This window comes from Singulisphaera chitinilytica, from assembly GCF_049331405.1.
Lineage (GTDB): Bacteria > Planctomycetota > Planctomycetia > Isosphaerales > Isosphaeraceae > PoT.
On record NZ_CP186274.1, the window covers coordinates 230685 to 288355 of the forward strand.

The following is a 57671-nucleotide window of genomic DNA, read 5'->3' on the forward strand; positions in this document are numbered from 1 at the left end:
CTGGAGCAGCATGCCGGACGACGAGCTGATCGACCTGGCGGGCCAGGGGAAGCTGAGGCAGGAGCTAGATAAGCAGGTCAAGCGGATGCTCCTCGACCCGAAGTCGGCCGCCTTCGTCAGCAACTTCTCCGGCCAGTGGCTCACGACCCGCAAGCTCGCCTATGTCGTCCCGGATCCCAAGGAGTTCCCGGGCTTCAACGACGAGCTGCGCACGGCGATGGTCCGCGAGACCGAGCTCTTCTTCGAGGCGATCCTCCGCGAGAACCGCAGCATCCTCGACTTCCTCGACGCCGACTTCAGCTTCGTCAACGAGCCCCTCGCGAAGCTCTACGGCATCGACGGGGTCAAGGGCAAGGAGTTCCGCCGCGTCAGCCTGCCCCCCAACCGGGGCGGCATCCTGACGCAGGCGAGCGTGCTCACGCTGACGTCGAACCCGACGCGGACCTCTCCCGTCAAGCGAGGGAAGTGGGTGCTCGACCAGATTCTCGGCACGCCGCCCCCTCCGCCGCCCCCCGACGTGCCGACCCTCGACGAGGAAAAGCGGCTCAGCGGCTCCTTGCGCAAGGTGATGGAGCAGCATCGCGAGAACGCCCTCTGCGCCTCGTGCCACCGGCGAATGGACCCGATCGGCTTCGCGTTTGAGAACTACGACGCCGTGGGCGCCTGGCGCGAGAAGGACGGGGCGTTCTCGATCGACCCCGCGGGCGTCCTGCCCGATGGCCGCTCGTTCCAGGGGCCTTCCGAGCTGAAGACCCTGCTTCGGGCCGAGAAAGAGGGCTTCCGCCGATGCCTGGCCGAGAAGATGCTCACGTATGCCATGGGGCGCGGGCTCGAATATTATGATCGGTGCGCCGTCGACGCGATCCTCAAGGCCATGGATCAGGACGGCGACCGGATGACGACCTTGGTGGTCGAGGTGGTCAAGAGCGAACCCTTCCAGATGCGAACGGCGACGGGGGAAGAGCCATGACGAGCGACGGGCGGATCTCGAGGCGCACGATCCTGCGAGGCCTCGGCACGACGGTGGCCCTGCCGTTCCTGGACGCGATGACCCCGCGCGCCTTCGCGGCGGGCACCGGGGCGGCGGGAGCCGTTGCCAAGGCCGCGGCCCCGCGCCGGATGGCCTTCTTCTACGTCCCCAACGGCGCCAACATGGCCGACTGGACCCCCAAGGCCGAGGGCGCCGCGTTCGACCTGCCGGCGATCCTCGAGCCCTTGGCGTCGGTGCGCGAGGACCTGCTCGTCCTCACCGGCCTGGCCTGCGACAAGGCCAGGCCCAACGGCGACGGCGCGGGGGACCACGCCCGGGCCTCGTCCGCCTTCCTCACCGGCTGCCAGGCGCGGAAGACCTCGGGCGCCAACTTCCGCTCGGGCATCTCGGCGGACCAGGTCGCCGCCTCCCGCGTCGGTGAGCAGACGAGACTCCCCTCGCTCGAGTTGGGGATCGAGCGCTATCGGGGGAGCGGCAACTGCGACAGTGGCTACTCATGCGTCTATGAGCACACGATCTCCTGGCGATCGCCGACCTCGCCGCTGCCGACGGAGGTCGACCCCAAGCTCGTCTTCGACCGCCTCTTCGCGGATCGGCCCAACGACCCCGACCGCCTCAGGCGCAACCGGCTCCGGGCCAGCGTGCTCGACGCGGTCCTCGGCGAGGCCAAGAGCCTCGACCGTCGCCTCGGCGGCTCCGACCGTCAGAAGCTCGAGCAGTACCTGACCTGCGTCCGGGAGCTCGAACAGCGGATTGCCCGCGCCGAGAGCCTGCCCCCGGTCTCGCCGCCGAGCGGCACCTCGCGCCCGCAGAACGCGCCGGCGGACCTGAACGAGCACCTCCGCCTGATGTGCGACCTGATGGTCCTCGCCTTCCAGACGGACGTCACCCGGGTGATCTCGTGCATGTTCGGCCGCGAGGGGAGCGAGCAGAAGTATCGGATGGTCGGCGTGAACGAGGGGCACCACGAGCTCTCGCACCACCGGAACGACCCCGACAAGAAGGCCAAGATCCGCACGATCAACACCTATCACGTGCAGCAGTTCGCCTACTTCCTCGGCAAGCTGAAGTCGATCCCCGAAGGGGAAGGGACGCTGCTCGACAACTGCATGATCGCCTACGGCAGCGGCAACAGCGACGGCAACCGCCACAACCACGACGACCTGCCGATCCTCCTGGCGGGCAAGGGGGGCGGCACCCTCAAGACCGGCCGCCACGTCAAGTACGCCAGGAACACGCCCGTCAACAACCTCTGGCTCGCCATGCTCGAACGCATGGACGTCCGCGTCAAGGAACTCGGCGACAGCACCGGCGTGCTCCAGGACCTGGCCTGACGCCTTTCGCGAAGCAGCGGAAGATTTGAACGCTTGATAGCATCAAGACACGATCGTCCCGGATGGCCGCAGCTTGGCGGACATCCGGGACGATTCGTCGTTCCTCGGGGTCGACGCGAGGCTCAGGAGGGCAGGGCCTTCTCGACCCTGGACACGACCTTGAGCCGTTCCAGGTTCTGGTGGTACGTCTTCAAGGCCTCCTGATATGAGGCGGTGTTCTTGGTGCAGACGAGGGTCTGCGGCGAACCGCGACGGTCCGTGTGGCAGGTCAGGTCGCACTTCGTGTTGCGGATCTCGCTCTCGAGATGGTTGCGGATCTCCTGGCGAATCCTGAACGAATGCACGGACTCTTTCGGGTCCTTGAGGAAGAGCTTGAGCTCCGCGCAGTGCTCGCATTTGCATGTGACGGGCACTTTGCGGCGGAAGTCCTTCGGCTCCTCCGGCTCCTTGGACGTGAGGTCTTCGAGCTCTCTCCGGCACGAGGCGACCCAGTGCGTCAGCGCCTTGTCCGGCGTCTTGACGTTCTTCTTGAACCAGGGTTGGAGCGCCTCGAGCGCGGGGACGACGACGGTGCTCAGCGGGTAGACCTTGGGCGTCGCCAGCACGTGCTCGACGAAGTTCGAGAGCAAGGTTCCCTGGCCCGCGATAACCAGCGATTGGATCAGGCTGATGAGCGTCGCGGCGCGATCCTCCTTGCGAAATCCCCACTCTCCCGCCGCCCGCTTCTTATCGAGCGGCCCCAACGCCTCGACGAGTGCTTTCGCGAAGCTCGCGCAGGCCTCGGGCCAGCCCTCGCGCTTGCGGGGCTTCGCGTTGCAGAGCCGTTCCAGGAGCCCGACGTTGCGCGTGAGCGTGTCGTTGGTCGTCTGCTTGGCGACTTCGGCCAATTCGTCGCGAAACGTGCCCCACCCATACTGCTGGCAGAGGGCGAGCAGTGACTCAGCGGGCTCGATATCGCCGTCCTTCGCCACGACGTTCGCCAGGAATTTGCCGATCAGCTTGGGCTCGTCGATTGCGGCGAGCGCCGGCAGCATGTCCTTGTTGCCCTCGGCGACTTTCCGTTCGGGCTCGTAATAGGAGAATCGACGAGTCGCGGGGGTCCAGGTGTTGATGATCCTGGTCGCGAGTTTGACGCACTGCTTCTTGAGGGCATCGGCCTCCTTCGTCTTCGGGGTCGCGGCCTTCCAGCGCTTGACCAGCAGATCCAGGGCGGGGACGGCGTTACGCCCGCCTCGCTGGCAGATGATGTCGAAGTGCCGGGCCTCGGGCCAGATGATGATCGCCGCGTGCTGATACCAGCGTTCCAGGGTCATGCCCGCGTTGCCCGTGTACCCTTCGAACTCCTCCTTGCTCGGCTTGTGGCTCTTGAGGCTGGCGAGGCCGACGACTTCACCCCATTCCACGTCGAGCTCGCCGATCGGCAATGCCTCGCCATCGGGCAGGCGCCAGTGGTCCGCCGTCAGGCTGCGGTCGAAGATCTCCTCCATCTCGTACTCGCCCGGTTCCGGCTCTTCATAGTCCGTCCGGCGCCCGTAGCGAGAGCCGTAATAGCCCCCGTAATAATCCTCGGCCGAGCCCGATTCCCAGAGCGTCAACAATGCCAGGTAGGCCACGTTCCCCGACTTCTCCGCGGCCTGGAGGAGCACCTGGGCCTTCCCCCTGTCCAGGCCCTTGAGCGCGTCCCAGGCGAGGCCTTCCTGCGTGTACTGGTGGTCGAGCGTGACGGCCAATTTTTCGTGCTTGCTCTGCTTCTGCCACTCCTCGAGCAGGGCGGCCACCTTGTCGATGTGCCCCGACGGCCGAGGGGCCGAGATCCCTTCCTTCGCCCTGGATTTCGCCTTCGATAGGGGCTTCGCGAGCGTCAGGTTGTAGACGAGGCAGAGCCGATATCCCTTCCGGAGCGGCCTGACCTCATGCTCGCAGTCGGCATAGAATGCTGCGTACTGGATCTGAAACGCACTTTGATCCGATCCGAAGTCGATGACTTCTTCCTGCCCGTCGTGCCGGATGACGAGCTCGCCCCCCTCGTGCGGTGAGGGGAGCGCGATGACCAGCGTCGCGACCATCCGATCGAGCTTCTCGCCGTCGCGATGCGGCAGGAAGAAGCCGCCGGCCTCGTAGACGAGCAGGTCGTAGAGATGGCTCTCGAGCGCCTGCTTCTCCAGTCCCAACTTCTCCTGCACCAGTTCGACCGCGGCCCGGACGAGCCTCGGCCAGTCGGGGTTCTTCAGCCTGAAGCTCGCCGGATCCAGCTTCCAGACCCGTCGCACCTTCGTGTCGACGATGGTCTCCTCACCCTTGCCGTAGGGGGCCTGCTTGCAGTGCTTGATCAGCTCCTTGGCCTGCTTCGCCGTCAAGGGGAGGCCGACGGGCCCGAGGCCCTCGACCTCGAGCCCCGGCAGGACGGCGGGGAGGCTGCCGCTGGCGCAATAATTCCCGGGGCGGTCGACCTTGCGGAGGGCGGCGTCGATCTCGGATTTGAGCTCGGCCTGCTCGTCGCTTCCCTCGAGTTCCTCGAGGTCATCGGCCTCGTCGTCATCGTAGTCATCACGCCAGCGCGCCATCGAATGGTCCCTCCGCAACCCAGGGTGTCTACCTCAAGGATACCCCGAGCCCGCTCGCGGCCACAGGGTTAGCAGACCTTTCGCCCGGCCTCGGTGACGGGCTGTTCCGATGCGGTTACGGCTGCGGGCGCGGGGCTCGCGGCGTCGAGCTTCACGAGGACCCGGTTGAGGTCATCGAGGAGCATATCCGCCATGTCCCGGCTGAAGTGCTCGCGGACGACCACGCGTAGCAGGGAGACCCCCTCGAGATTCCCGGGCATGTGATAGGCCGGGACGATCCAGCCATTGCTGCGGAGGGCGTCGGAGATGTCATACACGGTGTACGACTTCGACTCGGCGAGCCGGAAGGCGACGACCGGGAGGGACTTCCCGTCGCTGAGCAGGGCGAAGTGGCCGGTCTCTTCGAGCTTCGACGCCAGGTAGTCGGCCGTCGAGCGGAGGTTCTTCATGATCCGCGAGTACCCCTCGCGGCCGAGGCGGAGGAAGTTGTAATACTGCGCGATGACCTGGCTGGCCCCCTTGGAGAAGTTGAGGTTGAAGGTCGCCTCGTCGCCGCCGAGGTAGCTGACGTGGAAGATCAGGTCCTCGGGCAGGTCCGCCCGGTCGCGCCAGACGACCCAGCCGATCCCGGGATAGACCAACCCATACTTGTGCCCCGAAACATTGATCGACTTCACCAGCGGGAGCCGGAAATCCCAGCGCAGGTGGGGCTGGAGGAAGGGGGCGACGAACCCGCCGCTGGCCGCGTCGACGTGGATCGGCACCTCCCAGCCGTTCCGGGCGTTGATCTCCTCGAGTGTCCCGTGGATGGCCTCGATCGGCTCGTACTCGCCCGTGTACGTGCTACCGAGGATCGCGACGACGGCGATGGTGTTCTCGTCGACCTGGCCGAGCCCCTCGGCGTCGAGCCCGGTGCGGCCTTCCTCCACCGGCACATAACGCGGCTCGACGTCGAAGTAGCGTGCGAACTTCTCCCAGACGACCTGGACGGTCGCCGACATCACGATATTAGGTTGATCGGTCGATTTCCCCTCGGCCTTCCGGCGCTGACGCCAGCGCCACTTGGCCGCGAGGCCGGCGAGCATGATCGCCTCCGACGACCCCACCGTGCTCGTCCCGACCGCCTTCCCCTCGCTCGGCGCATGATAGAGATGCGCGATCATGTTCACGCAGCGTTCCTGGATCGCCGTCGTCCGGGGATACTCGTCCTGATCCACATAGTTTTTGTTCAACGACTCGAGGATGAGTTTCTCGGCCTCGGGTTCCATCCAGGTTGTGACGAACGAGGCGAGGTTGAGCGCGGCGTTGCCGTCGAGGTTCAGCTCGTCCCGGCAGATCTGATGGGCCGCCTCGGCCGGCATCGCGTTCTCGGGCAACTCGAACTTCGGCACCGGCTCGGCGAAGTAGCGCGAGCCGTACGTCGGGACGTGATACTGCCGGTTCGCGTCGTCCGACTTGTGATGGTGTCGCTGCTTTGAGAGCATCGTGGGCCGTTTCCCTGCGCAGGTTCCAATCGCCTTGACCCCGGTCGCCGCGCGACGACGGGCCAACCTCGTCCTGTCCATGTCTGTGGACGACCGCCACCGATCATACCGGATGAGTCGCGGCCCCGAGTGACTCAGGCGGGTAGATGCAGCGGGACGACGCCCTTAATGATGTTGTTCAACGAAGAGAGGTGCTGCCTCGGCATCTTCCCCCGCGATCATAACGATTGTCGATGTTAGGTTGCCGGGACATGAACTCTTGACATGGAAACCGGAAACTCTTAGTTTGGTTTCTAGGGTTTCCACTCCGGAACTGGCGGGGGTTCGACGGCCCGGCCGGTTGGTGGTAGGAATGGCGGCACATATCCTGGGGCGTTCAACTCAAGATCCTCCGCCTCTTTCCGCAGGTCAGGGGCGATAGAGACCTCGAGGTCAGCAACTCCCGGGTGCGAACCTCGGGACAACGGGTCAGGAGGCGTCAGGCATGCGCGAAGAGACGACGTTGCGTGATGTCTTGATCGTCGGGGCGGGGCCCACGGGGCTCTCACTGGCGATCACCTGCCGGCGGTTCGGCTTGGAGGCGCGCGTGATCGATCGCGCGCCGAAGGTCAGCGAGGTGTCGAAGGCGCTGGCGGTCTGGAGCGGGAGCCTCGAGGCCTTCGACGCGATGGGGATCATCGGCGCCTTCCTCGCCGAGGGCGTGCGGATGCGGGGAGTGAGGTTCGGCGACGGCAAGCATCAACTCACCGACCTGGAGATGGGGGACGGCATCGACAGCCCTTATCCGTTCCCGATCCTCTTGCCGCAGTCGGATACCGAGCGACTGCTCCACGACCGGCTGGTCGAGCTCGGCGGCGAGGTCGAGCGCGACGTTGAATTGACCGCGATCGAGCAGGATGGGGACGGCGTCACCGCCACTTTGAAGATGCCCGAGGGGCGCGAGGAGCGCAGCCGATTCGCCTTCGTCGTCGGCTGCGACGGTGCGCGGAGCGTGGTCCGGCATCAGCTCCAGGTCCCGTTCGAAGGGTACACCGAGGAGAGGACGTTCGTCCTCTGCGACGCCAAACTCCAGGGGGATCTCGATCCCACGCATATTCACGTCTGGTGGCATGGCGGGGGCTCGGTCGCTCTCTTTCCGATCCGCGACGGCATCTGGCGTGTCTTCAGCCTGCGCGAGGCGGAGGCGGGGGACGAGACGCCGACGCTCGAGGAGATGCAACATTTCCTCGACGCCCACGGCCCCGAAAACTTACGGCTGATCGACCCGACCTGGCTCTCGGCCTTCCGGATCAACGAGCGGCTCGCGGCTCACTATCGCGTCGGCCGCTGCTTCCTGGCGGGCGACGCCGCGCACGTCCACAGCCCCGCGGGCGGGCAGGGGATGAACACCGGGATCCAGGATGGGGTGAACCTCGGCTGGAAGCTCGCCCAAGTCCTGCAAGGGGTCGGCGAGCCCGACCTGCTGCTCGACAGCTACGAGGCCGAGCGTCGCCCCGTGGCCCGCGAGGTGGTCGAGGGGGCGGGGCAGATGCTGCACGTCGCCTTCGGCAACAACCCGCTCTTGCGCATCGCCAAGGATGTACTCATCCCGATCCTCTCGCACGTCCCCGCGCTCAAGCGCAAGCTCCAGGTGCGACTCTCCGAGACCGCCATCGTCTATCACGACGGCCCGCTCGTGCAGTTGGGAGGGGTTCCCCATGCCCACGCCGCCCGGGGCGAGGCCGGGACCCGGGCCCTCGACGCGGCGCTCCGAGACCCCGCCACCGGCCGGGACCAACGCCTCTGGAGTATCCTCGCCGGGGCGCATCACACCTTGCTCCTCTTCGGCGACGGTGCGAGCCTCGCGGACGCCGCTCGGATCGCCGCGACCGCCGGCGATCGGCTCAAGACGTTCACCATCGATTCGAGCAATGACCCCGACGGCCACGTCCGCAAACGCTACGGCATCGAGAACCCCGGCTGGATCCTCGTGCGTCCGGATCAGGTGATCGCCGCCAGGGGCGAGGCCGATGACACCGCCCGGCTCGAAGCCTACGTCGCACGCGTACTGCTGGCCTCGGCCTCGTGAATCAGGATCCGTTCGAGGCCGATGACTCGCCGGCCGGCCGGATCCTCCGGGCCGCGCGACGCTTGTTGTTCGAGTCGAGCTACAGCGGCCTGACGATGGAGGCGCTGGCCCACGAGATCGGCATGAGCAAGAAGACGATCTACGCCCATTTCGCGTCCAAAGATGCCATCATCGAGGCCATCCTCGACCGCACCGGCGCGATGATCCTTGAGGAGGCCGACGCCTTGCTGCGCGACCCGGAACTCGGGTTCACGCGGAAGCTCCGCGGGGTCCTGGAGACGATCGGCACGCATCTCGGGCGGATGTCGCCCGCCTTCCTCCGCGACCTCGAGCGGTTCGCCCCCCGGCACGCTCGACGGATCGACGAGCTCCGTGGCCGGAACGTCCCGCGCGTCTTCGGCGCCGTGCTCCGGCTCGGCGTCGAGGAGGGGATGATCCGCCCCGACGTCGACCTTGCCTTCGCCGTCGAGTTCTGGATCCAGGCCCTCAACGGCCTGATGCACCCCGACTCCCTCGCCCGCACGGGCTTGTTGCCGCGTCTGGTGCTCGAGAAGGCGATGGAGCTCTTCTTCCTCGGCCTGCTGACCCAGGAAGGACGCGACGACTTCTCCCGGGGCGATCCCTCGGCCTGATTCACCGGCCACGCGCCCACCTCGCGGCAGGTTGGCTTTGACAAGGGAGTCGCTCGTCCTCGAAGATCGTGTCGAGCGGCGCGCGGAGGCGTCGGAGCGGGTTCGCCGGAATGGCCGGGCGGACCCTCGACGCGGGCGATCGGCCGAGCTGGTTTTCAAATTATGCCCATCTATGTCGATGCCGACGCGTGCCCGGTCAAGGAAGAGATCTACAAGGTCGCCCGCCGATACTCGCTCAAGATCTTCGTCGTCTCGAACTCGTCGATCCGGGTTCCGCCCGACGAGATCATCGAGGCCGTCGTGGTCAAGGGCGGGTTCGACGTCGCCGACGACTGGATCGCCGAGCGGATCGGGCCCGGGGACATCGCCATCACGTCCGACATCCCGCTCGCCGGCCGCTGCCTGGAGCGAGGGGCCCGCGTCCTCGGCCCGAAGGGGGTCGAGTTCCATGAGGACTCGATCGGCAACGCCCTCGCGACCAGGGCCCTCCTGGAAATGCTGAGGCAGTCGGGCGAGTTCGGCGGCGGGCCGTCCCCTTTCGTCAAGGCGGACCGCTCGAAGTTCCTCGCGAAGCTCGACGAACTGATCCATGCCGTGCGGCGGGCCTCGAAGCAGTGAGCCGCCTCAACGTCGCCGGCTCGCGTTCCTATCAAACTCTTGCGAAGGAAGATCCCGATGCGTCGATTTGCCGCGGCTGCCCTGACCCTGGCCTTCGGCTTCGGCTGGCTCGCCACGAACGCTAACGCCGACGAGCGCCTGGCGGGGATTGCCTGCCGGTCGGTCCACCTCCAGTTCCCGGCTCCCCAGGGGACTGTCTTCGCCAACGAGGTCACGGTCGAGCGCTCGGCCCCGGGGACGTATTTCTGCGTCTGCGGCTTCAATCACGGGTATTTCGGGCTCCAGGAGCTGGCCGACGGCAAGAAGCTGATCATCTTCTCGGTCTGGGATCCCGGCAAGCAGGACGACCCGAGCGTGGTGAAGGAGGAGAGCCGCGTCAAGCTCGTCTACAAGGACGACGCCGTGCGCGTCGGCCGGTTCGGCAACGAGGGGACGGGGGGCCAGTCGTTCCTCGACTTCGACTGGCGCGAGGGGGTCCCTTATCGGTTCATGGTCAAGTCGGAGGTCGAAGGGAACAGGACGCTCTTCACCGCCTACTTCCTCCCTCCCGAGGCCAAGGCCTGGCGCAAGCTCGTGACCTTCTCGACCATCACCGGGGGCGACTCGCTGTCCGGCTACTACTCCTTCGTCGAGGACTTCCAGCGCAACAAGGTCTCGGCCACGAAGACCCGCCGCGCCCGCTTCGGTGAGGGCTGGGTCCGCGGCAAGGACGCCCGCTGGGTCGCCCTCAACCGCGCGAAGTTCACCGCCGACAAGAACCCGGCCCTCAACATCGACGCCGGCCTCGACGCCGGCCGCTTCTTCCTCGCGACCGGCGGCGAGATCGCGAATGAGCACGTCAAGCTCGGCGAGAGCGTCGACCTCGCCCCCGCGGGGCTCCCCGAGGCTCCCTGACCCGAGCAACGACCGCGTCACGATCCAGTAGGGCCCGAGTCGGGTCGCCGCCGGCGAGCGGTGGACCCGGCCCGGGCCTTTTTCGTTCGAGAGGCTCCGCGTGCGGAAGCCGGAAATCGGGCCGATCGGGACGCAGTGTGAGTGCTACTCACATAACCGAGGCGGTCGCCTTGCCGACGGGGCGTCGTCACACCATGATGTCATTGACGGGCGGGAATCCATGCGAGGATGAGTTGTCATGAACATCCTCTCGGGCTTCGCGCCGGTCGGGCTCGGTGGTGCCTTGAGGAGGGTCGGCGATGTTCGCGAGCCTTTTGCTAGGGATCGGCATGACCGCCTTCGCGGCGGATACAGCCCCTTCGGCCGAGGCCCAGGAGGCCTACACTTCGGCGAAGGCCGCCGCGGGCCGCGACTCCGACTCCCAGGTGAAGCTGGCCCTCTGGTGCGAGGCCCACGGCCTGGCTGCCGAGCGCCTGAAGCACCTGGCGCTCGCGGTGCTCCTGAACCCCAAGGACGCCAGGGCGAGGGCCCTGATGGGCCTGGTCGCCTTCAACGGGCGCTGGGCGGCCCCGGACGCATTGAGCCGCCAGGTCGAGTCGGACGAGGCGATGGGGCGGAACCTCGCCGAGTACAACGCGCGGCGGGCGAAGACCCCGCACACGGCGGCCGCCCACTGGCAGTTGGCCCTCTGGTGCGAGGAGAACGGCCTGAAACCCGAGGCGATCGCCCACCTGACGACGGTCGTGCGACTGGATCCGAAGCGAGACGCGGCCTGGAAACGCCTCGGCTACAGGCGAGAGAGGGTGCGCTGGGTCACGGAGGCCCAGATCGAGGCCGCCCGGGCCGAGCTCGAGGAACAGAAGCGGGCCACGCAGCGCTGGCGGAAGGAGCTCTCGGTCCTGAGCACCAGGCTCGAGTCGCCCAGGACGAAGACTGAGGCCCTCAAGGGCCTCGCCGAGGTGAACGACCCCCGCGCCGTGCCGGCGATCTGGTCCACGTTCGTCGCCAACCGGAAGCCGAGATTGGCGCTCGCCGCGCAGTTGCTCGGCCAGGTCGATTCGCCGCTGGCGTCGCGGTCGCTCGTCTACCTGGGGCTCTCCACCTCGTCGGGCGAGGTCCGCCGCCTCGTCTCCGAGACCTTGAAGCGGCGCGACCCCTGCGAATACGCGGGCATCGCGATCGCCCTGATCCGCGACCCGATCAAGTACGAGGTCAAGGACGTCGAGGGGCCGGGCTCCCCGGGCACGCTCTTCGTCTCGGGGAAGAAGGTCGACTACAAGCGCCAGTACACCCCGGCGACGCTCCCGAACATCCCGCCCATGCCGACGGATTCGATCTATTACGACGACAACGGCCTGCCGGTCATCAATCGAATGACGGGCATCTTTGAGGAAATGGCAAGCCTCTCAGTCGCCGGATTGCCCACGAAGGAAACGATCCATCAAGACCTCCTCCGGGCGCAAAGAGACATACTGGCGCCCTCGGGCGAGGCGGGGAAAGCCTTCGGTCAGTTCTTCATCGATCATCCTCCGAGCGTCTCTCAATGGGTGGGAATCCAATCGCCATACGCCGCAAGAGCGATCGATACGTTAACGAATACGAAGGAGCCAGGTCGAGTATTCGGGAGTTCGGGATATGAAAATGTGGTCGGGACCTACGCCACTTCAGTCCAGATCCCCGTAGGCCAGATGGCCCTCGAGGCGCAGAGGTCGGTGATGGTCGCGGAGCAGCGATTGCGGGAGGACGTCGCCTCGCTCGAGAGCACGAACGCCGACATCGACCGCTCGAACAAGAACGTGCTCGAGCTCCTGACGAATTCGACCGGCGAGGACTTCGGCCCGAATCAGAAGGGCTGGGATAAGTGGTTCGCCGACCAGCAAGGGTATGCTTTCACTTCGAACGAAAGCGATACGCGTCCGGTGTTCTTCGAGGAGGTGACCTCCGAGGCCCAGCCCGTCGCGGTGACGAGCTCGACGGAGCTGGTTGGGCTCCGCGTTCACGCCTGCTTCGCGGCCGGTACGGAGGTGGCGACGATGACGGGGCGACGCCCCATCGAGTCGCTGAGGGCGGGGGATCGGGTGCTGACCTGGGACACGGCCACGGGCGCGCTGGGGCTCCAGCCGATCCTGACGGTCTTCCACAACCCGCCGAGCAAGACACTCCGGCTCGAATTCGAGGACGACGCCATCGTCACGACCCCCTGGCACCGCTTCTGGATCGCGGGCAAGGGGTGGGTCGTCGCCAGGGACCTGAAGGCGGGGGACGTGGTGCGGACCCTCGCGCGGGCGTCCAGGATCGTCTCGATCTCCCCCGCGGAAACCCAGCTCGTCTACAACCTGGAGGTCGCCCAGGACCACGACTACCTCGTCGGCGAGCGAGGTGCCCTCGTTCACGATAATAGCTTCTTTATGACGGCCGGTGCCCCCTTCGATGGCACGATGGAGGTGAGCAACGCGCCAAAACGACCCTAACTCGATTTCAATAACTAGTGAAATATTGATCCGATAGTTAAATAAAATATCATTAGATTTAATTAATTGAATAAGTCTTCGCCCACGAGATGGGCACCGCCCGCCCCCTCAACCCATGGAGGCCGGTTGGCGGTGCCCATTCTTTTCGAAAGGGGGCGAAATCGGCCGGACTTTCGAACTTCTTTGTTAGATATCCCCCGCGACCGGGAAGTATTAGTCTGGACGTAACCTGGCTTGCTTCTCGAGGGGGGGATTCCCATGGGCAGTCGGAACGCGGGCTCCGTCGCCGAGCCGATCGGCAGGCTCTTCCAGGTTGGGACCATCGCCGGCCTCTCGGATTCCCAACTCCTGGGCAGGTTCGTCGCCGGGCGCGACGAGGCCGCGTTCGCCGCGCTGGTCGCCCGACACGGGCCGATGGTGCTGTCCGTCTGCCGGCAGCTCGTGCGGGATGGGCATGACGCCGAGGACGCGTTCCAGGCCGCCTTCCTCGTCCTCGCCCGCCGCGCCCATTCCCTCCGCGACCCTGAATTGCTCGGACACTGGCTCTATCGGGTCGCCCGGCGCTCGGCGCAGAAGGCGAACGCCCTGCGGGCGAGGCGTCGCGAGCGGCAGTCGCGAATGATCGCCCTGATTTCGGCAAGTCGCGACGATTCCGGGAGCTCATCGCTCGAGCGGCTCGAGGACTTTGGGGCCCTGCATCGAGAGATCGATCGTCTGCCCGAACGCTATCGCGTGCCAATCGTGCTCTGCTACCTGGAGGGCCTCTCGCATGCGGAAGTGGCCCGGAGACTCTCGAAGCAGGTGGGGACGGTCGGTGTCCTGCTGTCGAGGGCTCGACGGCTCCTGCGCGAGCGGCTGGAACGCTCGGGGATCGCGATGCCCGCCGCCTTCCTCGTCGCCGGGTGGGAGGCCGAATCCCCTGGTGCGGTTCCTGCGTCGCTTGTCGCGAAGGCCTGCGCCGCGACCCGCTGCGGGGCGGTTCGAACGACCGCGGTCGTCATCGCCGAGGGAGTCCACAGAGGCATGCTCGCCGCCTCGCTGAAAGGCTCGGGAATGATCATCCTCGTCCTCGCGGGGATCTTCGGAGGCGCGACGCTCGGCCCCTTGGAGCAGGGCACCACCGACGACTCGATCCGATCCGAAGCGATGCCGAATCCTCGGGGAAACGCACCCGCCCCGGCGAGTCGCCCTGCCGAAAACCCGGACGAGGCGGCGGCGGTCGTGGTGCGCGGCCAGGTCGTCGACCCCAGCGGAAAGCCCGTCGCGGGGGCGTCGGTGCATTTCTTCGATCTCCGGGCCTATTTCACGGCCGGATCCCGGGAGGGGCCTGACGGGACATCCACTCGAGCCGACGGGCAATTCATGCTGAACGCGCCCCGTACCGCGTTCGAAAGGATGGATCGGAAAGTGGGGCGTTGCACGGCTCGAGTCGTCGCCTCAGCCCCCGGATATGGGCTGGCCTGGGCCGACGTGCCGGAGGAGGGCAACGTCACCGTGCGGCTGGTCGTGGACGACGTCCCGATCGAAGGGCGGATCCTCGACCTCGAAGGCCGGCCGGTCGCCGGCGCCGGCGTGATGGTCGACTTCCTCTGGGCCCCACAAGCCGGGACCGACCTGTCCCCCTGGATCGACCGGGTGAAGGCTGGTAAGGCGTATGCGGCCGGCGAGGGCATGGAGCCCTTGCCGTTGAACATCCTGCGGCCGGGCCTGGGGCTCGACCGCACAACGGGGCCCGACGGCCGGTTCCGGATCGAGGGGATCGGCGCCGAGCGTGTAGCCACGCTGCTGGTCTCGGGCCCCGGGATCGAGACCTCGGCCATCGAGGTGATGACGAAGAACGGCCCCGACCTCCGGGCGACTCGGGACGTGATTAACCCGCCCCGGCCGATCCTCTATCGCGCCGCCAGGTTCACTCACGCCTCGGCGCGGAGCCGGCCGATCGTGGGGACGATCCGGGATAAGGACACGGGCCTGCCCCTCGGTGGTGCGGTCGTGCAGGGTATGGTCTATGAGCCGAGGAGCGCCCTCTTCGCGAAGGGGGTCGAGGCGACGACCGATGCCCAAGGGAAATACCGGCTCCTCGGGCTCCCGGAGGCCCAGGAATACTCCCTGCAAGTCACGCCGACGCCGGGCCAGGCCTATCCCCCCGCGACCTTCCGGGCCTCGGCCAGGTCCGTCGGCGCCGAGCCGCTGACGAGGGACATGGCCCTCAAACGCGGGGTGCTCGTGCGAGGCCGCCTGATCGACAAGGGGACCGGCCGCCCCGTCTCCGGCAATGTCTCGGTGCGCCTCGCCGACGATAACCCGCACCTCAGGGAGTTCCCCGGGTACGACGGCAGCGAGACCTTCGCCAATGTCGGTAAGGACGGCCGGTTCCAGATTGCCGCCCTCCCGGGGCCCAGCCTGCTCACCGCGCACTCGGTCCGGAACCGGTACAAAGGTTGGAGCGGGATCGACGCCATCGCCAATCCGGGGCGTTATGGGTTCCCCAGGCAGGCGGACGGGACGCTCGTCCTCGAAGGATATCACGCCCTCGCCGAGATCAACCCCGAGCCCGGGGCCGTTAGCCTGACTCGCGACCTCGAGGTCGACCCCGGCCGATCCGCCTCGGTCGCGATCGTCGATGACAAGGGCAAGCCCGTAGATGGGGCGCTCGCCCGGGGGCTGGAGGCCCTGGACCCGGCGACGCCACAGCCCTTGCACGCCTCCACGATCGAGGTTCATGCCCTCGACCCTGCGAAACCGCGCCGCCTGTGGGTCTACCACCCCGAGCGTCAGATCGCCGGCTCGATCCCGTTGCGTGGCGATGAGGGCCGCCCTCTGACGCTCCGGATGCAGGCTATGGGTCGCATCAAAGGACGCCTGGTCGACGCCGGGGGCCGGCCGATCGACAACGCCACGCTGGTCAACCTGCACATCTACGGTCCCAGGTTCCACCCCGATCGCGGGATCGTACCAGGACCCGGCAGGATCGTCCTCGGAGACGGTGGGCGATTCCGGCTCGAAGGGTTCGTCGCCGGAGCCAAGTACTCGATGCAGGCCTTGAGATCGGGGATGAAGGCCGCGCCCGTCTTCCAGGACGTTGTCATCGAGCCGGGCGAGACGCGCGACCTGGGGGACATTGTTCTAAATCAATCTAAATAAAAACACGTGATTTTTGATAATGGAAAAAAATTAATGGGGATGTGCGGGCTTCGCCACGATCGGCTCGGCGAGGCGGGCGCGCCACTCGGCGGCCTTCTCCGGCTTGTTCCAGGATTCGTAGAGCCGGACGACTCGCTTGCCGGCCGCGGCGATTCGGTATCGGGCGTAGGTCGGGGAGATCTCCGCGCGGCGGCACTCGAGGCCGTCGAGGGCCTCGAGCAACATCGGCTCGGCCTCGTCGAAGCGATCCAGGCCGAGCAGGGCGTCGCCGAGGAGGGACCGGGCCTGAGAGGTCGTGGGGGAGTCGGGCAGACTGGCTTCGAGGATAACGAGGGCCTCGCGCAAGAGCGGCTCGGCCTCGGCGTATCTCCGGGAATCGAGCATGCCCTCGCCCTGGTCCATGAGGATGTCAGCATGGGCGGGGGAATTGGCCCCGCGCTTCCGCCGGGCGGCCTCGAGCCATTTCCGGCGCCAGGCATCGGCCTTTTCGAGGTCCCCACGTCGCTCCAGGGACGTGCAGAGGCTCATGATGATCGTGGAGGCCTCGGCGTGGCTGAAGTCGAGCTTCTCGAGGCCCGTCCCGGCCTGGTGCAGGAGGGTCGAGGCTTTATCGATATCCCCGGCGGCCTCGTAGGCGAGGCCGAGGTTCCAGAGGCTGTGGACCGTGTAGGGGTTGTAGTCGCCGAGGAGCATGACGCGAGATTCGCGCACCTGCTCGCCCAGGCGGATCGCCTCCTCGGTCCGGCCGAAGGCCCGGTACATGCCGGCGAGGCTGTCGAGGATCATGAGGGTGCTGGGATGTTCGGCCCCTCGCCTCGGCACGATCTCGTCGCGGGCTTGCTCGAAGAGCGCGAGGGCCTGCCGCATCTTGCCGGCGGCTCGATATCTTAAGGCCAGATTGTTCAGCGAGATGATGGAGAGGGTATGGTCGACGCCGTATTTCCTCACCCGGGCCTCGCGCACGCTTCGGGCCAGGGCGATGGACTCGGCCTGCTTGCCCAGGGTCATGTCGACGCCGGAGAGGAAGTCGAGGACGTCGAGGGTCCGGTCGTCGTCGGGGCCGAACTTCGCGGCGAGGATGTCGCGGGCCTGCTCGAGTAGCGGCTGCGCCTCCGCCGGCCTGCCGACTTTCCAGTACGCCACCGCCAGGTTGCGGAGCGTGGCCAGGGTGTCGTCGTGGTCGGATCCGAGGATTGCTGCCTGGGCGTTGCGGACGCGCTCGAGCAGGGGGATCGCTTCGTTCGGCTCGCCCGCGTCGAAGATGGCGGAGGCCTGCTGCGAGAGAGCGGCGAGCGTCACCTCGTGGTCGGGGCCGAGCAAGGCGTGCCGGGCGGCGACGGCCTTCGCGAGCAGGGCCCTCGCCCTGGCGGCGTGCCCGAGCCGCCTGGTATGTCCGGCCGAGCCGATACTGGAGGTTGGCCACGACCAGGGGGTCGCCCACGGCGTCCCCTTCGAGCTCGGCCGCGGCCCGGTCCAGGCGGTCCGCGAGGATCAGCTTCAAGGGGCGGCCCTCGCGCTCCTCGGCGCCGGGGTCGAGGTCGTCGAAGACCGACGCAAGGATCTCGCCCCCCTTCTCGATCTGCCGGAGCCGCTTCTGGGCCCGGGCGTTGGCCCTCGATTCCCCCTCGGCCCGCGCGACCTCCTCCTTGCGAGCGAGGTCGGCCCGGACAAGGCCCCACGACGTGCCGACGATGCCTGCCACCAAGAGGGCGAAGATGATCGCGGTCGTCAGCATCGTCCCCCGGTTCCGACGCAGGAACTTGCCGAGGAGGTAGCCGGCCGAGGGGGGGCAGGCTTCCACGGATTCGTCGGAGAGATAGCGCTGGACGTCCCGCATCAGGCCGTCGGCCGTCTCGTAGCGGCGGGCGCGGTCCTTCTCCAGGCACTTCATGACGATCCAGTCGAGCTCACCGCGCACGAGCCTGGCCAGTCGCGAAGGGTCGAGCTGACGCCGAGCCGCCAGGCTCGGCAGGGCGTCGCTGCAGGAGAGGCGGCTGCTGGGGCGGGGCGGATCCTCCTCCTTGATCACGCGGAGCATCTCGTGCCAGGCGGCCTGCTGGAAGCGGCCTCGCTCCAGGGGTGTCGAGCCGGTGAGCAACTCGTAGAGGATCACGCCGAGGGCGTAGACGTCGGATCTCGCGTCGATGTCGATGTTGTTGAACTCGGCCTGTTCCGGGCTCATATAAAGAGGAGTTCCCACGACGGCGCCGAGGGCCGTACGCAGGGTATGCTCGGTGAGGGGCCGGAGGATCGCCTTGGCCAGGCCGAAGTCGATGACCTTCGGCACCGGCTGGCCGTCGGACCGGCAGACGAGGATGTTGCCGGGCTTCAGGTCTCGGTGGATCACCCCTTTCGTGTGCGCGTGCTGGATCGCCCGGCAGACCGTCACGAAGAGGCCGAGGCGCTCGGCGATGCTCAGGCGGGCGTCGTCGCAGAACTCGTTGAGCGGGCTCCCCTCGACGTACTCCATGACGAAGTAGGGACGGCCCTCCCGGGTCGTGCCGCCGTCGAGCACCCTGGCGATATTCGGGTGGTCCATCAGGGCCAGGGCCTGCCGCTCGGCCTCGAACCGGGCCAGCACCGTCTTCGTGTCCATGCCCGGCTTGATCAGCTTCAGGGCCACGATCCTACGCACCGGCTCGGTCTGCTCGGCCTTCCAGACGGTCCCCATCCCGCCGACGCCGACCTCTTCCAGGAGCGTGTACCGCTCGGCGATCACGGCCCCCTTGCGCAGGTCCATGAACCCCTGGCCGAACGTGCCGACGATCGAGGCGTCGCCCCAGTCGCGCGCCCAGGCCGACTGGTCGAGGATGCCGAGCGTCTGATCGTGCGCGACGAGGAGGCGTTCGACCCGCATCCGCAGCTCGGGATTGCCCGCACAGGCGGCATCCAGGAAGGCCCGACGCTCCGAACCCCCAGCCTTCTCCAGCGCCGCGACGAAAATCAGTTCTTCGCCCATGGCTCCGACTCCGACCGCCGAACGGACGCTCGAGACAGGATCTGAAGGAAATGGAGCGGAATCCCGGAGGGTTGAGATTCCGCTCCATGGCGAGTGAGGCCGAGGGCCATCCCAACACCCGGCCTCAGTACGCACATTTCATATATTTATGGAAGCAAAAATGAGTGGGACGTTACCTTATGGCATAATGAGGGTCGCGGAACTGAAATCATCGAATGCAATGGTGTGGTTAATTAGCCGTTAATTGCATCGAGGCGTTCCCGGTTGGCGGCTTCGCGAAGAAGGATGCGGACGTTCCTTTATGCTCATGACTATGAGGAACCACCGGAGTCGTGCGGCGTGCCACGACGACGGCTTCCTCCGGGAAATCGTCCGACTCGTTCGGCTCCTCGATCGCCCCTTGCTCGATCATCCAGGCGTCGCGGGCGGCCCTCACCCTGGGGGATGACCAGGAGCAGGAGCGGCACGTGCCTGGGTGGGAGCCGCCGTGGTGCAGGGCGGGGGCATTGTCCCCGGGCGCGAACCCCACGAAGGCCGCGACCAGGACGCAGGCCAGGGGGACGGCCCACACGTTGCGGAGTATCGGGGCGAGGAACGCCCACGGCCTCGTCATGTGATTCATTATGGGTGTTCCTTTGAATTTGATGTGTTCTGGTGCGGGCCCGGACGCACCCCGGCCAGGGGGCCGCCCCTAGCGGGAAAGGGGCGGGCCCTTCGGCCGCCTCGGGGACGGCCGGGCCGGGTACTTGCCGGGCGGGAGGCCGATCCGGTCCAATCGACCCCCGCCCGGCGTCCGAGGGGGAAGAGTCGCGTGCCCCTCTCCCTCGATATCAGGATGTCTCGGCTCAGCGGACGGATTTGTAGGAGCCGTGCACGTCGTTGTCGCCGGTGGAGGCCGAGTTGCCGGAGATGGCGGTGTTCACGAGGGTCGTGACACTGGTGGGATCGAGGAAGACGCCGCCGCCGACCCCGGCGCCCGCCGCGCCGAGCGAGCCCATCTCGCCGGCGAAACTCTGGCCGACGCTCCCTCCCATGAACGAGGGATGTCCCGGATGCGTGAGCCCGGGGGCCCCGCCGTATCCGCCCGCGCCAGAACCGGCGAAGTTCTGCGAGATCACGTTGGTCGCCTGCGACTGGGGCGAGCCCGCGGGGGCGTTCCACCTCGGCAGGAGGACGACGGACCCCCCGGCGGCGTTGAAGAGGGCGCCTCCTTCTCCGGTCCCGCGCCCGCCGCCGTCGCCGCCGCTCCCGCCGATGCTGTCGCCGCCGTTGCCGAAGCCGGCGCCGAGGACGTTGAGGGTCGGGTCGGCGGTCGCGTCGCCGCCGAAAGATTCGCCGCCCCGGCCTCCGGACCCGGCGTTGCCGCCGTCCGCGACGTTGCGGGTGAAGGTGGCGGTCACGCCCGTGATCGAGGTCGCGCCGGCGTTGTAGAAGGCCCCACCGGCTCCCAGGCCGCCGTCGCCTCCCTTGCCGCCGAAGCCGCCGGCGGCGCTCCCGCCGGACCCGGCAAAGCCGTTCGGCGGGGATCCGCCGCCGGTTCCTCCGTGGCCTTCGCCTCCGATGGCCCCGAAGCCGCCGTTCCCGCCCCGCGCCTGGTTCGTCGAGAAGTTGCTGGCCGGAGGTGCTGATGTGTTGCTATTCGGGGCCGACAGGATAAATTTCGCGCCTTGGGCGTTGTACACGCCGCCGCCGAGCCCGCTACCCCCCGCGCCGGCGTCGCCCGCGTCCCCGGCCCCGGTGAAGTTGGCCCCGAATCCGGCCGGGAACCCGTTGCCGCCATTGCCGCCGTTGGCGAGGCCGCCCGTCCCCGAGTTTCCGCCGTTTCCGCCGTTGGCCTGATTGTTGGTGACGACCACCGCCGCGCCCGAGAACGTGGCCCCGGCCTCGTTGGCGATGGCGCCTCCCTTGGCCTTCCCGCCGGCGCCGGCCTTGCCGCCGTTGCCCCCGATGGCGTCGCCGCCGATGCCACCGACGACGGAGGTGGTCGGCGTGAGGAAGCCGCCCCCGCGGCCTCCCTGGCCGGTGCCCCCCAGGCCCCCCGCGCCCCCGATGCCGCCCGTCGCGCTATTCTGCGAGAAGGTGATCGTCGAGCCGGAATTCACGAAGGAGCCGTTGAAGAGTCCCGCCCCCTCGGCGAGTCCTCCATCGCCCCCCGCGCCCCCATTCCCGCCGACGCCCAGGCCGCCAGTTCCGCCGGTGTTCCTGAAGTTGTAATCCCCGCCGTGGCCTCCGGTGCCGAGCGCACCATTGCCGCCGACCCCGCCGGCCCCGCCGATGACCTGGTTGAGCGCGAAGGTCACGCCGGAGAGGGTCAGGCGCGCGTTCGCCGCGTTGAAAACGCCGGCGCCGAAGGCCGAGCCTCCCTTGCCGCCGGCCCCACTGATGCCACCGATCCCGGCCGTGCCGGTCGGCTTCGAGGGGTTACCGTCCGCCCCCGTCACGCCGAAGCCTGAGCCGCCGCGCCCGCCCGAGCCCCCCTCGCGACGTTGCCCGTGATCAGGCTATTCGCGATCGTCAGCGAGCCCCCCACGTTGTCGACGCCCGCCCCGAAGGCGTCGCCGCCGTTGCCGCCGGGGGAACCACCCACGCGCGTCGCGTTGCCGCTGGAGCCGTTGAGGCCGGCCGAGCCGATCGCCGTGTTGTTCGAGATCGTGTCGTTCGAGAGGGTCACGTTGCCGGCGACGTTGAGGAGGCCCCCGCCCGTAGAAGACAAGCCCCCCTTGATCGTGACGCCCGAGATCCGCACGTTGCCGCTCAGGATCTCGAAGACCCGGTCGAGCGAGTTGCCGTCGATCACCGAATTGCCCGTGCCGTCGATCGTCAGGTCGCTTTTGATGTCGAGGTCACCGGTCGCCGTGTTGTCTTCATTCGCGCCGGCGATGGAGAGCTGGAAGAGGCCGGTCGGCAACGTGATCGAGTCGGCCCCGGCGTGCGCGTTGGCCGCCATGATCGCCGAACGCAGCGAGATGTGTCCCGTCGCGTCCTTGCCCGTCTGGAGGTCGACCGCCACCGAGTCGGCCGTGGTGTTGACGGCGAAGGTCGAGAGGACCTGCCGGGTCTCCAGCGACTCCAGGTTCGGCCTGCGCCGGCGGGCCTTGCGCGAACGGCCGGCCGGCCCGGTACCCTCGAATGACTGCGTCGTTCCCCTGGTCTGTTGCGGCTTCATGACTTCCCCCCGGATGCATGAATCGTCGAAGAATGACGAGCCTTGCATGGATCCGTCGCCTTGTCGGCGAGGATCGTCCGGACTCGACATCCCCCTCATGCGACTCGGGGGGCGGTGAGGCGTCAGGCGGGTTCCGAATTTTCTCGGGATGCCTCGCCATCGGATTTCGCGTCGGAATCGGCCATGGCGTCGTAGAGCCAGGCGCGGGCGTAGCGCCAGGCGCGGTCGGCCGTCGACGGGGAGACGCCCAGGCATTCGGCCGCCTCGGCCAGGGTCAGGCCGCCGAAGAAGCGGAGCTCGACGAGCTTGGCCTTCACCGGGTCGTGGAGCGAGAATCGGTCGAGGGCCTCGTGCAGCGACAGTATGTCTTCGGGCACCCCAACCGCGCCGAGGGCGTCGATGTCTTCATGCACACGCTTGCAACCGCCGCCGTGCTTCTGCCGCCCCTTGCGGCGGGCGTTCTCGACCAAAATCCTGCGCATCGCCTCGGCGGCGGCCGCGAAGAAGTGCGCGCGGCCGTCCCAGCGGCGGTCGTCCTTCGGCCCGACGAGCCGGAGATAGGCCTCATTCACCAGGGCGGTCGCCTGGAGCGTCTGGCCGGGTCGTTCCTGGGCGAGCCGATACGCGGCCAGCCTGCGAAGTTCGTCGTAGACGAGGGGGAAGAGTTGCTCGGCCGCTCGTGCGTCGCCTCGCTCGAGGGCCGCGAGTGTCTGTGCGGCGTCGTCCATCGGAGTGGGCTCCCGTCGGTCAGCCTCGCACCCTCTCCCAGCGAAGGTGCCTTGATTTTGCTATCGGAATCCGTCGGCACTTCCGGCCAGTCGGGCCGGAATTCTCGGACTGGAATCGCGTCCCGACATGTAGACGGCTTCAATCGGGGACGCGTTCACAACTTTTTCCTGAGATTATACCAACCGCCTCCGCGTTTGCCGTCACTTGAATGTATGGGTCAAGGCAAGTCGGCCTCGAATTCGATGCGCTGGCCCGGGACCAGGCGATCGGACTCGATCGTCAGCATCGGGGTTGCGCCCCCGGCCGCGACCTGGAAGGTCCGCGATTCCCCCGGGAGCAGCCCCTTGAGGGATTCTTTCGCACGGACCCCATTCACGGCAGGGTACGCATCATGATAGATCGGGGCGATCCCCGCGTTCCGGAACGTCGCAACCGAGCGGCTCGCCGACGCCTTGAACTCGGTGGCCTGGAATCGGTAGCCGCAGGCCTGGCTCGCCTCCCGGATCCGCTCGGGCTTCTGGTGCTGCGGCTGGGCGTCGCCGATCATGAACGTGATGTGGAACTTCGCGGCGTGATCCTCGAACGAGGTCCCGTGGGGCCCCTTCGGCGCGAGCGCCTGGCTCTGGTCCTTCGGCTCGTAGAAGCTGAACTCGCCCCCCGCGGGCCCGACCTTCCAGCGGTCTCGCCCCAGCGCATTCCAGTTCGGCTCGTTCACCTCGCCGTGCCTGGCGTGGTTGAACGAGTCGTCGAACTCCCCGAACGGGAGCGCCAGGACCTTCTTATTCGAGGCGAAAGGCGACCACTCGGACGCCGCGTCGACCGAGACCATCCAAGGGGTCCGATGGAGCCTGGTATTGAGCCGCTCGGCGAACTCGACCTGAAATTCGAGGGAGGGGAAGGTCTGGCCGAGCTTCATGGGCCCGTCATAGATGTGGTACTCGGACCAGAGGCCGAAGCCGACTTCCAGGAAGGCCAGGCGGGGATCTTCGTCGTACTTCTCGGCGAAGCGGTCGACGAATTCCAGCAGGAAACGGCGCAGCTCGGGGTGCGACCAGTCGGGGAATCCGGTCTTCTTCTTCTCGCTGAGGGCGACGACCCCTCGGTAGTCGGGCAGCTTCCTGATGTAGTCGGGGACGCCGCTCGTCTGGCCGACGTACGTGTCGTGGAAGCGGATGACCGCCTGGTGCTTGCGGCTCTTGACGCCGTCCAGGATCTTCTCGAGCTTCGACCAGTCGTATTTCCCCTTCTCGCGCACGATTTGGTCGTAGCGGATGTAGCTGAATTCGAGCTGGACCGGGGACGTGTCAACCGCGCCGTTGGTCGTCCAGAGGACGATCCCCGTCATGGGCTGGACCGAGGTGATCCTCGATTTCAGGGGGATCGGCTTGAGGTCGTCCGCGAGGGCCGTCGTCGCCGCCGCCAGGCCGATCCAGAGTCCCATGATTCCCCGCAGGGAGCTTCGCCGCACCATCGTCATCCCGATCCTTTCGCGAAGGCCTCGAACCCGGCAAGTCCCGACATCGAATCGCCCCGGGCGTCCAACCACCGTACCGCGGCCACCTGGCCATGCCAACAACGCGGCGTCCCCGTGTGGGGGGCGTGATGTTGCAGGTCACCATCCGGTCTCCGGGCCAAATTCAAAGTGATACGCGGAGAAAAGTGAATCCGCGTCAAAAAAGACTGTGTGATGATATGAAGATATCGATATTCAATATCGGCCGTCGAGGACGATGAAGCCAAATTCATCGGCGGCTTACCTTGGCTTCAGGATGCTCCCGTAGAGTTCATGGTGCAGTCGGTCGGGTCGACGCGGCTGGGGTCGTCCCGCTCGTGGCGTGCATCGGAACCGAAGGAGGGAGGCAGACATGTCGGAATACTCGAGGCGGAATTTCCTGGGCGCAGCGGCCCTCGCGGCGGGGGTGGTCGGGGCGGACGCGGCGGCCAGGGCCGACGACTACGGCGAGAAGGAGAAGGCCGGGCACGGAGCGGAGTCGGAGCCGATCCCGACCTTCCGTTACGCGATGGAGACGGAGAAGGGCCGGCACACCGAGGGGGGATTCTCGCGGGAGGCGACGGTCAAGCAATTGCCGATCTCCGAGGGGCTCGCGGGCGTCTCGATGAGGCTCAAGCCGGGGGGTGTCCGCGAATTGCACTGGCACGCCAAGGCCGCCGAGTGGGCGTTCATGCTCAAGGGGCGGGTCCGCACCACGGTCTTCAGCCCCGACGGCTCGTCGGAGACGAACGACTTCGAGGCGGGGGACGTCTGGTACTTCCCCCGGGGCCACGGCCACGCCCTGCAGGGCATGGGGCCGGGCGAGGCCCACTTCATCCTGATCTTCGACGACGGCCACTTCTCCGAGTTCGGCACCTTCGGCGCCAGCGACTGGTTCGCCCAGACGCCCCCCGAGGTCCTCGCCAAGAACTTCGGTGTCCCCGCCTCGACCTTCGCCAAATATCCGAAAACCGAGGTGTTCATCCCCCAGGGGGCCGTGCCTCCCGCGACTCAGAACCTGCCGCTGATGGGGGCGCAACGCACCCCCGCGAATACGCACAAGTATCCGTTAATGGCCCAGGAGCCGCGCAAGTTCAACGGCGGCCAGGAGCGCAGGGTCAGCGTCAAGGAGTTCCCGGTCTCGGTCGGCATCACCGGCGTCGTCCTCGAGCTCGAGCCGGGGGCGCTCCGCGAGCTGCACTGGCACCCGAACGCCGACGAGTGGCAATACTGGATCGAGGGGAGCGGGCGCGTGGGCATCTTCGGCTCGCACGGCCGTTCGCGGATCGAGGAGTTCAGCGTGGGCGACGCCGGCTACATCCCGCGAGGTTTCGGGCACTACATCGAGAACACCGGCAGCACCCCGCTGAAGGTCCTCGTCGGCTTCAACAACGGCGTGTACGAGGCCATCGACGCCTCGGCCTGGCTCGCGTCGAACCCGACCGACCTCCTCGCCGCCAACTTCGGCGCCCCGGCCTCATCGTTCGAGCCGTTCCCCCATCAACGCGTGTTCATCGCCCCGGGCAAGGGCGCCCCGAAGTCGGGCCACGCGGAGTAATCTCGAACGGGTCAAAGCCCGTCGCGGCCGGACGAGCCTTCACGCTCGTCCGGCCGCGGCCCGCGAGCGTCCTCGTTTGAAGGCGCCGGCGCCGGGCCAACTCCGCTCGCGCAGCTCGAAGGCCGCGAGGGGCAGGAGCCAGCACATCCAGGTCATCAGGGGATCGACCCACATGGCGGTCGTGCCCAGGACCGTCGCCAAGCCTCCCATCATCCTCAGCACGACGGCCGAACAGAGCAGGAGGTAGCATCGCCACATCCAGCGGCGATGGCTCGCGAAGCGCCGCTTTAGCGCCGTGGCCAGGCCCATCGCGGCACAGCTCGCGGTGGCGATGGCCAGTGTTGCCAGAGACACCGCCGCGACAGGCCCTGCCGCGGCGTAATAGGCCATCCAGAGGCCGCTCGGCGTCACGAGCAGCAGGACATTCGCGACCTGCACGCGGCCGAGATACCGATGCCAGTTCGGGAAACGGAGGCGGGCCCGCTCGCCGACCAGGAACAACCCCAGGACCAGCGAGATGGGCCCGGAGATGATGTGCGCGTAGAAGGCCCAGCGATAGGGCCCCCAGAAATGGGATTCCCGTCCTCGAAGGAAATCGGACGAGAAGTTGGGCGGGAGATAGTTCGTGTAATTGGAGACGACGCTGAACGTCACCTTGAGGATCAGCAGCCCTGCCAGAGGGGCCAGCATGCGCTCCGGGAGTTTGCGACGGTCTGGGCGCATAGAGGGCGGATCATCCTGACGATCGCGATGGGCGTGCTGTGTCCGCTCCGGGCCGAAGTCGCCCGCGGACGGATTTTGCCTTCTTCGATTCTCAATGCGGCCGCCTTCTCCCGCAACTCGGGTCGGGAGGAATCGAGGGAATGATCTCGGGGTGGGCGCAAAGTTACGCCTATGGCGACCCCAGGTTGGAATCGCACGGGCTGAATGTTCGGCAGTCTAGGCGAGGGAAGAAAGATAGGAGAGGAGAGAAGGTGGGGATGCCTTACTGGCCAAAGGTGCGGCTCGATGCCCAATCCCCGCAGCGTCGCGTACGATTGAGCACCGAGCCAAAGGTGGACTAGCGTCCAAGTTGCGAGGAATCAACGTCGAATCCCCGCCACTGAACCGCCTCACCTCGCCAGCCGGTCTCTTCCCCGGCTGGCCACACCAAGCAAACACACATTTCCGCGCAACTGACTCTGACACTCACTGCACTGCACCGGAGCTCGTCCTCCGGCTCTAATCTCATCTGCGACGGCGAAGAAGGCTTCCAAAGTGGACTATTCCGACACTCGATTGGCCCCTTCAATAGTCAACCTTCCAACTCGCGGCAAATCGTCACACGGATTGAGAAAGTATTTCGGATTTTTTGTGGACAGTCCGATTGTGAAGGACGCTCTAGCTGTGCGCATTGAAATTGCGCCAGGACGTTCATAATCCCATCTCGTGCGGGCGAGTCTCCGCCCCAAACGGAAACGGCCGCCAGGCGAGGGATAAGATCCCAGGCCGGGCGGCCGTCTTGATCGAGTCTGAAGCGAGAGTCCCGAGTTCGATGAACGACGGAACTCCCGCGTTGTCAAAGATTTCGTGTCAGGCGAGGTGCTTCTCGACCTCGGGGAGCAGCTCGGCGAAGTTGAGGCGGTTGGGGCAGGCGGCCCGGGCGGCCTCGAGGTCGGCGCCGGTCCAGTCGCGAGCCTCGGGGGAGAGGGCGGCGTACTGGCGACGGGCCTCGCTGCGGATGCCGTGGTGCTCGTGGTAGGTGAGGAACCGGGTCAGGTTGCCGAGTTCGGCCGTGGTGCCGGCGGCGGTGGAGCAGCGGCCGTCGCAGTCGGCGCAGAGGGTCGGGCCGAAGGCGAGGGCGGCGTCGCGGAGCTGCTCGATCTCGGCGGCCTTCATCGGCTCGAAGCGGCGGGCGGCCTCGGCGTTCTCTCGGAGCTGGTCGGTCGTCTTGATCGAGACGCACGAGCCGCTGATGCGCTCGTCGGTCCAGATCGCCTGGAGGAGGCCCTGGTAGGGGGTCAGGCCCTTCTCCTTGAGCATCGGCGTCCGGCGGACGACTTCCTCGAGGATGTTGATCTTGGGCTTTTCGGGGAACTGGCCGGCGACCTGCTTCATGGAGATCAGGCCGATCTCCTTCTTCCAGGCGAGGTCGAGGGCCTTGTTCAGCTCCGAGTCCTTCTCGAGCCAGGGGGTGTACTGGAGCATGATGGCGTCGATGACGCCCCCTTCCGCCGCCGCCTTGATGATCTGGGCGCGGTTGCGGTGGTGGGTCGAGAAGCCGATGAACTTGGCCTTGCCCGACTTGCGGATCGTCTCGGCGATCTCCTTGATCTCGGGGCCCTTCACGAAGTTCATGGCATCATCCAGGCTGTGGTCGTCGCCCAGGCCGTGGATGAAGAAGAGGTCGACGTAGTCGGTCGAGAGGGCCTCGAGCCGGGTGTCGAGCATCTTGATGAGGTCTTTGGGGGCGCGAGGGTTGTCCTTGGTGACGAGGACGATCTCCTTGCGGACCTCGGGCGACTGCTCGAACCACTTCTTGAAGCCGGGCTCGGTGCCGTAAGCCTTGGCCGTGTCGAAGGTCCGGACGCCGTTCTCGTAAGAAAGGCGGATCAGGCGGTCGAGCACGCCGCGTTCGCGGAGGGCACCCGTACCCATCTCGAGCAGCGTGATCTCGAGGCCGGTGCGGCCGAGCTTCCGCTTGGGGAGGACCGACGTCTTGGCGGCCGGGGCCGCCTGGGCCTCGCTGCCGCCCTGGGTGCCGAGGGCTGCCGCCGTGGCAAGGGCCCCGGCTTGGAGGAAGGTCCGGCGATCCGCGCAAATCTTCTCTTCGTGGGCCATCGCTCTTAACTCCTCAAAGGGGGGGAGCACTTGATCCACCGACAGCTTTCACATGGTCTCCATTATTACCCGCGCCGTAGCACTTCGTTCAATGGTCTAGGACCATGGAAGCCGTCATTCGACGCCCAGAGTCGCCTCCGCCTTGGCATAATCCGGTTCGAAACGACGAGGGGCCTCGCGGTCTAATGCCAAGACCGCGAGGCCCCTCGGGCGATCCGTTTCTTGTCTTCAGGCTCAGGGGAGGACCCGATCCAGGATCCCCTGGACGAACGGGGGGACCGCGTCGGGGACGACCACGCCGTTAGGCCCATAGATCGAGCCCGGCGGGCGGATCATCCGGTAAGGGCGGCCCGAGTAGCCGTAGACGACGGGGGCACCCGGACGGTACGGGACTACCGGCGTGACGACGACCGGAGCCGTACCCTGGCTCGGCGCGGCATTGGGGTCGCCGTCGCGGAGGGCGGCCTCTTCCTCGCCGATCAGGTCGCGGTCGCTCTCATTCCTGGGGAGCGAGGCGCGGCGCTCGGCCTCGACATCGGCCGGGGTCGGCTCGTCGGCGTTGGTCCTGGCCGGCTCGGAGTCGACGATGGCCGGCGGGAGATCCGAGTTCGCGGGGCGGGCGACCTGGTGGTTCACCGCCTCGGGGTCGCGGACCCAGTGCCCCTTGCGGAAGGCCCAGCCGTCGGCGCGGCGGACCCATCGGGCGGGGCTCCAGTCCCAGCCGGGTCGGGCCTTGGCCCAGAAGCCGGGGGTCCAGACCAGGCGATCGCCGGCGGGCGTGTAGTGGCCGTTCACGAGGAACGAGTCGGGGCTGGGCGCGACGCCGAGGTCATCCTCGGGGCGATCGGCCGGGGGGCCGAGCCTGCGCCAGTCGCGTTCGAGTGCCGGGTCAGCCGGGACGGTTGCCGCCACGGCGACGGCCGGGCGGAGGTCGGCCACCTTGCGACGGCTCCAGAAGCCCGGGGTCCGATACCAGCCGTCGGCGTCACGGAGCCAGCGGCCGCCGACCCAGATCGTGCCGCGAGGGGGGATGCTCCAGGTCCCGCCCACCCACGAGAAGTCGTCGCGGTCGACGTCCCAGGCCCAGTAGCCGGGGACCCAGATCGCGCGGGGGTCCGGCTTATCGACGCCGGGACGCTCGGCGTTGGGGGCCGGCGGGGCCTTCGCATAGCGACGCTGGTCGGCTCGGGCCTGGTTTTCCCGGAGCGCCTCGTGGACGGAGCCATTGGCGGCGGGCGTCTCCTGGGCCGCCTCGGCCTCCTTGGTCTTCACCAGTTCCGACGCGGGCTTCGGTGGCGGAGGAGGCGTGGAGTCCTCCTTCGCCGGCCCTTCCAACGGCAAGGGGTCCTGTGCCCTCGCCAGGGGACCGGGACCGAACGCCCCCGTGCTCAGAAGCAGGGTGCCCAAGGTCACCCATCGCCATCGCGAGACGACCATGGCAACGTCTCCCATCATTTTGAAATCGATTTCCGCGAGTTCAAGCTTGTTGCTTTCCACTCCCTCCGTACTCGGAGGAGACATGCACGACAATCAAGCAACTGCCGGGCCAAACATCGAGAGTTTGCCCCGTCGGCCTAATCGGAGGAATCGGTCAGCGAAGGGATCGCGGCGACCGGACGCCTCCTCATGGTGAGGAAGGCGCCGAGGTACGCGGCGGGGAGCGGGAGGACGACGGCCACGGCCGCGAACCATACGGGATGAGGGATCGTCACCAGGTTGACGATCGCGAAGGCGAGGAAGAGGAACCCGAACCCCGTCGCGTATGCCCGGGGGGCGCCCTTCGCGACCCTGGCCGACACCCAGCCCGCGACGAACGACCCGAGGGCCCAGGCCAAGAGGACGAGCAGCAGGGCCCCGAGGGGGATCGCCGCCAGTGCCTTCTGCACGGCCAGCGGATCCTCCCAGTCGATCCCCGGGGGCAGGGGGTAGAGCCGGACCGAGGCCGCCTCGATGAGCCCGACCGCGATCACGCCGGCGCCGAGGCCCAGCGCGATCGCGGCGATGCTTCGCAGAAATGCATGGATCATGGTTCGGGTCATGGGCGGCGGAACCTGCGGGGCATGTGCCGCATCCAGGGGGGGATCGGAGGGCCCGCCGCGGCTTCTTCGGCCGAGGGCTCGGGGGGCGCGCTGGCCATCTGTTCCAGAAGCGAGGCCGATTGCTCGAGCAAGATCGCGTCCATGGCGAGGTCCCCAGGCGACGAGATCCAGCGCATCATCGACGAGAGGAAGAGTTCCTTGAGGTAAGCGAATGAGAACCCCTCGGTCTGGATGACCACCTCGGCCAGCCCTTCTTCGGTGGGCCGGAGCGCCTCGCCCAACTCGGCCGACCAGAGGCGGACGTAGGCCAGGCGCTCGTCGGGGCCGGGGAGGTCGAAGTGGTACTTGCGGTCGAACCGGCTCGGCCGGTCGAGGATCGCCGGGTCGAGCCGCTCGGGGTGGTTCGTCGTCGCCAGGGCGAGGATCCCCGTGTTATCGGCGAATCCGTCGAGCTCGTTCAGGAAGAAGGAGCGGTTGCCGGCGTTGATGAGCGAGTCGAGGTCCTCGAGCACGAGGATGCAGGGGGCCGACCTCCTCGTCCTGGCGAAGACCTGGCGGATGCAGTCGTGCTCGGTGGCGTGGTCGGCCTGGAAGCTCTTCACGTAGAGGCAGGGCATCTTGAGCGCGTTGATCAGGGCCTTGATGGCGTGGGTCTTGCCGTTGCCGGGGGGGCCGACGAACAGGACCCCGCGCTTCCAGGGGACGCCGTGCTGCTCGTACGTCGCCCTCGTGGCGAAGAACCGGGAGAGGTCGTCGCGGATCTCTTCCTTGAGGGTCCCGGACAGCACGAGGTTCTCGAGCGTGGCGTTCTTGATGGAGTGGAAGAGCTCGCCGCTCTTGCTCCAGCATCCGCCGTCGAAGACGAGGACCTCGTCGCGGATCTCGGCGTTCCAGGCGCTGCACTCGGAGAAGAAGGCCTCGGCGGTGGCCTCGTCGTCGGCGATGATCCAGAGGTGCTTCTGCTCGTGGAAACCCGTGCTCCAGGTCAGGATCAGGGCCTCGAGGATCTGGTCGCGCCAGGCGATCCGGAACCAGGCATTCCTGGCCGACTTCGAGACTCCGCAATTCTCATCCCACGCGGCCGAGAGCTGGTTGTGGACATCTCCCCTCGGCTCGAGGCGGCAGAGCCCGGCCGCGGCGTAGGCCTCGATGTCGCAGTAGCTGAGCATCCCCTCGAGCACCGCCCGATCGGGGAAGTGGGGGGCGAGCCTCCTGCTGACCGAGTAGGCGATCGCGTCGCCCGGCAGCGCGAGCGAGGAGCTCAGGAAATCAAAGGTGTCCATGCAAGTCGGTCTCTCGCGATGTTGAGCGGATGGGCCGGTCAGTTATTCCTAACCAAGCCCAGGGAGAATCCTCGACGCCGCCAGGACGAAGGGAACCCGGCCACCCGGCGGATCTCTTCGAAATCGACACGAACGGAGGTCTTCCCCCCGTCGATGGATAGACACGCGGCCGTGGTTCGGGTTCCCGTACGGAATCACTCTACCCCTCGAACCCGCCGTTTGCGAGTTGGCGACGGCGTCCGGACCCTCATGCCGGTTGCGGTTGAAGGAGATGGGGCGAGGGGACGGACACCAAATGGTGCCTAGGTTTCTCGCGCGTGCCTTCTGGACCTGGCGCGAGGGGCTTCCTAACGTTCCTGGCAGGAGCGAAAGGAGCACCTGACATGACGCAACGCGCTTTGATCGCCGGGGTCACCGGCATCGTCGGCAACAATCTCGCGAGTCTCCTCGCAAGCCGGGGCTGGGAGGTGTATGGCCTGGCCCGGAGGCCCTCGGGCGACATGCCGGGTGTGACGCCCGTCACGGCCGACTTGCTCAAGCCCGAGACCTTCCGCGGCAAGCTCGCCGAGATCGACCCGACCCACGTCTTCATCACCACCTGGCTCCGCCAGGCGACCGAGGCCGAGAACTGCGCGGTGAACGGGGCGATGGTCCGCAACCTGCTCGACGACCTGCGCCCGGCCGCCAGCCTGGGCCACGTCGCGCTCGTGACCGGCCTGAAGCATTACCTCGGGCCGTTCGAGTCGTACGCCAGGCAGAAGCCCGCAACTCCTTTCCGCGAGGAACAACCGCGCCTGCCCGTCGAGAACTTCTACTACGCGCAGGAGGACGAGGTCTACAAGGCCGCCGGGGCCCAGGGCTTCTCCTGGAGCGTGCATCGGCCCCACACGATCATCGGCTACGCCCTCGGCAATGCCATGAACATGGGGGTGACGCTCGCCGTTTATGCCACGATCTGCCGCGAGACCGGCCAGCCGTTCGTCTTCCCCGGCTCTCCCGCGCAGTGGGAGGCGCTCACCGACATCACCGACGCCCGCATCCTGGCGAGGCACCTGGAATGGGCCTCGACCTCGCCCGCCGGCAAGGACCAGGCCTTCAACATCGTCAACGGCGACGTCTTCCGCTGGAACTGGCTCTGGCCCAGGCTCGCCGCCTATTTCGGACTCGAACCGGCTCCTTACCCGGGCCACGCCTCGCCCCTCGAGCCGAGGATGGCCGGCATTGCGCCGACCTGGGCCTCGATCGCCGCCAAGCACCAACTCGCCGAGAGGGACGTGACCCGGCTCGCCTCCTGGTGGCATACCGACGCCGACCTCGGGCGCGAGATCGAGTGCGTCACCGACATGACCAAGAGCCGCAAGGCCGGCTTCCTCGACTACCAGTCGACCCCCGACTCCTTCTTCGACCTCTTCGCCACACTCCAGAAAGACCGGATCATCCCCACCTTCTGAGGGCTGAGTGAATGTGGTGGCGAGGGCAGGGGGGAGCATACCCCTTGGCCCTCGCCGCGGTCATTTCGAAAGGTTCTAAAATTGCAGAGGCTTGACATGGTGACACGGCATAGCCATGATGGCTATCGTCCATAGCCAAGGGAGGATCGCCGTGAAGTTGCCAGACGAGCCCTTATCGCCGGCCCAGCAGGAGATCATGGAGATCGTCTGGGAGCAGGGGGAGGTCGCCGCCGTCGAGGTCCGGCAGATGCTGGCCGAGGGGCGCGAGCTGGCGAGGGAGACGGTGCGCACGATGCTCGAGCGCATGGAGGCCAAGGGCTGGCTGACGCATCGCGTGGTGGGCCGGACCTTCTTCTACGCGGCGGCCGTGCCGCGCGGGGCCTCAACGGGGCAGAAGGTGATCGAGCTGATCGACACCGTCTGCGGCGGCTCTCCCGAGCGGCTGATGACCGCCCTGCTGGACTATCGCGGATTGTCGGAGGAGGAGGCGACTCGGATCGAGGCCCTCATCAAGCAGGCGAAGGACAAGGGGGCTGGCCGACGGGGGTAGACGACGATGCTGCCGACGCTGTCCGGACTTGAGTTGGTGGTTCTTGTCGATGTTTTGACGCGAGTGAGCCTCGTTCTGGCCGCCGCCCTCTCACTGTCGCACCTCTGGACGAAGCGAGACGCGGCGCTCCGGCATGCGTTCCTCGTCGCCGGACTCGTCGCGGCGTCTTTCGTCCCCGCGGCGATGATTCTTGTGCGGTCTTTGCCTTTACCTTCGATGACGGTGCCGATCGCCTTGCTTGCATCTGGCAATCTCGCGGTTCGCGAAAGGCCCTTGCCTTCGCTTGAGCCGGAACCCGCTCACCATGAACATCGCATGATCGAAGGCGGTGCTCGTCACGAGATGCAAGGGCCTCTCGATGGTCGACCTGACGAGAAGCGGCTGCGCGGTGCTCGATACCTGTCTCGTGCCGTGATCCTGGCGATTGTGGTCGTGGCCGGATTGCGAGTCGTCGGTCTTCTACTTTCGCTTCTGCGAGTGCGCCGGATTGCGCTACGGGCGCGGCCCGTCGAGGACGGCGCGGTGTTGGCCTTACTCGAGACGATTCGAGATCACGTTCAGCTACGACAAATGGCTCGACTGCTGGAAAGCGCGGAGGTCTCCTCACCCGTCGCCGCGGGTGTGCTTGGCGATATCGTGCTGCTGCCGACGGGATGGGCCGGGCGGCTCGGGCGCGTCGAGCTGACGGCGATCCTCTGCCATGAGGTCGCCCACCTCGCGAGGCGCGATCATCGCGTGGTGCTGCTCCAGGAGTTGCTCGCCAGTGTCCTCTGGTTCCACCCGTTGATACACCTATTCAACCGGGCGCTGGATCGCGTACGTGAGGAGGTTTGTGATAACCATGCGATTGGGCTGGTCGATCGCCCCGAGTATTGCGGGGCACTGCTGGCCGTCGCTATGGGGCGACCCGGATCGTCGGCTCGCGGTGTCACCACGTTATGGCCAAGGCACTGGTCGCTCGAGGCCCGGGTCCGGGGGATCCTCGACGAGGAACGCTCGACGGTGACGCGGATCTCTGGCCTCGCCCGTTCGGCAACCATCATGCTGGCGTTGGTGTGCTGGGGTGTTGTCGCCCTGCCGCAACTGACTGCATCGCAGGCTGTTGGACAAGATGTGTTAATAGCTCGAAGTGGTGAAGAAGCCATAGAGACGCGACGACTCGTCAAATCTTTCCTGGCGAACGATGAGAGGTCGCTCCGCATTGAGAACCTTGCCGGCCGCGTCGAGATCGTGCATGGCTCGAGGCCGACGGTCGAGGTCGAGGCGTTCGTCAGGGTGGGCGACCTGCCGGAGGACGAGGCGAGGCAATTGATCGAGAGCATCCGCTGGGTCGAGGTGCCCGCCGATCGCGACGAGTCGCGCTGGGGCCTCTCCTTCCCGACGGACAAGTACGCGACGATCCGTTACGCCGTGGACGGGGAGACGAAGACCGCCGGGCTCGACCCGGTGCGATACCTCGATAATGAGGTCAGGATCGCGAAGGACCGGGGCGAGTCGGTGCCGGCCGTCGAGTTCGACCTCCGCGTCTCCGTCCCGCCCGGTGCCCGCATGGCGATCGACAATGCGGTAGGGCCGCTCGAAGGCCGCGCGATCGCGGGGCCGCTGAGGCTGTCGACGCGACATGGGGTCATCAGGCTCGACGATGTGCGGGGTCCGATCGACGCGAAATCCGAGTTCGGCGACATCCTCCTCTCCGGGCTCGACGCCGATGCGATCGTCCATGCCGGGAGCGGTGACGTCGAGCTGTCGCGGGCGACTTCGGGGCGAGTCTCTCTGTCCACCGGCACCGGCCTCTGCCGGATCGTCCAGCCCTCCGGCTTCAAGCTCCAGTATTCGGGCGCCCGCCCCATCGGCCTGATTGGCGGCGCCGCGGCCCGCATCTCGTCCCGGAAGGATGGCCGCGTCTCGGAACTGCTGTCGCGAGGGACGGGCGGCCCTTCGATCACGCTGACCTCGGCGTCTGGCGACTCCGTCATCGAGCTCGACCCGTAACACGGGCACGCACGTCACCTTCTCGAGTCGGTAGCCAGGGCTTTTCGACCCTTTCTGGAAGGGCCGCGCCGCTCGTGCGCGCCCAAATTTTGATCTGAAAGGATGAGCAGAGCATGCCATTGCGACGGCAACGTGCGTGGATTTGCTTCCTCCTCACAAGCCTCTTCGTCGGGGCGACGGCCAGGGTCGAGGCGGACGAGAGGCTGACGAGCCGGGCCGATCAAGAGCGGGCGTTCGACGACGAGGTCCGTGCACTGGCCAGACTCCTCGAATTGCCGGGCATGGTCGTCGCCGTCGCCCAGGACGGGAAGATCATCCATCGCGTCGAGCACGGATATGCGGACGTCGAAACTGAAATACAAGCAACCGTCGATCATATTTTCTGGCTCGCGTCGGTGACGAAGACGTTCACCGCGACGATGATCATGCAGATGGTCGACGGGGGTCTCATCAGCCTCGACGACCGCATGATCGACTACTGGTACCCGTCGTTCTTCCCGATGCGGATCAACTCGGAGTATCGCCTGCGTCACGTCCTGGGCCACACCGCTCGGCCATCCGGTTCCAGGAGGAGGCCTCGGGGCATCCGAGGCGCGCCGACGCCTGGCCACGCTCAAGGGCTATGAGGACGACGCACGAGTGCAGGAGGCCGCGTTGTGGCTGGGCGTGCATCTCGGCCAGGACAACCCGGATCAGGCCTATGCGTACCTCTGGAACGCGATGACCTGGTGGTTCAACTCGGGCAACGGCGGGGACCTTGGCGCCCGGATCACCCGGGCACTCGACGACCTCAGGACGACGCGGAAGGCGGCCGGGCGTTGATCTTGACTTTAAGGAATCCAAAAATGCTGGAAGCTCAAATGTTTTTCGGATCGAAGCTGCTAAGAGGCCTCCTCTTCGGGGCTTTGCTGATCCTGCCTGCGATGCCCGAAGCCCGGGCCGAGGAGCCCGACCGGGCCATCGACGCGAGCGAGCGCACCGCAGTCATCGACGGGGTGACCGAGAAGGTACGCAAGGTCTACGTCCTCCCTGATGTGGCGGAGCAGATGGGGAAGGCGATCCACGTCCGGCAGGCGAGGGGGGAATATGACAACCTCGCGACCTGCCAGGCCCTCGCGAAGACCCTAACGCACGACCTGCGCGAGGTCTGCAAGGACAAGCATCTCGAGGTCCAGTTCTTCGCCAAAGGGATTCCTTATGACTCCGAGAAGACGCCGGATCCGAAGGAGGTCGCCGAGTTCCGCGAGGCGGGGAGGAGGCGGAACTACGAATTCAGGAAGGTCGAGATGCTCGAAGGGGGGATCGGGCTCCTCCGCGTGGACGGCTTCTATCCGGCCGAGTGGATCACCGAGACAGCGGCAGGGGCGATGTCGTTCCTGGCCAACAGCGAGGCGATCATCCTCGACCTTCGGCAGAACGGCGGCGGGCAGTCGGGGGGGACGCTGCTTTGCAGCTACTTCTTCGCGCAGCCCACCCACATGACCGACTTCTTCAACCGCGCGGACGGCTCGACGCAGCAGGTCTGGAGCTACCCCGTCGCGGGCGCGGAGAAGTTCGCGAGCAAGGATCTGTATATCCTCACGAGCCGTAGGACTTTCTCGGCGCCCGAGGGGCTCGCGTACGATATGCAGGCGTTGAAGCGGGCGACGATCGTCGGCGAGACGACCGGCGGCGGAGCCCACGGGACGACGATCTATCGAATCAATGACCACTTCAGCGCGAGCATCCCGTTCTGCCGGAGCATCAATCCGGTCACGAAGAGCGACCACGAAGGGGCCGGCGTGAAGCCCGACGTGGCTGTCTCGGCCGAGGCCGCCCTCCACACCGCGCATCTGCTGGCGCTCAGGAAGTTGCTCGAGAAGTACGCCGAGCAGCCGAAAGTCGCCGATGGCCTGAAGCAGGTCATCGCCGCGAAGGAGAAGGAGCTGGAGGTGCTGAAGATGGCGAAATAGCGACGAGTTAGCGGTCAGGTCGGTGAAATCCGCGGACTCGCCGATCATCGCTCACCAACATGATTGGTCCGAACCTCGGACCAGATCCCGGCGTCTCTTCCTCGCTGTATCGAACGAATGCGAGAAGTCAGCACGCGTTTGGCGGAAAAAGGAGGGTGAGCCATGAGCACGCTGGTTGTCGAGGTTTGCGAGGTCAAGTCGGTCCATCCTCATCCCAATGCCGACGCCCTGGAATTCATCACGGTCAAGGGATGGCAGGTCATCGTGCAGAAGGCCCTGGGGCTCAAGCCTGGCGATCGGGTGGTCTATTTCCCGCCCGATAGCGTGCTGCCGCCGGAGCTTGCCGATCGCCTGGGGATCACGAAGTATCTGAGCCCGCTCCCCTCCGAGATCGACGGCAGCCGTAAGCCGGGCCTGAGGGTCCGCGCCGCGAGATTGCGGGGGGAGCCGAGCTACGGCACGATCGACCATGAGGTCGATCCGTCGTGGGAGGTCGGGCTCGACGTCAAGGATCACTACGGCGTCACCAAGTTCGAGCCGCCGGTGAGGCCGACCGACGGGGAATCGCTGCCGCCGGTCCCGGCGTTCCACCTCTACACCGACATCGAGAACATCCGCAACTTCCCCGACGTCTTCAGCCCCGGCGAGGAGGTCGTCATCACCGAGAAGCTCCACGGCAAAAACTGCCGGCTCGGCCTGGTGCGGGTGTTGAGCGACGATGAAACTCCAGCCTTCGAGCTCATGGCGGGTTCGAGGGACATGAGACGCAGGCAGGTCGACGCCAAGGGGAGGGTCTCGGACTTCTGGAGGCCGATGAACGAGGCGTTGGAAGGTTTGCTCAGGGACCTCAGCGGCGGCGAGAAGAGCGTCATCGTCTTCGGCGAGTTGTACGGCAGCGGCGTGCAGGATATGGCCTACGGGCTCGCGTCGGGCGAGAAGCGGTTCCGGTGCTTCGACATCACCGTCGACGGTCGGTATGTGGATCATGACGTGAAGGTCGAGGCCCTCGCCCGGCATGGGGTCGAGGCCGTTCCGATCCTCTATCGGGGGCCCTTCTCGTGGGAGGTGGTCGAGGCCGAGTCTTACGGCTCGACGACGATGTGCAGCCCCGACGACGCCGGCAAGTTCAAGGGGCGCGAGGGATGCGTCATCACGCCCGTCAAGGAGCGGTTCGACGCCTCCTTCGGGGGCAAGGGCCGGGTGATCCTCAAGTCGATCTCGGCCGACTACCTCGCCCGCAAGGGGGGGACGGAGGAGCACTGACGCGGTCCGGATCGTCCCCGAGGCCAGGGCCTCGGGGACGATCCGTATCTCAACGTCTCTGTCGGAGTATGGGTATGGGGTCGAAGCGACCCCCTTCGGCCTCGGTGATTGTCAAGGTGTATCCGCCCCGGTGGTCTTCCCTGGTCCAGTCGCTGAGGAAGAAGGCGAGCAGGAAGACCTCGTCCTTGGGCTCGATGACCCAGGGGGTGCGGAAGGTGACCGACTGCCCGGGCGCCAGGATCTTCTGGCGGGCGGCATAGCCGTCCTCGGCGTCCTCGCCGTAGTAGAGCACGACGCCAGGGAATGGGTCGGCGTTGTTCCCAAGGTGGTGGCTCATGAAGGCCTCGCCCGAGACCTCGACCTTGTAGAACTTGCCGCGCTCGAGGTCGAGGCGGACGGCCCCGTCCCTCGGGCGATTCCCCGGCTTGAACCCGACCCTGGGCAGGTAGACGCAATGCTTGACGGCGTCGACCTTGACCGTGTGCTTGCCACCGGCCCACCCCGAGGCACTCGCGCGGTCGACGACCATCGCTCCTTGTTCGGAGGGGTCGGATGTTTTATCAGCCGACGCCGCTTCGGGCGGCGCGGCGGAGAGCGCCACGCGCCGGCCTTCCACGGCTCCGATGCAGACGAACGCGAGGACCATCACCGCGGCCCCAACGAGTTTGGCCTGAGTCAAGATCATGGACTTCGTCGCTCCTTTCATCAGGAAGGCCACGGAGGCCGGGACGATCCCGGATCGTGCCGACGTCTCTGACGCGATTTCGAGGGCCAGCCCGATCGTCGTCGCCTCGAGCCGACAGGGGACGATGGCGGAGGCCTCGGCCAGCGCCGAGGCGGGCAGGGCGGCGCCGAGCGTGACGCCCCGGCGGATTAGGCGCGAGCGGAGCATCTGCCGGGCTCGGGTCAGGCGCCCGCTGACCGTCCCCGAAGGGCATCCCAGCGACAAGGCCGCCTCTCCCAGCGAGAGGCCGCGGAAGTGGCAGAGGACCACCGGCGCCCGATAACGCTCGGGGAGGCGGTCGACCTCCTCGAACAGGATCGCCCGCAGGTCCCGGGCGCATTCGAGTTCGCCCAGGCTTTCCGGCTCGGCCCGCCGGAGCTCGCCGGCTCGTTGCTCGAGGAGCCTCCGGCGCCGGGCGTCGGCCCTGGCGTGGAGGGCGATCCGCAGGGCAACCCGATAGAGCCAACTGCCGAGCGACTTCCGCACCGACAACCGATGGGCCCGGGTGACCAGGACCAGGAACGTGGCCTGGAAGGCGTCGTCGACGTCCCCGCGGTCGCCGAGCACCCCCCGGCAGACGGCCAGCACGAGCGGTCCGTGACGGTTGACCAGGACCTCGAAGGCCGAGGGGTCGCGATGCGCGACGAAGCGGTCGAGGAGCTGGGCGTCGCCAACCCCCGCGTCCGTCCCCGCCCCGAAGATCCGTTCGATGCCGCGGAGATACGCCGCCGAGCGGGTCATCGTCATTCGGCCCGACCTCCCGAAAGACAAACCGGGTCAACCTTCCCTTCGCCAAAGTAGAAGGGGGCTGCCTCGGCGTTTCCTACATCTTTTTTCCGCGAGCCGGTGCGATTCGTCCGAAGATCGAGGCCGAAGCGTCGGCCCGGAGGAGCCCGGCGGCAAGGCTCGTCCCTGGCGGGATCAGGTCGAAGACCTGGGGCAGGGCGTGGGGCCGCTCAGGCCGGTCGTTGGCCGCTCAGCTCGGCCCGGCGAGCCGACCGGTCGGGCTCGACATGGACGAGGACGTCCCGGATGGCAAGGACGTGGCTCTTGACCCGGTCCTTCGTCGCGTGGGCGATGTCGTGCCCGACGGCGACGCTGAGCTCGGCATCGACCTCGATGTGGATGTCGACCAGGTACTCGAGGCCCGCCTTGCGGATGCGGAGCGTCTCGACGGCCTCGACCCCGTCCACGGACAGGGCGGCCTCGCGGACCGAGTCGAGCAACTCGGGCGAGGCCTGGTGGTCCATCAGGTCGTGGATCTTGTCGAGCAGCAGGCCGCCGCCGATCCAGAAGACCGTCGCGGCGATGACCAGGGCCGCGGCGTGGTCGGCCCAGAACCATCGGGGGCCGCCCCAGCGCGCCACCACGAGGCCGGCGACGACGGCGAGCCCGCCGAGGGCGTCGAGCCGCATGTCCCAGGCCGACGCCATCAGCACCGAGGAGCCGGTTTCTTTCGCGACCCGCTTCGAGTGCTGGAAGAAGGCCTCCTGGAACATGGCCCCCACGACGGCGATCGCGATCGCGAAGCCGTGAGGGGTCGGGGCCTTCACGAAGAAGGTGAGGATCGTCTCGCGGGCGATCATGGCCGCCAGCGCGAGCAGGACCAGGGCCATCGCCGCGCCGGCGACGGCCTCGAGCCGGCCGTGGCCGTACGGATGCTCGCGATCGGCCGGGCGCTCCGCCATCGCCAGGGTGGCGACCAGGCCCCCCGAGATCGCCGCATCGATGAGCGAATGGACCGCGTCGGAGAGCAGGGCCAGCGAATGCCCGAAGAACCCCCCCAGGAACTTCGCCAGGCCGAGGCCCAGCCCCAGGGCGAGTCCCCACATCGCCGCCTGTCGGCTCCGCCGGTACAACTCAGATGTCGAGCTCATTCGGCCCATGATATCGAAGGCCCCGCCCGGGTTGAAACCGCATTCTGGTCAAGGAGCCTTTCCAGCGGCCCGGCGGCGGCTTCCTTTCGAGATTCGGGAATTTGTGCGCGTGATGCAGGGCACTTTCTCTCGCTCCCCCGGGCCGATCGGCAATGCGCTGCACGAAATTATGCTCGATTCACTGGAATGAAATTATTGTTACACTTCTCGCTAAACTTACTTGGTTTCACCCCGTCGCCGAGCCTGAGAGTCCCCCCTCAAACCTGATCTAACCCGCGACGCGGCGAATGGACCAGGTTTCCGTCCCCAATCCGCACTTGATTGGTCGAAATGAATCCGGAGTTCGCCCCACCCCGAAATCGGGCCATTTGCAGGGAAAAACGATGGAGTCTCATGTCCGGCCGAGATTCCCGGTCCCCGACCCGAATTAAATCTCGACTAAGCCAGTCAAATCGACCGACGATATTCTTGACTTCGTTTGTCAGAAAACGTATTGTTAGCCGTGGGTCAGTTAGGGCAATGCTCACAACCGTCCAAGCAGTCTTGGGTGGTTGAGCAAGATACTTCCTGGGCCCGTGAGGCGTGGCCCCGCTTCCAGTCCGATGGATGGCGGGGCTCCAGGGAAGGCGTGACCCGGTTCCAAGTCGATGAGGATTGCGAGGACGACGATGAAGTTGATCCAACTGGTGTCCAAGGTGCGGGATAAGGCCGTTCTCCGTCGGCTGCCCTGGCTCGGCTGCCTGGCCCTGGCCGGGGTCGTCGGATGCGGCAGTTCCAGCGCCTCCTCGATCGGCAGCGTCTACGAGGTTAAGGGCAAGGTCTTGCTCCCCAGCGGCAAGCCCCTCGACGGCGGGCAGATCTACTTCATCCGCGAGGACGCCATGTCCTCGTCCACGGGGAAGATCGCCAGCGATGGCACGTTCAGCCTGACCACCGGCAGTGCGGGGGAAGGGGCCCCGGCTGGCGCGTATAAGGTCAGGATCGAGCCGGTTGCCTCCCCGACCCCCACCTCGCATTCGAAGCGGCAAGCGGCCGTCAAGCTGCCGTTCGCCTCGAAATACCTCGACGAGGACAGCTCGGATCTCCGGGTGACGATCGCCTCGGGGCCCAACCAGTTGGAGCCGTTCCGGCTGAAGGCCAAGTGAGCCGGCCGTTCGGTTCTCGCTATCCATCATTCGTTTGATTTCAAGACGCTCTGGAAAAAGGATGTCTCGATGAGATCGCTGAGGAAGATGACGCGTCCGCGAAGTGGCGGCTTCACCCTGATCGAGCTGCTGGTGGTGATCGCGATCATCGCCGTGTTGATCGCCCTGCTGCTGCCGGCCGTCCAGGCGGCCCGAGAGGCCGCCCGCCGCGCCCAGTGCACCAACAACCTGAAGCAGATGGGCCTGGCGATGCACAACTACGAGAGCTCCAACGGCGCCTTCCCGCCCGCCTGCAAGTCGATCAACCTGACGGCCACGCCGACCCCCGCCGTGATGTTCCCCGACACCGGCTTCAGCGCCCTGGCCCGCCTGCTGACGAACATCGAGGGCGGCGCCCTGTACAACGCGTTGAACTTCAACTACGAGTACAACGACGCGAGCGGCGGCAATTTCACGGGCGCCTCGGCGGTCGTCAGCGTCTTCATCTGCCCGTCGTCGGCCCGCACGGGCACCCGCGACACGGCCCAGAGCGACCCCAACGCGTCGCCCTATGAGAAGACCCAGAGTGCCGGTTACGGCTACATGGACTACGCCCCGTCGGTCTACACCGACATCAACGTCGTCAACGGCGTGCCCACCACGGGCGGCGTCGGCGCGACCCCGGTCGTCCCCTATCGCAATAAGAACGCGGCCGCCAAGGGCCTGCTGAAGGACGGCAAGACCACCATCGCCGAGATCGTCGACGGCACGAGCAACACCATCGCGATCATCGAGTGCGCCGGCCGCGACGAGACGTATTGCAGCCAGTTCTCCGAGAGCCTCTACCCGGTCGTCCGCGGTTCCGGCCCCGCCCCCGGCGGCGGCGCGACGAACGTGGCCCACCGCTACTGGCGCTGGGCGGATCCGGGGAACGCCTTCGGCACCTCGGGCCAGCCGAACAACAAGGCCCCCATCACGGCCGTCCACGAGCAGTCCGCCTGGCCGGCCTGGGGTTCCCCCTCGGCGGGCCTCCAGGGTGGTGCGAACGAAGAGCCCTTCTCGTTCCACAAGGGGGGCGTCAACGCCCTCTTCGGCGACGGGTCGGTCCGCTTCATCAAGGACAGCGTCAACCTCGCCGCCTTCCGCGGGATCCTGAGCATCAACGGCGGGGAGACGATCTCCTCCGACGCGTTCTGATCCCTCCGGCTCCACGACATGCAACGAGCGGGCGCCTCCGGGCGCCCGTTTCCCGCCGGCTCGGACGCAAGCTCGGGGTCGATCCGACCTCGGGCTGCCCGACTTCCTCCCCCTTCGCCGTGGCGGTTGTCCCCTTCGGGAGCGGCCTCAGCCCCGAATCCCGGAACGTCGAGAACGTGGTTATGAAGTTCTCCGCGAAAGTGGAATACGCTTGTCTCGCGATCATCGCCCTGGCCAGGCACCGTCAGGAAGACCCGCCGATCCGGGCTCGGGTGATCGCCGAAGGTTATCACATCCCCGAAAACTACCTGGCTCAGATCCTCCTCCAACTGAAAGCCGCCGGCCTGGTCTTCAGCACCCGGGGCGCCGCCGGGGGCTATCGCCTCGCCAGGCCCGCCGAGTCGATCTCCCTGGGCGAAGTCCTCAGCGCCATCGAAGGCCCGCAAGATCCGCCCCGCGACGAGCCGCAGGGGCTTGCCTCGCAGGTGCTCGCCTCCGTCCTCGAGCACCTCCGCGCCGCCGAACGCACCGTCCTCGATCAGACCTCCATGGCCCAGCTCGCCGAACGCTCCGCCCCCCACGAATGGGTCATCTAAAACCCTCGCCCTTCTCTCTTCGATCTCCAGGCCAAGAGTCCCACGAACGAGAACACGACCCGAGCCCGGCAGCCCAGTGGTGGGTTGCCGGGCTCGGGTCGCTTCGTCTCTCGGGTCGATAGGCCCGGTTCTCCTGACGAGTGAGTTTCTGTGCGTGATGCATAATATGTGTGATCTGTCAAAAATGATTGGGATCGAGAATTTGGGCAAAATAAGAAAGGCCTATCGTCCATTTGCCGATAACAAACCCTAACAACGGCCCCCTCCCTGTGAGACTCGCACCCCCTTGATATGGCCGACAGGCGGACGGACCGAGGCACGCGCCGTGCCTCGGCTGCCGTCCCCTTTTTTTTGAAACTGGCAGCTTGACCTGGAATCCCGAGTGGCTCGGGCTCAACAACGAGAGGGGCGCGCAGATGGTGGGGCCGTTCGGGTCGTCGCGTCGAGTTGAGGCGAAGGGTGCCCGGCGGACGCGTCGGATTTCGTTCCGCCCGGCGGCCGAGCCGCTCGAAGGGCGTCAGCTCCTCGCGGCCGGCGACGTCCTCACCTATCACAACGACATCGCCAGGACGGGGCAGAACCTCGCCGAGACGATCCTCGCCCCCAGCAACGTCAACCCGACGAGCTTCGGGGTCGTCGCCAACTACCCCCTCGATGGCGCGGTCTACGCCCAGCCGCTCTACGAGCAGAACGTGCGGGTCGGCAATCGCTACCTGAACCTCGTGTTCGTGGCGACGACCAACGACAGCGTCTACGCGTTCGACGCGGACAGCACGAACCCGAGCACCGCCCTGGTCTGGCGCACGAGCTTCCTGAACCCCGCGGCCGGCGTGACGACCGCCACCGGCGCGGACCTCGGGGTCGGCAACAGCTTCGACAAGCTCGGGATCGTGGGGACCCCCGTCATCGACCCGAACTCGGGGACGCTCTACGTCGTCGACCTCTTGAAGGTGACCTCGGGCGGATCCTCCCAGATCATCCAGCAGCTCAACGCGCTGGATATCACGACGGGGGCGGAGAAGTTCGGGGCGCCGGTGACGATCCAGGCGACGGTGCCCGGCCTCGGCGAAGGCTCGAACTCGATCACGTTCCATCCCCAGAAGCAGCTCCAGCGCTCGGGCCTGCTCCTGCTCAACGGGGTGGTCTACGTGGGCTTCACCTCGTTCAACCTCCAGCTCCCGTATCACGGCTGGCTGCTCGGGTATAACGCCGCGAGCCTGCAACAGGTCGCGGTCTTCAACACGACCCCCAACTCGCTCCAGGGGGGGATCTGGATGGCCGGCGGCGCCCCCGCCTCGGACGGCTCGAGCATCTTCCTGGCGACCGGCAACGGCCCGTTCGACGTCGACCAGGGGGGCCTCGAATACGGCGACAGCATCCTCAAGCTGACGACCGGGCTCCAGGTCGCCGACTACTTCACCCCCTACGACCAGGCGTACCTCGCGGATAAGGACGAGGACCTCGGCTCGGGCGGGGTGGTCGTGCTGCCCGGCACGGCCGGGGGCAACGTCCCCCTGCTCGTTGGCGCGGGGAAGGAAGGGGCGATCTATCTCATCAACCGCAACAACCTCGGGCAGTTCGACCCGACGATGAACCGGGCCGTCCAGAGCACGTCCGAGCGGTTCCTGGGCGTGATCAACGCCGGCGACGGCGAGTGGCTCGGCTCCTTCGGCACGCCGGCCTATTACAACAACACGCTCTATTACGGCTCCCCCGGGCGCCCGCTCCAGGCATTCAACCTGAGCAACGGCGTCATCAACTTCGTCCCGACGAGCGTCTCCGGGACTAGTTACTCCTACCCGGGGGCGACGCCGAGCGTCTCGGCCAGCGGCTCGGCCAACGGCATCGTCTGGACGTTGGAGAAGGGGAGCCCGGCCGTCCTGCACGCCTACAACGCGGCGAACCTGGGCCAGGAGCTCTACAACAGCAACATGGCCGGGACCCGCGACCGCCTGGCTCCCGGCACCACCTTCGCCGTGCCGACCGTCGCCGGGGGCAAGGTCTTCGTCGGGACGCAAGGGGGCCTCACCATCTTCGGTGAGCTCAACCCCGGCCCCGTCGCGTCGCCATCCGCCAGGTCGGTCCGCCTCCGCACCCCCAGGCTCCCCAGGATCAGGCCCATCCCCGTGCGGCACCCGCTGCATCTCCCCGTGCGGCATCGCCTCCGCTGAGCCGTCGCCCTTTCGCGAGAGGCGAGATCCAGGTTGCTTGCGAGCAACCCTCAAGGGACACCCAAGCATCCTTGTGCGCGGATCACGGAGGCGGCAATCCTACCGAAGTGGTCGATATTACGCTTGTCATAGGCCGACGAGCCCATGTAGGATAGTCGGTTAAGGGGAATCGCGAGAGGATGGTGCGTCGCGACCCTTTCCGGAGGATTTCGCGATGCCGAGCCGTTGGGAAAGATGGACCTGGATCAGGTTGGTCGCGACGACGCTCGCAGTCGCCCTCACGACCGTGGGGGTGTCGCTGGCGCAGAATCCCCCGGCCAAGCAGAATGCCGCGGGCAAGGGGAAGAACGCCCGGAACAAGGGGCGAGACGCCAAGGGGGAGCCGCTCAAGAAGGCGCTCCCGAACGCCGGCGACCCGATCGAGAACCAGGGGCTCGACGCCGACAAGAACGGGCCCGCGGGGATGGTCCACTACCGCCTCAAGCTCAAGGCCAATGACGGGACCTTGCTGGCGGTGACCTACTACCCGACCTTCCCGGCGCGCCTCGGGACTAACGCCCCCGTGCTCCTGATGATCCACGAGAAGGATCGCTCGGGGAAGGACTTCGAGGATCCGATCGCCGAGCTGAAGAATCAGGGGATCGCCGAGCACATGCAGAGCCTCGGCTATGCGGTGCTGACCCTCGACCTCCGGGGCCAGGGGGCCAACGTCCGCAAGGCCCTCAGCCAGCAGGACTGGCAGAAGATGATCGACGACGTCCAGGCGGCCTACCAGTTCCTCGTCGATCGCCACAACCGAGGGAAGCTCAACCTGGCGAAGTTCGGGGTGCTCGCCCTGGGCGAAGGGGCGAACCTGGCCGCGGCCTGGGCGAACTCGCCCGGCGGGGCCGTCTCGAGCGAGGGGAGGACCAGCGACCTCGGGGCCCTCGTCCTGGTCTCGCCGATGGCCGAAGGCGAAGGCTTCGGGCTCAAGGAGATGATGGCGGCGCTCGGCCCGAGGATCCCGCTGCTCGTCCTGGCCGGCGAGCGCGACCAGGTCTCGAAGGATCCGGTCCGCGCCGCCCGTGCCATCGTCGAGCGGACCCGCCTGAATCGGGTCGAGTTCTTCCCGTCGTCATTGCACGGGTACAAGCTGCTGAGGCTGGAGCCGAAGGTCACGAGCGTCATCGCCAAGTTCTTCGAGGGGATGGTCAAGAACAAGGCCGTCGAGTGGGAGCCCCGGTACAACCTGACGCCCGTCGCCTACGGCGACATCCAGCTCGTCCGCACGAACAAGACGCCCAACGCCGCGGAGAAGGAAAAGGAGAAGAAGGACGCCGGCAAGGAGAAGGCGAAGGAGAAGGATCGCGAGAAAGAGAAAGACGCCGCGCCTGCAAAGCAGCAAGAACCCCAGTGAGGAATGCCGGGACCATGTCGTGACCATGCTTCACGAGCCCCCCGCGATTCTAGCGGCTCCAAGGGTCGTCGAAGAAGGTATCCCGCGTCCGTACTGAGGGGTTCAGAGAGGAAGGCCGCCTGTCATGGAATTGCTCACCGAGGACGCAACATATCTGGCCGGGGGGCTCGGGATCCTGGGGGCGATCTTCCTGATCGTCCTCAAGGTGACCCAGCAGGGGCGCTACCTGATCCGCGCCCTCATCGCCCTGGGCCTCGCCGCGATCGTGCTCGGCGTCGAGTGGCTCTGGGTCACCGACAACGAGCGCATCGAGCAGGTCGTCTACGACCTCAGGCGTGCGGTGGTCGCCTCCGACTCCGCCGCCGTCATCACCCACCTGACGCCGAACGTCGAGTATTCGCAGTCGGGACAATCACTCTCGGGCGATGCCGTGCGCAAGTTCATCACCGAGCAGCTCCAGCGTGCCCAGTTCGACTTCATGAGGATCTCGCAGCTCGAGACCCACGCCGGGAGCCAGTCGGGACGCGGTAGCGCGGTCTTCCGAGTCACGTCGAGCGGCTCCTACCGGGCCGACTTCATGCCGGTGGCGATGAACTTCGGCGGTGCCAACCTCGACTTCTCGCTCGGCTTCCAGCAGGAGAAGTCGGGGGTCTGGAAGGTGGATCGGATCAGCCTGACCCGTGGGCCTCGCGAGATGCCCATGCCCGGCGGCATCTCCATCCCCAAGAACGCTCGGCCGTCCTTCTCGACGCGAAGGCCGCCCCGCAACCCGTTCTCGAGGGAACGCTTCTCGCGCAAGCGGTATCCGTTCCCCGGCGGCCCTCCGGGCGATGACCCGAGCAAAGCCACCGAGTCGAGCACGACCTCCGAGACGCGGCCGAAGCTCCAGGACCTTCCCAGCCTGGATTCGCTCAGCCTCCCCAAGTGATCTCGACGCTCATCGAGAGGTCGCCCAGCGCCGCCAGGAAACCAACAAAGGTCGCTTCCCCCTCGATGCCCGGGGTGGAAGCGACCTTCCTTCATTCGCGGCTTGGCTCAGTTCGAGGATCAACGCCCGTACTTGGCGTCGTCCTGCTTCTGGACCTGGGCCTTGCGCTCGGGGTACTCGAGCACGACGAGCTTGTGCTCCTTCTCGTCGTAGCTGTACTCCTGATAGTAGGGGAGCTGGGGCAGGGCGATGCCGTCGGGCTTGCCCGGCTTGAGGATCTCGTCGCGGAACTCTTCGTAGTTCTTGGGGTATTCGCCATGCTCGGCCTGGTACAGGTCGATGGCATGTTTCACGTTGTTGAACGAGATGTGGTTCATGGAGACGACGTAGGCGTTGCCCGAGAGGGTCAGCGGGTCCTTCGCCGTGATCTTGTCCGAGGCGACCTGGGCCCCCGCCTGGAGCTCGGGCTCCATCTTCCGCACGTCCTGCGTGGTCTTGCCGAGGATCTCGCGAGGCTGGACGGTGGCGGTGTTGGCATTCGGTGCGGCCTGGTTGGCGGCCTTGCCGGAGTTGGGGAGGTGGCGGGGCTCCTCGCAGCCGGCGGAGAGGAGCAGGAGGCAGGGCAGGGTCGTCGAGGTGAGCCGGAGGACTCGAGGTCGCGTACGCACGGACGTTGCTCCTTAATCCTGACGCATTGGCTTGTCGGGTCTCGATGCTGGAGATCAGGAGGCGTTGCGGCAAGGCGTGGCCAGGCGGCCGGGCGAGGCCCGACCGCCTCGATCCGCTGCCGTCAGCCCTTCGGGGGCTTGGCGGGGTCGGCCACCCCCGACCAGTCCCAGGCCCCGACCTCGTTGAGCAGGTCATACCGGGTCAGGTCGAAGTGCAGGGGGGTGACGGTGATGTACCCTTCGCAGAGGCTGGTGACGTCGGTCTCGGGCCCTTCGAGGTTGTAGGGCGGGTTATACGTCATCCAGTAGTACGTCCTGCCTCGCGGGTCTTGCCGGCGCTCGAAGCCTTCGCCGTAGCGGCCCAGGCCCATCGGCACGACGCGGACCCCCTTGGGCTCGCCCCGGGAGTGGGCCGGGAGATTGACGTTGTACAGCGAGCCGTTGGGGGGCTTCTGCGCCAGGATCTTCTCGATCACCCGCACGGCATGACGCGCGGCGTGGGGATAGTCGAAGTGCTCGGCCAGCTCGAGCGAGACGGCGACGCTCGTGATCTTGAAGAAGGCCCCCTCGATGGCCGCGGCCACCGTGCCCGAATAGAGCACGTTGATGCCCGCATTCGACCCCGAGTTGATCCCCGAGACGATCAGGTCCGGGGGCCTGGCCATCAACTCGCAGATGGCGAGCTTGACGCTGTCGGCCGGGCTCCCCTCGACCATCCAGCCGAGGGTCGAGCCGTCGTCGTCATCCACCTGCTTGACGACCAGCGGCGTCAGGAGCGTGATCGAGTGGCCGACGCCGCTCTGCTCCATCGCCGGGGCGATCACCGTCACATCCCCGAGCCTTTGTAGCTCCTTACGCAAGGCGCGTAGGCCGGGGGCAAAGACACCGTCGTCGTTGGTCAGCAAGATCTGCACGGGGCACTCACCGCACCAAGGATCGCGCCGGGACCCAGAAAGAAGCCGGCCGGTCCCTTCCGGCTCGAGCCGACCGTACGCGATCGTAACGGGCTCGACGGACCAGCGTCAACCGACATGAACCTTTGAATACAGACTGCCTGACGCAAGTCCTGTCCTTATATTAATTTTGATAGGCGTTTGCCCTGGGCACAGGCGGGGGGTTGGCCTGGATCCAGGGGCGTCTCCTCCCGCCTGCTACCCCGTGTCAACCGCGACACCGAAAGTCCGCCGATCAGGCCAGCGAGAAAGTGAATCGGGAGTACTACTGCGGCGCAGATGATCGAAATCTTCCGTGGTGTGGATGGAGTACGATCGAGGTAGGGCACTTTTTCCAAAGCCCGGAATACCACTCTGATATATGTGGTCCAAACGTTGTTTAGCCACCAACGCCCGAGGACGGCGCCTGACGCTAGCGACACTAGGGAGGCCATGGCAAATGCAAGGAAACCGAGCCAGAAGGCTCTGGCATCCCCCTGCATCGTAAAGGCTCTCAGTCCCGCCAGCTGAATCACTATCCCCATCGGGAGGAGCATGAGAATCAGACCTTCGTCCCAATCGTAGTCATCCATCCATCGCCCCACCGCGAAGTTCACGGCCACGACGCCCATGGCGAGCATTAGGTGACCGCTGGTGAGGTGTGGCATCTTCGCCATGGCGCTCCTGTGGGGCAAGGGAGTTAGGGAGTTTCTGCCGTCAGAATAGCACACCGGCGGTTCTCTGCAAGTCGACCGAACCTGGCGATGCCGAATTGGCCAGAATAACCACTTGCCGAAGAATCCGTAGGTAAGTCAAATGGGAGAGCCGACGAGGACAACGGCAAGTTGGATTTCGAGTTCAACGGGATGACGGGCGGCGGGTTAGTTGGACAGGGTAATGCCCTGCATAGGCTCAACGTCATCCACGAGCCCGAGAAACGGAATACGTTCTATTTCCAGGGCTTGAATTCGCAGGATTGGGAGTCTTTGCTGATCGCTTAGGGCCAGTCACGAAAGATCAGCCGACAGGCAGTCATTGTTTGCTTTCATGGAGAATTTAAGTGCCGCTCGATCTCTACTCTCTTTTGGGCGAAAACATTCAGCACTTGGCGGACTATCTGGCCGAGCGGCTTGGGAATGAAAATGCGATTCGAACAACAGTAGAAATACTCTCAGAGTTTGATGGAGCAGAGGTCTTGGTCAAGATGCTTGAGCCAAAGGATGGCTTGGTAAGGGCAATTCGTCCAATTACCATGTGCGCAGTCCTGTCCGACTGCCTCATCGCCACGATCAACGCCATTCTGGCTGATGACAGAGTGCTAGAGGAAGAACTCGTCGCTTCATATCCGTTAGCGAGGTTTACAAACGAAGTATTCGGTCAGCTTTTCAGAAGGTATGCGCCATTCAGAGATCTTCATTACGGCCAGATCTCAGAATTCCTTAACTTCTTCAAAGAAGATGAGAACATATTCGGAGGAAGCTGTGAGGGGTCCAGGCATGCGGGGTGTATGCTGTGTATTTGTGTTGATGCTATGGATGAAAGAAGTGATAGCTTGAGAGAATATCGGCACATCATCAGCACCATCTTAGTCGAAATTATGAAAATCGACGGATTCGATTATCATGAACGCGAACTGCTGGACGCGTTTGTTCAGTACATTGAGAAGTCCCGCTACATAGTCCAGGAGATTCGACAGAGTTTTAGAGCGGAGATTATTGGTGCAATTGCGTCTAGTAACGACCAACAGTTATCGAAATCGAGAAAGCCCGCAGACGACAAGGCCAAACGGAATGAAGTTTTGCAAGCAGCACTCATCGAATTGACAGAAATGATCGGTCTAGGGGCTGTCAAAAGCGAGGTACAACGACTGGCAGCATTCCTCCAAGTGCAAGCGATGCGGAAGCAACATGGAATGCGCGGATCGGAACAAACGTTGCATTTTGTTTTCACTGGCAATCCCGGAACGGGCAAGACTACCGTAGCAAGAATTATCAGCAAGATACTCTATGGGTTTGGCATCTTACGCACCGACAAGCTGGTCGAAACCGACAGATCGGGCCTCGTTGGTGGATATGTGGGACAGACCGCGATCAAAACGGCGGAGGTCGTCCAATCAGCTTTGGATGGTGTTCTCTTCATCGATGAAGCGTACTCATTGATAGGCAATGAGTTTGGTAATGATTTTGGTCCAGAGGCCGTTAGCACGCTGCTAAAAGGTATGGAAGATTATCGGGATCGACTATGCGTCATAGTCGCAGGATATTCCAATCAGATGACTCGATTTCTGCACACAAATCCTGGGCTAGAAAGCCGATTCACTCGGTTCATCAACTTTGAAGACTTTACTGTTACCGAATTATGTTCAATCTTTGAAAAGCTTTGCAAAGATGGCGAATATACCATGGACAGCAAATGCCTTGGATATGTTTCATTACTGTTCACGCTAGCCCACAAACGGCGAAATGAGAATTTCGGGAATGCTCGCGATGTAAGGAAGATCTTCGAGAAAACCTTATCACGCCATTCCGATCGCATTATGAGCGGTCCGATGCTTACTCCGGACAAGCAGACACTCCAGCGGATAGAATACTTGGATTTGCCATTCGAGATGGTGTCAGGGTTCGATGCCCAATCAATCGAACTCGATGATGCTCTTTGGCATAGTGAGTGCCCTGGATGTCAAAAAGGAATGCGAGCGCCAATGAAGGCTTTGGGCAGGCGTGGAAAGTGCAAACAATGCGGTACCACGTTCGTAATGCCCTGGAGCAGCCTCATTCCTGATACCGTCAGCGTGATCCTGAAAGATAGACTAAAGAAGAACCCTTTTGATCCCTCTTCGAACTGAGAGGATGAACCCGATATCAGGGCGATTGCGCCATCCCGGATAATATGTGATAACTAGAGCATGCCGAATCGCGACGGCCCGGTCAAGGAGCCCGTGGCGCCAGATATCTATTCTCACCGGGTATCCAACATGGCTCGGGACAAGTCCGCTCAGATCCCGTAACACTTCTCCGCAACGGACCTTTCGTCGAGTCGACACGAACCCTTCACGGCATCGGAGAGGCCCCGAAGATGCCCCGGCTGGCCTGGACCTTCAAGCGTGAAAGGTTGTAAAACGATAACTGTCGTTGTGGGCCCCTGCTTTTCGAAGGATTCCTTCAGCCAAGCAGGCTATCCGGCTCCGTCGAGGGAGATCATCGCGGAGGATCTCGAGCATGACAGCGGAGCCGGAATCCCTTTCATCGCGAACGAAGGATCGGTCGATGAATCGACGCAAGCTTCTGAAGGCCGCCGTCGGAGCAACCCTGGCCCTGGGGGCTGGCGGGGCCTATCCGTTCGCGGAGTCGAAGTGGTGCCGGGTGACCAGGGAGACCGCCCATCTCCCCAACCTCCCGGCGGAATTCGAGGGCCTCAAGGTCGCCTTCCTCGCCGACACTCACCACGGCCCGCACGCCTCGCTCGACTACATCCGGCACGCCGTCTCGCTCGCCAACGCAGAGAACCCGGACCTCATCCTGCTCGGCGGCGACTACGTCTCCAAGAGCCCTCGCTTCATCGTCCCAGGGATCGCCGAGCTCGGCAAGCTCCGCGCCAAGATGGGGCGGTTCGGGGTCCTGGGCAACCACGATTTCTGGGAAGGGATTGACGAATCCAAGGCCGCGCTGGCCTCTTCGGGGATCACCGAGCTGACCAACCGGGGCGTCTGGCTCGAGCGGGGCAATGCCCGCCTGCGGCTCGCCGGCGTGGGCGACGTCTGGACCGACGAGCAGGACATCAAGGCCGCCCTGGGCGACGCCACCGACCGCGACGCCGTCCTCCTCCTCTCCCACAACCCCGACTTCGCCGAGACGGTCGAGGACGAGCGCATCGGCCTGATGCTCTCGGGCCACACGCACGGCGGCCAGGTCGTCCTCCCCGGCTACGGCGCCCCGGTCGTCCCCTCCTCCTACGGGCAGAAATATCTGCAAGGCTTCGTGCAAGGCCCGACCTGCCGGGTCTTCATCACCCGGGGCGTCGGCACGTCCGGCCCCCCCGTCCGCTTCCAGTGCCGCCCCGAGGTCGTCATCCTGACCCTCGCGAAGATGGCCTGAGCCTTCCCCCGGGACTACAGGATCGACTTCCCCAGCGCCGCCTGCAAGGCCATCCTCGCCCTGAGCAGCGGCGGGGAGTCGTGATACCCGATGTTGAGCCGGGCCAGTTCGAGGGCTCGGCTCGAGCCGGGCAGATTGAGCCCCTCCCTCGATGTGAAGGCCAGGCGATATCCGGCTTCCCGGGTCAGGCGGAGCGTCCTCTCGTCATACGTCCCCGCCCATCCGAACGGATAGGCGATGGTAGTCACCTCACGGCCGACCTCTCGCTCGAGGATCTTCTTCGACCCCTCGAGCTCATCGCGCTGCTCGTCTTCCGAGAGTGAAGATAAGCGGCGATGGCTCCGGGAATGGGCCCCGACCGTCATCCCCGAACTGACGAGCCGACGGACCCCCTCCCACCCCATGAAGAGGGCCGACCCCAGGGCTGCCTCATCGACGACCACCTTGGCGCGTTCCTCGAGGTAGGCGCGGAACCGGGCCTCATCGTCGATTTTCCCGTCGAGGTAGAGCCCGATCACCCGCATGATCTCCGGGATCCTCGCTCCTGGGGTGAGTTCGATGTCGACGGCCTCGGGCCAGTCGAGCACGAGCCGCTCGCGCCCCGAGCGCTTCATCACATACGCCACATGATCCCACCAGGGGATCTTGGGCTCGTCGAAGAACCCCGTCGGTATGAAGAACGTCGCCGGGGCCCCGAGTTCCTCGAGGATCGGCAGGGCAACCTCGAGATTATCCCGATACCCATCATCGAACGTGATCAGCGCCGTGGGCCGGTCGACCTCGAAGCCCGAGTCGGCCAACGCCACCAGCTCATCCATCGAGATCAACCGGAACCGATCCCTCAGATGCATCACCTCGGCCCGGAACGCCTCCGGCGAGGCCGAGAACACCCCATGATAAAACGGGCTCGCCTCCGGGTCGCCGATCCGATGGAACGTCGCCACCAGCACCGACGGCTTCCGCGCCCGCTTCTCCAGGAGCCGGATCACCCCAACATCGGTCAGGCGTTTGGCGAGAAATTCTCGTTTGTTAGATATAAGCATAATCGGCTTCGAACGGCGAGAGGTGAAGGGCGGTCTCTTCGGGGATGAGGTGTCCCCGGTCGCGGAGGGTCAGCTCGAGGTTGTGGGTGGCGACGAAGCCGGAGTCGCGCAGGGCGGTGGCCATCCATGATGAGCCGCCGAAGCCGACGGCGTAGTCGGCTCCTTGCGTGCGAAGCTCGGCGGCGAGGGCCATCGCGGCGGCGTGCCAGGGGGCGGGGGAGGCGTCCTCCAGCAGGCACTCGACGACCTTGCCCGCCTGGATCCGATCCTGCCGCACGACGTTCAAGATCGCGAGGCCGACGACGCGCCCGCGAGGCTCGTCGAGGATCTGCCAACCCGACATCCCCTCGCGAGGGTACCTGAGCATATGGTTGAGCCGGTCCGGGTCTCGGCTCGACATGGCCGCGCGGCGGCGTACGGCGTCGACGATCGGCCGGGTCTCTTCGCCGAAGGCCTCGACGCGCCTCAGCACGACGTGGGCCTCGGGCCGACGCCCGGGCTTCAACATCATGGAAGCGAGGTCGTTGGCCATGCGGAGGACCTTCCCGACGCCTCCCTGGCCGGGAGCCCTCAGGCGATGCGACGGCCGCAGGACCTTGCGGAAGACGGGGATGTCGCCCCTCGACGCGTAACCGGCCGCCTTCGTGACGCGCCTGGCCTGCTCGTTGGCCACGAGGACGAACTGCGTCTCGCCCTGCTCGTGGGCCTTCCGCATCAAGGACGACCCGAGCGAGCGGTGCTCGCGCGAGCCGAGCCAGTCGATCATGTGCAGGGTCGTCACGCCGCCATCGGGCAGCCCGCCTCCCTCGAAGCTCGTGGCGTAGATCCCGACGTGCCCGACCACGCGCCCGCCCTCGATGGCGACCAGGCTCCTGGGCGTCGCGTCCCGGCCGATCGGCTCGAGGTACTTCCAGGCCAGGACATCCGGCGCGGCAAACTCGGCGTCGCGAGGCGCGTGGAAGCCCTCGGTCAGGAACCGGCTCAACTCGTCCAGGTCGTCTGCGGTCGTCGGGCGGATCTCGGGCGTCATGGCGGCCAGGATACCACGCGCGAGCCCCTTTCCGCGCGGGCCGAGATTCGGCCGTGCCCATCCGTGGCTTCGGGCCCCGCGCTCGTCCCGATCCTGTTGCTTCGGCTCCTCCGGAGGCCGAGCCACTTCCGATCCCGTCCCTTGCCGAGGAAAATTTCGAAAAGCCGGGAAGGATTCCCCGGGCTCAGGTCTTAGGTAATGGCGTGACGGACGACATGGGCGGGAGGCCGGGTGATGGCAGAGAGGGAGACGGCAAGCACCATGAGGCACGTCCGTGCCTTATTTGGCGCCGGGGCTGCCGGCGGTGCGAGCGACGCCCAGTTGCTGGATCGCTTCCGATCCCGTGACGGTGGAGACCCCGAAGCCGAGTCGGCCTTCGCCGTGTTATTGGCGAGGCACGGTCCGATGGTTCTGGGCGTGTGCCGCCGGGCCTTGCA

Annotated in this window: 45 protein-coding genes and 1 pseudogene (2 of these 46 cut by a window edge); 26 read left to right on the forward strand and 20 right to left on the reverse strand. The window is 66.0% G+C overall.

Annotation, left to right across the window (positions count from 1 at the left end; genetic code table 11):
- Positions 1 to 970, forward strand: the 3' portion of a protein-coding gene (locus tag ACOYYX_RS00805) for a DUF1592 domain-containing protein (RefSeq protein WP_422928036.1). The gene continues 1394 nt to the left of window position 1, outside the view; only the last 970 of its 2364 coding nucleotides appear in the window; its start codon lies off the left edge, out of view; its stop codon occupies positions 968 to 970.
- Positions 967 to 2325: a DUF1552 domain-containing protein gene (locus ACOYYX_RS00810; RefSeq protein WP_422928037.1), complete on the forward strand. Its 1359-nt coding sequence runs from the start codon at positions 967 to 969 to the stop codon at positions 2323 to 2325. Before ACOYYX_RS00805 ends, ACOYYX_RS00810 begins: the two co-directional genes overlap by 4 nt.
- Positions 2326 to 2447: 122 nt before the next feature.
- Here ACOYYX_RS00810 and ACOYYX_RS00815 read toward each other — a convergent pair whose 3' ends face one another.
- Positions 2448 to 4889, reverse strand: a complete 2442-nt coding sequence (locus tag ACOYYX_RS00815) for a 2OG-Fe(II) oxygenase (RefSeq protein WP_422928038.1) — start codon at positions 4887 to 4889, stop codon at positions 2448 to 2450.
- A 68-nt stretch (positions 4890 to 4957) separates the two neighbouring features.
- On the reverse strand, positions 4958 to 6373 hold the full coding sequence (locus ACOYYX_RS00820; RefSeq protein WP_422928039.1) for a glutamate decarboxylase: 1416 nt from the start codon (positions 6371 to 6373) through the stop codon (positions 4958 to 4960).
- A gap of 484 nt (positions 6374 to 6857) precedes the next feature.
- On the opposite strand from ACOYYX_RS00820, the gene ACOYYX_RS00825 reads away from it, so the two are divergent.
- The 6 genes from ACOYYX_RS00825 to ACOYYX_RS00850 all read left to right on the forward strand — a co-directional run bounded on the left by ACOYYX_RS00825 (position 6858) and on the right by ACOYYX_RS00850 (position 16200).
- Complete coding sequence (locus tag ACOYYX_RS00825) at positions 6858 to 8441, forward strand: FAD-dependent monooxygenase (protein ID WP_422928040.1); 1584 nt, start codon at positions 6858 to 6860, stop codon at positions 8439 to 8441.
- Complete coding sequence (locus ACOYYX_RS00830) at positions 8438 to 9073, forward strand: TetR/AcrR family transcriptional regulator (protein WP_422928041.1); 636 nt, start codon at positions 8438 to 8440, stop codon at positions 9071 to 9073. Before ACOYYX_RS00825 ends, ACOYYX_RS00830 begins: the two co-directional genes overlap by 4 nt.
- A 159-nt stretch (positions 9074 to 9232) precedes the next feature.
- Positions 9233 to 9691 (forward strand): YaiI/YqxD family protein, encoded by a 459-nt coding sequence (locus ACOYYX_RS00835; RefSeq protein WP_422931572.1) that lies wholly within the window; start codon positions 9233 to 9235, stop codon positions 9689 to 9691.
- A gap of 57 nt (positions 9692 to 9748) precedes the next feature.
- Positions 9749 to 10585, forward strand: a complete 837-nt coding sequence (locus tag ACOYYX_RS00840) for a DUF3472 domain-containing protein (protein ID WP_422928042.1) — start codon at positions 9749 to 9751, stop codon at positions 10583 to 10585.
- Positions 10586 to 10884: 299 nt separating this feature from the next.
- The gene (locus ACOYYX_RS00845) at positions 10885 to 13056 is read left to right on the forward strand and encodes a polymorphic toxin-type HINT domain-containing protein (RefSeq protein WP_422928043.1); all 2172 of its coding nucleotides are present in this window, start codon (positions 10885 to 10887) and stop codon (positions 13054 to 13056) included.
- A gap of 258 nt (positions 13057 to 13314) precedes the next feature.
- On the forward strand, positions 13315 to 16200 hold the full coding sequence (locus tag ACOYYX_RS00850) for a sigma-70 family RNA polymerase sigma factor (RefSeq protein ID WP_422928044.1): 2886 nt from the start codon (positions 13315 to 13317) through the stop codon (positions 16198 to 16200).
- 30 nt (positions 16201 to 16230) lie between these two features.
- Here the strand turns inward: ACOYYX_RS00850 and ACOYYX_RS00855 are convergent, their stop codons facing one another.
- Together ACOYYX_RS00855 and ACOYYX_RS00860 are read right to left on the reverse strand one after the other, a co-directional pair.
- A complete protein-coding gene (locus ACOYYX_RS00855; protein WP_422931573.1) occupies positions 16231 to 17607 on the reverse strand; it encodes a tetratricopeptide repeat protein in 1377 nt (458 codons plus the stop codon).
- Positions 17608 to 18106: 499 nt separating this feature from the next.
- Positions 18107 to 19159 (reverse strand): annotated as a pseudogene (locus tag ACOYYX_RS00860) (serine/threonine-protein kinase); the annotation flags it as partial.
- 332 nt (positions 19160 to 19491) lie between these two features.
- Here ACOYYX_RS00860 and ACOYYX_RS00865 point away from each other — a divergent pair.
- Entirely contained in the window at positions 19492 to 19776 is a 285-nt protein-coding gene (locus tag ACOYYX_RS00865; RefSeq protein ID WP_422928045.1) for a hypothetical protein, read from the forward strand.
- A 228-nt stretch (positions 19777 to 20004) separates the two neighbouring features.
- Here ACOYYX_RS00865 and ACOYYX_RS00870 read toward each other — a convergent pair whose 3' ends face one another.
- The 4 genes from ACOYYX_RS00870 to ACOYYX_RS00885 all read right to left on the reverse strand — a co-directional run bounded on the left by ACOYYX_RS00870 (position 20005) and on the right by ACOYYX_RS00885 (position 24525).
- Entirely contained in the window at positions 20005 to 21600 is a 1596-nt protein-coding gene (locus tag ACOYYX_RS00870) for a hypothetical protein (protein WP_422928046.1), read from the reverse strand.
- Positions 21597 to 22325, reverse strand: a complete 729-nt coding sequence (locus tag ACOYYX_RS00875; protein WP_422928047.1) for a hypothetical protein — start codon at positions 22323 to 22325, stop codon at positions 21597 to 21599. The genes ACOYYX_RS00870 and ACOYYX_RS00875 overlap by 4 nt, the downstream gene beginning before the upstream one ends.
- Before the next feature lie 122 nt (positions 22326 to 22447).
- Positions 22448 to 23053, reverse strand: a complete 606-nt coding sequence (locus tag ACOYYX_RS00880) for an ECF-type sigma factor (RefSeq protein WP_422928048.1) — start codon at positions 23051 to 23053, stop codon at positions 22448 to 22450.
- A gap of 218 nt (positions 23054 to 23271) precedes the next feature.
- Positions 23272 to 24525, reverse strand: coding sequence for a DUF4832 domain-containing protein (locus tag ACOYYX_RS00885; protein WP_422928049.1), 1254 nt, complete (start codon positions 24523 to 24525; stop codon positions 23272 to 23274).
- A gap of 394 nt (positions 24526 to 24919) precedes the next feature.
- Between ACOYYX_RS00885 and ACOYYX_RS00890 the strand changes: the two genes are divergently transcribed.
- Complete coding sequence (locus ACOYYX_RS00890; protein WP_422928050.1) at positions 24920 to 26104, forward strand: cupin domain-containing protein; 1185 nt, start codon at positions 24920 to 24922, stop codon at positions 26102 to 26104.
- A 39-nt stretch (positions 26105 to 26143) separates the two neighbouring features.
- Here ACOYYX_RS00890 and ACOYYX_RS00895 read toward each other — a convergent pair whose 3' ends face one another.
- From ACOYYX_RS00895 to ACOYYX_RS00915, 5 genes are all read right to left on the reverse strand, one after another.
- Positions 26144 to 26794 carry a DUF2306 domain-containing protein gene (locus ACOYYX_RS00895; protein ID WP_422928051.1) on the reverse strand — a complete coding sequence of 217 codons (651 nt, stop codon included), beginning with the start codon at positions 26792 to 26794 and terminating at the stop codon, positions 26144 to 26146.
- 882 nt (positions 26795 to 27676) lie between these two features.
- Complete coding sequence (locus tag ACOYYX_RS00900) at positions 27677 to 28924, reverse strand: aldo/keto reductase (RefSeq protein ID WP_422928052.1); 1248 nt, start codon at positions 28922 to 28924, stop codon at positions 27677 to 27679.
- A 234-nt stretch (positions 28925 to 29158) separates the two neighbouring features.
- Complete coding sequence (locus tag ACOYYX_RS00905; RefSeq protein WP_422928053.1) at positions 29159 to 30361, reverse strand: hypothetical protein; 1203 nt, start codon at positions 30359 to 30361, stop codon at positions 29159 to 29161.
- 137 nt (positions 30362 to 30498) lie between these two features.
- Positions 30499 to 30951 carry a hypothetical protein gene (locus tag ACOYYX_RS00910; protein ID WP_422928054.1) on the reverse strand — a complete coding sequence of 151 codons (453 nt, stop codon included), beginning with the start codon at positions 30949 to 30951 and terminating at the stop codon, positions 30499 to 30501.
- 8 nt (positions 30952 to 30959) lie between these two features.
- Positions 30960 to 32246, reverse strand: coding sequence for an AAA family ATPase (locus ACOYYX_RS00915; protein WP_422928055.1), 1287 nt, complete (start codon positions 32244 to 32246; stop codon positions 30960 to 30962).
- 383 nt (positions 32247 to 32629) lie between these two features.
- On the opposite strand from ACOYYX_RS00915, the gene ACOYYX_RS00920 reads away from it, so the two are divergent.
- From ACOYYX_RS00920 to ACOYYX_RS00950, 7 genes are all read left to right on the forward strand, one after another.
- A complete protein-coding gene (locus ACOYYX_RS00920) occupies positions 32630 to 33697 on the forward strand; it encodes an SDR family oxidoreductase (RefSeq protein ID WP_422928056.1) in 1068 nt (355 codons plus the stop codon).
- A 151-nt stretch (positions 33698 to 33848) separates the two neighbouring features.
- Positions 33849 to 34247: a BlaI/MecI/CopY family transcriptional regulator gene (locus ACOYYX_RS00925; protein WP_422928057.1), complete on the forward strand. Its 399-nt coding sequence runs from the start codon at positions 33849 to 33851 to the stop codon at positions 34245 to 34247.
- A gap of 342 nt (positions 34248 to 34589) precedes the next feature.
- The gene (locus ACOYYX_RS00930) at positions 34590 to 36239 is read left to right on the forward strand and encodes a M56 family metallopeptidase (protein WP_422931574.1); all 1650 of its coding nucleotides are present in this window, start codon (positions 34590 to 34592) and stop codon (positions 36237 to 36239) included.
- A gap of 113 nt (positions 36240 to 36352) precedes the next feature.
- Complete coding sequence (locus tag ACOYYX_RS00935) at positions 36353 to 36865, forward strand: serine hydrolase domain-containing protein (RefSeq protein WP_422928058.1); 513 nt, start codon at positions 36353 to 36355, stop codon at positions 36863 to 36865.
- Between the two features lie 13 nt (positions 36866 to 36878).
- Entirely contained in the window at positions 36879 to 37061 is a 183-nt protein-coding gene (locus ACOYYX_RS00940) for a hypothetical protein (protein WP_422928059.1), read from the forward strand.
- A gap of 23 nt (positions 37062 to 37084) precedes the next feature.
- Entirely contained in the window at positions 37085 to 38191 is a 1107-nt protein-coding gene (locus ACOYYX_RS00945; RefSeq protein WP_422928060.1) for a S41 family peptidase, read from the forward strand.
- Between the two features lie 162 nt (positions 38192 to 38353).
- Entirely contained in the window at positions 38354 to 39454 is a 1101-nt protein-coding gene (locus ACOYYX_RS00950) for an RNA ligase (ATP) (protein WP_422928061.1), read from the forward strand.
- A gap of 49 nt (positions 39455 to 39503) precedes the next feature.
- On the opposite strand, the gene ACOYYX_RS00955 is transcribed toward ACOYYX_RS00950, so the two are convergent.
- Entirely contained in the window at positions 39504 to 40925 is a 1422-nt protein-coding gene (locus ACOYYX_RS00955; protein ID WP_422928062.1) for an RNA polymerase sigma factor, read from the reverse strand.
- A 209-nt stretch (positions 40926 to 41134) separates the two neighbouring features.
- Positions 41135 to 42055 (reverse strand): cation diffusion facilitator family transporter, encoded by a 921-nt coding sequence (locus ACOYYX_RS00960; protein WP_422928063.1) that lies wholly within the window; start codon positions 42053 to 42055, stop codon positions 41135 to 41137.
- A 668-nt stretch (positions 42056 to 42723) separates the two neighbouring features.
- Between ACOYYX_RS00960 and ACOYYX_RS00965 the strand changes: the two genes are divergently transcribed.
- The 6 genes from ACOYYX_RS00965 (at position 42724) to ACOYYX_RS00990 (ending at position 49467) form a co-directional block, all read left to right on the forward strand.
- A complete protein-coding gene (locus ACOYYX_RS00965; RefSeq protein WP_422928064.1) occupies positions 42724 to 43200 on the forward strand; it encodes a carboxypeptidase-like regulatory domain-containing protein in 477 nt (158 codons plus the stop codon).
- A gap of 69 nt (positions 43201 to 43269) precedes the next feature.
- Complete coding sequence (locus ACOYYX_RS00970; protein WP_422928065.1) at positions 43270 to 44376, forward strand: DUF1559 domain-containing protein; 1107 nt, start codon at positions 43270 to 43272, stop codon at positions 44374 to 44376.
- A gap of 182 nt (positions 44377 to 44558) precedes the next feature.
- Positions 44559 to 44972 carry an RrF2 family transcriptional regulator gene (locus ACOYYX_RS00975; RefSeq protein WP_422928066.1) on the forward strand — a complete coding sequence of 138 codons (414 nt, stop codon included), beginning with the start codon at positions 44559 to 44561 and terminating at the stop codon, positions 44970 to 44972.
- A 365-nt stretch (positions 44973 to 45337) separates the two neighbouring features.
- Positions 45338 to 47143, forward strand: coding sequence for a pyrrolo-quinoline quinone (locus tag ACOYYX_RS00980; protein ID WP_422928067.1), 1806 nt, complete (start codon positions 45338 to 45340; stop codon positions 47141 to 47143).
- 214 nt (positions 47144 to 47357) lie between these two features.
- On the forward strand, positions 47358 to 48539 hold the full coding sequence (locus ACOYYX_RS00985) for an alpha/beta hydrolase (protein ID WP_422928068.1): 1182 nt from the start codon (positions 47358 to 47360) through the stop codon (positions 48537 to 48539).
- Positions 48540 to 48663: 124 nt separating this feature from the next.
- Positions 48664 to 49467 (forward strand): hypothetical protein, encoded by an 804-nt coding sequence (locus ACOYYX_RS00990; RefSeq protein WP_422928069.1) that lies wholly within the window; start codon positions 48664 to 48666, stop codon positions 49465 to 49467.
- A 119-nt stretch (positions 49468 to 49586) separates the two neighbouring features.
- Here ACOYYX_RS00990 and ACOYYX_RS00995 read toward each other — a convergent pair whose 3' ends face one another.
- The 3 genes from ACOYYX_RS00995 to ACOYYX_RS01005 all read right to left on the reverse strand — a co-directional run bounded on the left by ACOYYX_RS00995 (position 49587) and on the right by ACOYYX_RS01005 (position 51744).
- The gene (locus ACOYYX_RS00995; RefSeq protein WP_422928070.1) at positions 49587 to 50135 is read right to left on the reverse strand and encodes a hypothetical protein; all 549 of its coding nucleotides are present in this window, start codon (positions 50133 to 50135) and stop codon (positions 49587 to 49589) included.
- A 122-nt stretch (positions 50136 to 50257) separates the two neighbouring features.
- Positions 50258 to 51049 (reverse strand): 5'/3'-nucleotidase SurE, encoded by a 792-nt coding sequence (gene surE / locus ACOYYX_RS01000; RefSeq protein WP_422928071.1) that lies wholly within the window; start codon positions 51047 to 51049, stop codon positions 50258 to 50260.
- 158 nt (positions 51050 to 51207) lie between these two features.
- The gene (locus ACOYYX_RS01005) at positions 51208 to 51744 is read right to left on the reverse strand and encodes a hypothetical protein (RefSeq protein WP_422928072.1); all 537 of its coding nucleotides are present in this window, start codon (positions 51742 to 51744) and stop codon (positions 51208 to 51210) included.
- A 383-nt stretch (positions 51745 to 52127) separates the two neighbouring features.
- On the opposite strand from ACOYYX_RS01005, the gene ACOYYX_RS01010 reads away from it, so the two are divergent.
- Entirely contained in the window at positions 52128 to 53912 is a 1785-nt protein-coding gene (locus tag ACOYYX_RS01010) for an AAA family ATPase (RefSeq protein ID WP_422928073.1), read from the forward strand.
- Between the two features lie 421 nt (positions 53913 to 54333).
- A complete protein-coding gene (locus ACOYYX_RS01015; RefSeq protein ID WP_422928074.1) occupies positions 54334 to 55161 on the forward strand; it encodes a metallophosphoesterase in 828 nt (275 codons plus the stop codon).
- 14 nt (positions 55162 to 55175) lie between these two features.
- Here the strand turns inward: ACOYYX_RS01015 and ACOYYX_RS01020 are convergent, their stop codons facing one another.
- Together ACOYYX_RS01020 and ACOYYX_RS01025 are read right to left on the reverse strand one after the other, a co-directional pair.
- Entirely contained in the window at positions 55176 to 56150 is a 975-nt protein-coding gene (locus ACOYYX_RS01020; RefSeq protein ID WP_422928075.1) for a polysaccharide deacetylase family protein, read from the reverse strand.
- Positions 56151 to 56190: 40 nt separating this feature from the next.
- Positions 56191 to 57360: a GNAT family N-acetyltransferase gene (locus ACOYYX_RS01025; protein ID WP_422928076.1), complete on the reverse strand. Its 1170-nt coding sequence runs from the start codon at positions 57358 to 57360 to the stop codon at positions 56191 to 56193.
- A 135-nt stretch (positions 57361 to 57495) separates the two neighbouring features.
- On the opposite strand from ACOYYX_RS01025, the gene ACOYYX_RS01030 reads away from it, so the two are divergent.
- A protein-coding gene (locus ACOYYX_RS01030) for a sigma-70 family RNA polymerase sigma factor (protein WP_422928077.1) crosses the window boundary here: on the forward strand, positions 57496 to 57671 show its beginning. 1801 nt of this gene lie beyond the right edge of the window; the window shows 176 of its 1977 coding nt (coding positions 1–176); it begins with the start codon at positions 57496 to 57498; the stop codon falls past the right edge of the window.

Bases quoted from the DNA above. Each gene is read 5' to 3' on its own strand.
- ACOYYX_RS00990 (WP_422928069.1), top strand. From the start codon at position 48,664: ATGGAATTGCTCACCGAGGACGCAACATATCTGGCCGGGGGGCTCGGG.
- ACOYYX_RS00895 (WP_422928051.1), bottom strand. From the start codon at position 26,794: ATGCTGGCCCCTCTGGCAGGGCTGCTGATCCTCAAGGTGACGTTCAGC.
- ACOYYX_RS00920 (WP_422928056.1), top strand. From the start codon at position 32,630: ATGACGCAACGCGCTTTGATCGCCGGGGTCACCGGCATCGTCGGCAAC.
- ACOYYX_RS00880 (WP_422928048.1), bottom strand. From the start codon at position 23,053: ATGGACGACGCCGCACAGACACTCGCGGCCCTCGAGCGAGGCGACGCA.
- ACOYYX_RS00890 (WP_422928050.1), top strand. From the start codon at position 24,920: ATGTCGGAATACTCGAGGCGGAATTTCCTGGGCGCAGCGGCCCTCGCG.
- ACOYYX_RS00945 (WP_422928060.1), top strand. From the start codon at position 37,085: ATGCTGGAAGCTCAAATGTTTTTCGGATCGAAGCTGCTAAGAGGCCTC.
- ACOYYX_RS01015 (WP_422928074.1), top strand. From the start codon at position 54,334: ATGAATCGACGCAAGCTTCTGAAGGCCGCCGTCGGAGCAACCCTGGCC.
- ACOYYX_RS00930 (WP_422931574.1), top strand. From the start codon at position 34,590: ATGCAAGGGCCTCTCGATGGTCGACCTGACGAGAAGCGGCTGCGCGGT.
- ACOYYX_RS00875 (WP_422928047.1), bottom strand. From the start codon at position 22,325: ATGAAGCCGCAACAGACCAGGGGAACGACGCAGTCATTCGAGGGTACC.
- ACOYYX_RS00975 (WP_422928066.1), top strand. From the start codon at position 44,559: ATGAAGTTCTCCGCGAAAGTGGAATACGCTTGTCTCGCGATCATCGCC.
- ACOYYX_RS00840 (WP_422928042.1), top strand. From the start codon at position 9,749: ATGCGTCGATTTGCCGCGGCTGCCCTGACCCTGGCCTTCGGCTTCGGC.
- ACOYYX_RS00850 (WP_422928044.1), top strand. From the start codon at position 13,315: ATGGGCAGTCGGAACGCGGGCTCCGTCGCCGAGCCGATCGGCAGGCTC.
- ACOYYX_RS00845 (WP_422928043.1), top strand. From the start codon at position 10,885: ATGTTCGCGAGCCTTTTGCTAGGGATCGGCATGACCGCCTTCGCGGCG.
- ACOYYX_RS00820 (WP_422928039.1), bottom strand. From the start codon at position 6,373: ATGCTCTCAAAGCAGCGACACCATCACAAGTCGGACGACGCGAACCGG.
- ACOYYX_RS00985 (WP_422928068.1), top strand. From the start codon at position 47,358: ATGCCGAGCCGTTGGGAAAGATGGACCTGGATCAGGTTGGTCGCGACG.
- ACOYYX_RS00905 (WP_422928053.1), bottom strand. From the start codon at position 30,361: ATGGTCGTCTCGCGATGGCGATGGGTGACCTTGGGCACCCTGCTTCTG.
- ACOYYX_RS01005 (WP_422928072.1), bottom strand. From the start codon at position 51,744: ATGGCGAAGATGCCACACCTCACCAGCGGTCACCTAATGCTCGCCATG.
- ACOYYX_RS00960 (WP_422928063.1), bottom strand. From the start codon at position 42,055: ATGAGCTCGACATCTGAGTTGTACCGGCGGAGCCGACAGGCGGCGATG.
- ACOYYX_RS00950 (WP_422928061.1), top strand. From the start codon at position 38,354: ATGAGCACGCTGGTTGTCGAGGTTTGCGAGGTCAAGTCGGTCCATCCT.
- ACOYYX_RS00900 (WP_422928052.1), bottom strand. From the start codon at position 28,924: ATGGCCCACGAAGAGAAGATTTGCGCGGATCGCCGGACCTTCCTCCAA.
- ACOYYX_RS00915 (WP_422928055.1), bottom strand. From the start codon at position 32,246: ATGGACACCTTTGATTTCCTGAGCTCCTCGCTCGCGCTGCCGGGCGAC.
- ACOYYX_RS00810 (WP_422928037.1), top strand. From the start codon at position 967: ATGACGAGCGACGGGCGGATCTCGAGGCGCACGATCCTGCGAGGCCTC.
- ACOYYX_RS00965 (WP_422928064.1), top strand. From the start codon at position 42,724: ATGAAGTTGATCCAACTGGTGTCCAAGGTGCGGGATAAGGCCGTTCTC.
- ACOYYX_RS00955 (WP_422928062.1), bottom strand. From the start codon at position 40,925: ATGACGATGACCCGCTCGGCGGCGTATCTCCGCGGCATCGAACGGATC.
- ACOYYX_RS00825 (WP_422928040.1), top strand. From the start codon at position 6,858: ATGCGCGAAGAGACGACGTTGCGTGATGTCTTGATCGTCGGGGCGGGG.
- ACOYYX_RS00885 (WP_422928049.1), bottom strand. From the start codon at position 24,525: ATGGTGCGGCGAAGCTCCCTGCGGGGAATCATGGGACTCTGGATCGGC.
- ACOYYX_RS00970 (WP_422928065.1), top strand. From the start codon at position 43,270: ATGAGATCGCTGAGGAAGATGACGCGTCCGCGAAGTGGCGGCTTCACC.
- ACOYYX_RS00910 (WP_422928054.1), bottom strand. From the start codon at position 30,951: ATGATCCATGCATTTCTGCGAAGCATCGCCGCGATCGCGCTGGGCCTC.
- ACOYYX_RS00935 (WP_422928058.1), top strand. From the start codon at position 36,353: ATGCCATTGCGACGGCAACGTGCGTGGATTTGCTTCCTCCTCACAAGC.
- ACOYYX_RS00815 (WP_422928038.1), bottom strand. From the start codon at position 4,889: ATGGCGCGCTGGCGTGATGACTACGATGACGACGAGGCCGATGACCTC.